Raw genomic sequence first — 57,671 nt, forward strand, 5'->3', positions numbered from 1 at the left:
AGGAATTCGAGTCTATGGTTTAGAAAGGCTCGTTGGTAAGAAGAAGTTAGGATTATTGCGGAATGTAGGGAAGGGATTTGTAGAAATTCCTTTCTTACATTTCGCACATCGCCAAATCCCCACTCCAACCCGTTTCTTCGAAACGTCCTTGGCGCGGAGATTTCCGCGGCTCCTGTAAGAAAGGAATTTCTACAATATATCCCAACTTCTTCCCATTCTTCTTCTAAACCAAAATCACTGACCGCCAAAGATCGCTTTAGTCAAAAATTCCCTCATTTAAACACCGACTATTATACTCAGATTACTAAGAACCTATTATCTACTCTTTATCCTAAGAATTGTCCTGATTGTAAAATTTCTCTTAGCAAAGAAGTTTCCACGAGGGAGAACGTGATTCGTTGTCCTCAATGTAATTATTTAGAGTCAAGGACTTCTTCTACTCCTTTAGAACACTTAAAGTTACCGTTATGGGTATTCTCATATTTACTGATTGAATCAATTGAACTTTTTCCATTAGGTCTTTCTGCTTCTGCGATTTGTAGAAAGTTATCAGTTTCAAAGAACACTGGAACCTTACTGAAAAGAAGACTTCAGATCTTCTGTAGTGATCTGATTCCTTTGATTAAGGAAGAAATGGTCAAGGATCTAAAGAAGGCTTGGAAAGGTAAGAATCTGCCAGAATCAGGCGATTTGAAAGATTCTATTGAAGGTTTGCCTGTAATCCATACAGATACATTAGCTTTATTCTCTGCTTCACAAAGAGCGAATGGATATCGAAAGAGATTTAAACACAAAGGTCAAACTGCATCTATCTATTTAACGGATTCCGTTGCTGAAGAGAAAGGAAAGTATCAAATCGGAACTTTGGTTCATACTCTTGCGATTAAGGGTGGTCCTGTGATTCTTTCTTCTGTTCCTGATCAAAAGCAGAAAACACTTCAACCACTGTTTGATTTCTTACCAGAGGATGTTCCTTTATTTGCGGATGAAGGGATTCCTTGGATGGAACGATACAACAAGAACTTTAGAAGCATCAATCATTCGAAAAGAGCTAAGGATACGAAGAGAAACGTCTGGGGGCGGAATCGCTGGTCGGAGAATGGAATTCATACTCAAGTAGCTGAAGGGACTCAAAGATCGATTAAATATTCTTTCTTAGCTTCTTACAGTTATATACGACCTGAGAATAGTATTCTTTATCTGAATGAATATTCTGCTTTGAAAGGGATTCGAGTCTATGGTTTAGAAAGGCTCGTTGGAAAGAAGAAGTTAGGATTATTGCGGAATGTAGGGAAGGGATATGTAGAAAAGGATTCTCTCGCTCACCCACGGTTCTAATTGCATTTAAGCCGAATGGTTCCGCGCTAAAGCGAACTATAATCACCGCTAAGATAGTTCTAATTCAAAGTCCCCTCATTTAAATCTAGACGATTAGACGGACATTGCTAAAAATCGAATCACTAGTAGCATACAAAGTCCTATTCTAAATATAAAATTTTTTTCTCTGCTTAATCTCTTTCCAGAAGTCCACCGAAAATGATACAATGGCTCCTTGATGTGAGTTTAGAGATTCTTTTCATTTTGTTGTGGATGCTCATGTGACGTTTCCTTTGGAAGATCGGTTTTCGAACGTAATTGTATATTAGATTTTTTAATAAAAAATCACATTATACATTCATTTAGTTTCACCAGACTTCCTTTCTCTACTTGGTTTGCTTGCCGCGCAAAACTGACTGTATTCTAATTTTATTAAGTTACGATCGTTTGTTCAAAAACGTATCGCCTCAGAGGAAAAATTCATTGATACATTGAATCGATTAATCCTTGGTATTTTTCCGTGATTATATGTCGTTTGATGGACATTTTCGCAGAAAGTTCGTCTCCTACTTCGAAGGCCTTTGGAAGCAAACGAATATCTACAACCTTTTCAAAACTCTTAAATCCACTTTCTGAATTCATCGCTTCTTTAACTTCGCGCATAATTTTTTCCCGCACAATAGGATTAGCCGCGAGTTCTTGATATGTCTCTCCAAAGTCTTGAAACTGATCTAGAACGGGGAGAACTAAGGCTCCTAAAAATCTTTGATCCTGTCCAACGACCATGATCTGATCGATAAAAGGTGATTGTACAAGTTTGTTTTCAATGGGAACAGGTTCGATATTCTCTCCATTGAGTAAAACTACGGTCTCTTTTGTCCTACCCACTATTTGAAGCGTATTGTTATACGTAATCATCCCAAGATCACCGGTATTCAGCCATCCATCGTTACTGAGAACCTTAGCTGTAACTTCAGGACGTTTATAATAACCTTTCATGATTTGTGGGCCGCGTACATGAATTTCCCCTTTCACACCTTTTTTAGGTGGAAATAAAATATTTCCAGTCTCGACATCTTTTAGAAATATTTCCACTTCGGGAAAAAGCGGTCCCACGCTTCCTATTACCAAATGATCAGGTGTACGGAATGCGATCCCTGGAGAGGTTTCGGTTAAACCATATCCTTCGAACAGAGGGATTCCAATGGCATTAAAGAATTCATCAATATGAAGAGGAAGTGCTCCTCCGCCTGAAACTGTACCACGCAGTTTGCCGCCGGTTGCCTGTCGAATTTTCTTAAGAACGATCAGGTCAAGAAATATATAAGGAATAGTGAATGTTATGATTGTTAAAAGAGATTGTCCACCCATCGATAATGATTGTAGAATATTTCTTCCTTTTAAATCCAGACGATCCCCGTGAAAAAAATGCAAAGCACGTTGAACCTTTAGAGCGCAAAAATAGGCGAATCTAAATAGGAGTCTTTTTGTCGCCGATCCGGATTGGATTTTAGACTGAATCCCGTGAAAAATATTTTCCCACAATCGTGGTGCAGATGCCATAAAAGTAGGTTTAACAATTAATAAATCTTCCTTAATATTTCGTACATTCGTGTAATACTGTCCGGCCCCCATCGCAATCGTCCCCATCTGAAATACTCTTTCAAAGCTGTGCCACACGGGTAGAATCGAAAGGAATCGATCGTTAGGACCGATATCTATCGGAATGTTACGCAATTGCGAAATCATATTGGCATGAGTTAGCATGACACCTTTCGGTTCTCCCGTTGTGCCGGAGGTGTAGATGATGGTAAATAGATCATCGGGATTAATCGCCGCGACTCGTTCTTCCACTTTGCGGTCACCGGAGGCTCGCAGTTTTTTTCCTTTCGCAATTAGGTCTTCCATTCGAATGATCTTTTGATCAGTTGAGTTTGCATCTCCATCCATTAGGACGATTTGTGTAACGTTCGGCAGATGATTTAGATTCTTCTGCACCTTTCTCAATACAGATTCATTTTCAACGAATACAATTTTTGCGTCAGAATGAGGGAGAATATAACGAATATCTCCATCTGTTACATCCGTTCCCCGTGGAACATCGGCGGCACCGCTTAACAATATTCCATAGTTTGCAATGATCCATTCCTTTCTATTCTCCGATAAGACGGCCACATGTTCGCGAGCTTTCAATCCCAATTCAGCCATCAACCCCGTTGCGAGCGCTACGCCTGACTCATATACTTCGCGAAACGTTATGGTAACAAATTCTTTGTTTTTATTTCTTGTGCCAAATGCCGCCTTGTCTCCGTATTTCTGCGCCGAATCATAGTACAATTCCGCTAAGTTTTTTGCCGTGACTTTTGAACTCATTTTTCTTTCTCTCCGATATCGAGAGGATATCAAATTTTAGAAAAAGGGTCTTGAACGAAGCGGCTATTTTGAAAAGAAGATCGCGCTGAAAGGCTCGTTCTTTTTCGTAAAGTCGGAGGGACTAATTCCGAAAGATCGCCGGAAAATTCGTGTAAAGTGAGATTGGTCCGCAAAGCCTCCTTCATACGCCGCATCCAGCAAGTGGGGGTGATTCGCCAAATTATCGACAGCCTTCTTTGTTTTTAACCAAAGGCGATAGGCAGAAAAAGGGACACCGGTTTCCTGTCTAAAAAGATGGCGAAAACGTTCGACCGATAGTCGAGCTTCAAAAGCTAAACTGGTAAGAGAGAAATCGTCCAGCTCAGCATTGGAAATGCTTTTTTGAATACGTTCATCCAACTCGCCCTTTCCTCTCTTCGGAAAATCTTTATTTAGAATATCAAGAAGTTGTGTTCTTACTTTCGTATCGGACGAACTTAGAATGGACGCTATCTGTTCCTTTCTTTTGTCGGTGAATATATCACCAACTTCAAATGCAGAGTGATTAGCCGCCAAACTTCTTTCGTAAAAAAGATGATTCCCCGTTGTCAATGGATCTAGAAAAAATAATGTTAATTTACCTTCCACTCGTCGCATTTCGTGGCTTACACCGGATGGAATAAAAACCGAGTTATATGTTTTCCAGTCGCCGTCGCGAGTGCGTAATTGAACACGGCCTTCATCGGGTAAACTAATCTGAATATAAAAATGACTGTGACGTCCCGTTAAAAATCCGTCCCCTCGATATGTAGCAAAATCATTCCATATTAAAAATTGCTTCATAATCCTTGAATATCAAAACCTGGAATATTCGGCGAGCTTAAATGAAGCTCCGAGCGCATCTTTGTTAACGCCGAGAACTTCGTTTCCTAATTGAGATATTAGAGCGATTTCCGAATACAAAGTGGAATCACTTAAAGTTAGAGTTGGATATTCTACTTGTGAATGAGAAGCAAGTCAGCCTTCTTCCTTGGATCCTACTTGTTAGTTTCCGCATATTTCTCAATTGATCCACTCTCCAAATTTGCCCGATCTGTAATCAGCAAAAGCTTGGATGATTTGTTCTTCCGTATTCATCACAAAAGGGCCATGTGCAAAGACCGGTTCTCGAAGCGGTTTACCGGCGATCAAGAGCACTTTCAAATCCTGAATGGCATGCACTTGGATTTCGCTGTCGTATTCAACGGAAGGTTTCATCCAAAGGACTTCTTGTTTTCCGGCGCGAACTTCATCGGCTCCGAAGATCCCATTCCCTTCCAATACATATAAAAATCCATTGTAGTCTGGCTTTAGATCCTGTTTAGCAGTATGGCCGGCCTTTATCGTAATTTCTACCATGGTAACGTTCGCATAATTTTGAGTGTTCGATTTTATATCGCCGGAAGATCCTGAAATGACTCGGTATTGAACTCCATCTTCATTCCGTATGGGCGTATCATGATACAAAATATCCTGATATCGCGGCTCGCTCATTTTTTTATCAGCCGGTAAATTTACCCATAATTGCAGAAGATGAGCGAAGTGACCTTCCGGGGCTTCTTCCAAATGCAACAAACCCTTTCCTGCGCTCATCCATTGTGTATCACCTTTCTGTAATGTTCCTTTGTTTCCTGCGTTGTCCCTATGATCCATTACACCATCAATCATATAAGATACGGTTTCAATACCACGATGGGGATGAAAATCAAAGGCTCCTTTTCGCATGTTATCCTCTGCCATTAAAAGGAACGGATCAAAACGTTCCCATTCTCCGGGCGGTAAAATGATGCCGGCTTTATGTATCGGCGAATCAACGCGAGGTATGAGGTTCCATTTTTCTTCTATTTCTCTTTGTATAACGTTATACGTTTTCATAACCTCAGGTTATCGTTAAAAATGAAATCCGTAAATCTAATTTTAGAGAGAGCAATACCATTGTATAATAATACAAGTGATTCATTTTGGAAATTTTAAAAGAAGAAAACCATTATAAAAGAATCATAAGGCTTCCTTGAATTAATCTCGAAAATTCAAATTGAGGGATCGAATTGAAAATTCCAAAATAACGCTTTTCTTTCTTTGAAAATCGAGTCCTTCCTTGTTTACTTTTGGTGAATTTATTAACCGCATTTTTACCATTTTTTATCTTGTAAGCTGGATACGATTACGATTCTCCCTTTTCTATTGAGCTAAGGAATTGCCTGATGTGTATGAATTCACTTCTCCAAGAAATTGATTTGAAAAATTGGTCTAAAGATTAAAAATATTTGGGGTTTGTTTACAAATATCTTTCCGCGCCCACTTAAACCTTAAATTTCGACTGAAAAAAAATTGCAATACCGGTGGAAAATTTGTTTTTTACCGATTTTGTAAGAATCACAAAGTTTGCGATTGTTCTCTGTAGATAAGGTATAATCGCAAACTTTGCAAATGAAAAGAAATTATGGATTTTAGCTCTAACTTTCCTGACTCGACAATTGCTCATTCTTCGAATTTTGTCTTACTGCCGAATGGAGTGCTAAATATTTACGATAATCTGACCGAGAGGGACTGCAGATCCATTTTAAAGTCAGGTGAACTTAGTAGTATTCAATTTGGGCTACGATTTGAAGTGAGCGATAAAACGTTCGGACTGATCAATCGTAAATTACTGACAATCGCAAATGCTCCTGATTTACGTCTGATATTAAATGGATTCGGTGCAGTCGACAATTTGGATTGTTTAGCCCAATTGCCGAATTTAAAATTTCTACTGGTTGATATGTTCAAAAACGATCAACTCGATAAGATAAATCGATATTTGAAACTGAAATCTCTGAGAATTGCCGGGAACGGCATTTCCATACGTCCGATTGTGGAGCAAACAGAATTGGAAGAGATCTCCCTTGCCGAAAAACTAAAAGATATCGAAGTGATCCGCTCTATGAAAAATTTGAAAAGAGTTTCCTTTACAAAGGTTTCATTAAAGAATCTAGATTTTTTACTACCTCTTAAGAACTTAGAGGAACTTCATTTTATGTTAGGCTCCGCACCGGATTGTAGTCGACTACCTGAAATTGGAAAAATAAAAAAATTGTCTTTTACGTTGGTTCCGAAATTAACTATCGAAAATCTTTTACCGATCAATCGGATGAAATTCTTAAAAGAACTTGAGTTCAGAATGCAACCTCATTTATTTCATTTGGATTGGCTTACAAATAAGAAAATTAAAACGAAAGTTGTAAAATGTAAGAATTTTAAACAATAGTAATGCAGTTTATCGTAAGTGTAGAAATTTTGAGACGCAGTTAAAAAAATAGAATGACAATCGGTTTATTCTAAAATGTTAGATTGCGGAATGATTTGAATTTTCGCAAATTTGATTCTATTGTATTTAAAAGAAGTTTTATTTATGTTTCAGATTGATCCGGAATTATTCATTGGAAAAACGCAAGACAGCAAAGAGGTTGCTAACTTTTTAATTGCTCTCAACGAAAATCCTAATATTGAATCTTTTGCTGAATTTCAAATTTGGGATTTCCCTCGAAACGGAATCTCCTTCTACTTGAATGAAGATCAACAGGTGGTCGTAATATTTTTATTCGGATCGGATGATGAAGAACATTTAGAATTCAAAGGAGTTCTACCTCGAAATATCTCTTTTGAATGTGGAAGCAGAGATGTTGCGGAGAAACTTGGTTTGCCGAGCTTGTGCGGAGCGGGGAGTGCCGATCGTGGAGAATGGGAGCGGTTTGATTTTACCGACGTTTCCATTCATTTCGAATATTTGCTTTCCACAAAAGGTATTAAGGTGATCACATTGATGTCGCCTTCGGTTCTCAGCGGAATCGGGTAAGTTCGGGAACGGACCGATCAACGTTATATAAATGCCGATAGAATATCATTAAACTTTAAGGAAATGGAATGCCGAATTGCGACTGGTATGGAACCGTAGAAGATCATAGAATCATACTCGATTTTTTATTCCAGGAAAAGAATTGTCTGATCTATGAGCTTTATTCAGACTATGAGAAGCCTCTCAAGTTATTTTCTAATACGAATGAAATCATTGAAGAGTTTGAAAGAACCTATCCAAAGAATAAAAAATGGGATACGGTCTATTTGAATATTTATGTCCAAGGAAGTGGTCCGAAGTTTAAACCGACAAAAATACGATTGGATCCCAAAAAATGCCAGGGAGCTACATTTCGATACAGCGCGGATGGTTTAGGGTTGATCCAGTTATATTTAAGTGTAAGTAGAGATGGGAAATTAAAAAATTCTCATACAAACCATAATTCAGCTAAGAGGATTGAGAAATGGAGAAAATTTAATTTTACGAGTATTTTCTCAAAAAAATGGAATTCCGAAATTATCAATACATTTTCAAATAAACTAGTTAGAAAAATTAGATCCATGGCCTACGCAAAAATTGGTTCTCGAATCATAACAGAGAACGCATTCCTCCTATGGGAAAATGGATATTCATTCGATCAGTATAAAAAAGAAACGGATTTGATAGAGATAGTTTCAAAGAAGCCAAAACTCGGTAAATAAATTTTCCTTCTCGATCATTTTGTGAATTGTATTATTTTTGAAAGCCGAGGTTCCTTTCAATTGATTAGCTTTCGATTCTGGTGAGAGTGGTTTGACTCTAGAGTGATTGCTCAGGATCAATTATAGAAACGTAACGCCTATAGAAACAAAGCCGATTTTGAAGACTGTGTATGATACAGACGATAGATCTTTCGTTCTGTGATTCTTCCCGAATTGTAAACCGCTCCGACCTTGAAACACATTTCAAGATTCTAAAAAGAAATCGAACGGAATTATTCTTATTGACACTGTCTATTGAGAATGTTAAGAATTTTTCCCATGGCAGGTGCATATTCATTTCTTAGATTTCGAACGTCACTACATCCCAACTCCGTCCCGTTTTTCCGGAACGTCCAGGTAGCGGCATTTTTTACTGCTTCGGTAAGAAATAAATTTCTAAAGTGTATTCCAGCTTCTTCGCATTCTTCGCATTCTTCGCATTCTTCGCCTAAACCTAAATTATCGAACGGCAAGGATCGTTTTACTCAAAAAAATCATCGCTTAAACGTCGATAAATATACGCAGATCAGTAAGAATCTATTTTCTATTCTCTATCCCAAAAATTCTTCTGATTGGTACTTTTCTTTTAACAAAGAAGTATTCACGAGAGAGTTTGTGACTCTTTGTTCTGAACGGAATTGCTCAGACTCAAAGCCTTCTTCTACTTATTTAGAACATTTGAAATTACCGATATGGGTGTTCTCTTATCTTTTCATTGAATCGATTGAACTCATTTCATTTATTAAGGAAGTTGAATCTTTCGTTTAGGAAGACTCATTGGCAAGAAGAAGTTTGGACTATTGCGGGATTGGAGAGATGGGAAGTGTGGTATAAACTTTGCGGGGTGCTTGCAACTCCCTGCAGAATGTGGACCTGCTCTTGCTACTTGGAGCGAGTCACGAAATTGTTTTAGTCTCTTCCGTGGAACCTCGGTTTGTTTGACAATTTTCAATTCTGAAATCAGGAGAATCTTATGCCACCTTTTGAGAAAGAACCCTTTCCAGGATTGTTTACGATCGACTGCGATTATATTTCCTTTGGTGTCGCTTGTGCGTATCTTGTTGTGGAGGGAAACGAAGCCGCGTTTGTAGAAAACAATACCAATTACGCGGTTCCGATTCTTCTGAAAGAATTGGAGAATGTCGGTCGAAAGCCAGAGGACGTAAAGTATATCATCGTTACTCACGTTCATCTTGATCACGCCGGTGGAACGGGTCTTCTTGCGAAACATTGTCCGAACGCGACTATTCTCGCGCATCCGAAAGCCGCGAAACATCTGATTTCGCCCGAGAGACTCATTCAGAGCTCGATCCAAGTTTACGGAGAAGAAAATTTCAAAAAACTCTACGGTGAAATCGTTCCTGTGCCGGCGGAACGAGTGAAAAGCCCCGAAGACGGAGAAGAGATTCGATGGGGAAAAAGAAGATTCAAATTTTATTATACAAGAGGTCACGCAAATCATCACTTTTGCATCTATGATTCTCTGAGTAACGGAATTTTTACCGGAGATTCTTTCGGCCTCGGTTATAGGGAATTTGCGGTCGGTAAAAATCCGATCCTCTATCCTTCCACGACTCCGACGGATTTCGATTCCGAAGAGGCGATGAATACGGTGGACACGATTCTTGCGACGGGTGCGGATAAAGCCTATCTCACCCATTTCGGAGTTTGGAAGGATCTTCCTTCCGGTGCGAGGCAGATGAAACAAGGTCTTCACGCGATGCAGAACATTCTTTCCTCCGGGGAAAGATCCGGTCTCGAAGGAGAGCCGCTTCTGGAATTCTGCACGGGAAGAATTCGCTCTTATTTAGAAAGGGAAATTTCCACTCAGGGAATTGCCTTGGGGGAAAGGGAAGAAATGCTCCTAGGGTTTGATTCTAAGATCAATGCCCAGGGTTTGGTCTTTCAAATTGAGAGGAAAAAGCGAAAGCAGGTTTGAAAAAGAATTGTTTTTTAGAATGATTCTAAATAGAATCTACTTTTAGAATCATTCTAAAATAAATGGAGAGAGGAACTGGTATGAAAAAATCTACGTTAGGGGCTTTATTTTTAGTGCTCCTCGGGGCCGTTTTGGTATCCTGTGGGCCGTCTGAAAAGACGAAGAAGTTGATCGATGATTCCAAGAAGATCTTTGGAACGATTCCGGAAAAAATCCCGGGCGGAGAAGGGGATTCTCCCGAACTCGTCCAACTCGGGGAAAAGTTATACTTTGAAAAAAGACTCTCCGCGAACGATACGCAGGCTTGTAATTCCTGTCACAACGTCGCCGGTAAGGGCGCAGGTGTGGACAATCTTCCCACTTCTCCAGGAGCGTTTGGGAAGAATGGGGACAGAAATTCTCCAACCGTGTTGAATGCCGGTTTTCATATCGCTCAATTTTGGGACGGGAGAGCGAAGGATTTGAAAGAGCAGGCGAAAGGTCCGATCTTGAACCCAGTGGAAATGGCGATGCCTTCCGCCGCTGAGGTCGAAAAGAAAATCGGTGCGATCGCGGAATACCAAGATCTTTTTGCGAAAGCCTATCCTAAGGAAGAGAAAAAAATCACCTATGAAAATCTTGCAGGCGCGATTGCCGCTTTCGAGAGAACCCTAATTACGAAAGACCGCTTTGACGATTTCCAGAGAGGAGATCACAAAGCACTTTCCTCCGAAGAGCAAGAAGGTCTGGAAACGTTTTTGGCGACGGGTTGTACCGCCTGTCACGTAGGTCCTCTTTTGGGAGGGAATTCTTTCCGGAAACTGGGACAGGTAAATCCGTATGAAAATACTTCGGACAAAGGACGTGCTACTCTGACGAAGAACCCGGCCGATGCTTTTGTTTTTAAAGTTCCTTCCCTGAGAAATATCGCCATCACCGGCCCCTATTTCCACGACGGGAAAGTCGCAACCTTGGAAGAAGCGGTGAAAAAAATGGCTCATCTTCAACTCGGAAAAGACCTTTCGGATTCCGATACAAAGTCGATTGTAACTTTCTTGAAGGCGTTGACCGATAAGAACCGGTCTAATTAACTGGACTTACAGAATTGAAACCTATTCAGCCGGCGGTTGCTAACGCGATTGGCCGGTCTTTTTTTGCCCTCAGGATTTTGCCGTTTTTCGGGCAGATTTGCGGGAACTCCTGCGTTTTTAGTATTACGGAATCGCTTTCTTCGAAGGCGGACAATTCCTGGAAAAGTGTGAGTTCCTACTTTTTTGTAGGTTTCACCGAAGAATTTTGTTTTCCCAAAGAATGCGGGAACTCCCGCGTTTTTGGTATCACGAAGTCGCTTTCTTCGAAGGCGGACTTTTCCAGGGAAAGTGTGAGTTCCTACTTTTTTGTAGGTTTCACCGAAGAATTTTGTTTTCCCAAAGAATGCGGGAACTCCCGCGTTTTTAGTATTACGAAATCGCTTTCTTCGAAGGCGGACATTTCCTGGAAAAGTGTGAGTTCCTACTTTTTGTAGGTTTCACTGAAGAATTTTGTTTTCCCAAAGAATGCGGGAACTCCCGCGTTTTCAACAGGCCCCGCAAATCTTCCAGAAGAGGCAGGTCGCGAGGAATCAGAACATTCACGCCACCTGAATTTCCGACAGAGACCCGATCGAAAAGAGACCTAAATCCTCCGACCGCAAAACGTAAGAGTTGTCCGAAGAATTCTTTTCTTTTTCCGGTTCGAACCTCAAAAAGTGGCATTCGAAAGTTCATCTTGTTGCTCAGGCAGATTCTTTCCGTTTCCGACTGACGGGAGAATAATCGTATGAAAGAAGTATATTACAAAATTGGAATCATCTCTGCGAAGACCGTTTTCCAAAAACCGGGATATTGACTTTGTTCTCGGATCTTCTCCCATTCTTTTTCCGTATAAACGAATAAGTTCCATTCGACCGGAATTCGCAGAAGCTCCGGAAAGAGTTCTTGTCTTTTTAAAAAGGGAAGATCCGTTTTCGTAATCACGATCAAATCGACATCGCTATAAGCGTGCGCGGAATTTCTTGCGACGCTTCCGAATAGAAACGTCTTGATTACTTTTTCACGAAGGGCAGATTGAATATTTTGGATCAATTCTTCTCGACTCATTCCGCCGAGAGGGTTTCTCTTTGGAAAAACGATCACGCTCATTTGAGTTTTTCTTTTACGATGCGAATCAATGTTTCCGCAAATACGACGGCTTCTTTCGCCTGCGATTCTTCAAAGTATTCGAACGGCGCTCCGTCCGTAAACGCATCGGGGTAACGAGTGGGAATATAATACAAATCTAATTTTTGTCCGATGGATTCAATTTCACCGTTTTCGTTCAGCTCTTTTGCGATCGTCTTTACGGAATGTGATTTTACGAGATCGGCTCCGCGAAAATAAGCAAGAGCCTTGAGAGCTTTTTCTCCCACTTGCTGGCAGACAAAACACGTCTGCGCAAAGAAACCCGATTGCAAAGAAGCTTCCGCCCATTCCAAATCTCTTTCGGCTTGGGCGAGCCAGTCTTTCCACCTCGGGTTTTGCATCGTCGTTTATCTTTCAGAAAGAGGAACGTATTTTCTTCCCATCTCTCCTGTATAGATTTGTTTCGGACGAGCTTTGCTGTAGTTTCCGGAAACACGCTGTTCTCTCCAGTGGGCTAACCATCCTGGGAGTTTTCCGATTACCTGCATCGCAGTGAAGAGTTCTTTCGGAATTCCTATCGAGTTGAAAATTACGGCGCTGTAAAATTCAAGATTCGGATACAGGTTTTGATTGATATAATATTCATCATTTTGCATGTATTCGTCGATCTTGAGAGCTACTTCTGCGATCGGATTGAGCGGATATTTTTTATAGAATTCGTGAAAGAGTTTTCCGGCGATGATCGCTCTTCTGCTCTTTGCGGCGTAAGCTTTGTGTCCGAAGCCGTTTGAAAAAAGTCGTTCCGAATCTCCTTTGAACTTCTCGAAGTATTCCGCGACCGTCTTTCTGGATTTGATGATGTCTTCGATCAAGCCGACCGCCGCGACTTGACGTCCGCCTTCTCTGGAACCCCAGAGCGCGTTGATCGCGGAAGAGATCGAAGCGAAAAGATTCGCCTGAGTCGAACCGATCACTTGAACGGTCGTATTGGAAACGTTCTGTTCGTGATCCGCATAAAGAATCCAAAGTTGATTGAGAATCCGATCCACGTCTTCGCTTGGAACGTGATCCTTGGAAGGAATCGAAAACAACATATAAAGAAAGTTCGTACAATAAGGATGTTTGTCCAAAGGATAAACGAAAGGTTGCCCCACGATCTTTTTGTAACTGAAAGCCGCGATCGTTCTTATCTTTGCGAGAAGTCTTGCGGAATGATCGATCCCTTTGTCCAGGGATTCTTCGTATTCTTCCGGATAATAACTGGAAAGAGAAGTAACCATCACGGAAAGAACCGCGAGAGGATGCCCTTTACCGGGAAAACCGTCGAAAAGATTGATCATGTCTTCGTGAATCAAAGAGTGTTTCGAAAGTTTTAAGGAGAAGTCCTTGAGTTGTTGCTCGGTGGGAAGTTTTCCATAAATCAAAAGATAACTGGTTTCCACAAACGTGGAATGTTGAACGAGGTCGGCGACGTCGTAGCCTCTGTAATGAAGATCGCCCGAGTCCGGATCTCTTCTGGAAATGCGGCTCACCGCATAGGCGGTATTAAAAAAACCGGGATCGTAAGAAATGAGTCCGGTTTTTTGATGGAGTTCACGAATATCGATTCCTTTTTTTCCATCCGTTCCGGCGATCAATGGCAACTGGTAGGATTTCTCCCCAACTTTGATTTCAATGAATTCACTCATACCGATAGGGAACCTCAGAGAATGGTACGCGTCAATTCTTCTAATTTCGCGTACGTTGATTTTTCCCGTTTCTTCTGGACAAAACTTCGGGGTCGGCTTTCCTTCTCGCATTTCCTATGCACCCGAATTTCACTCCGGATATATTCTGGCTTGGTCTCCAATTCTTGATCCAACTCGGTCCGGGCTATTGTATTCTCCTTTTTTTCACCGAACTCGCCAAACACAAACGCGGAGAAGAATTCAGCGGAATGTTCTTTTTGGCGTTTCTCATGGCCTCCGTCGAATCTCGGATCGGCTTGGTTTCGATTCCGGGAACGGGCGCGTATCCGTTACTCTGGATCTTCTTTTTTTCCTCCCTTCTCGCGATGGGCCCCGTACTTCTTCTCGTCTTGGGAAGAATGCTCGAATTCGCTCTGGAAAAAAAGATCCCTTTAAAGAGACATTTTTTTCCGGCTTATCTCGCCGTTCTTTGTGAGTTGATCTTTTTTCTTTATCCGATGGATTCGAAACCGGAACTCATCCAGGACGCATTGATTCATCGAGGCAAAAGCCCGATTTCTCTACTGATCGGAATCGGATATCTTCACCTAACGGTCTATTGTTTCTATTCGGTATATCTTTTTTGGAAATCCTTTCGAGAGATCGACTTTCATCTTTCCCGCCTCGCGTCTTGGATTCTTCTCATCACGATCGTTTCGGTACAACTTTCAGGAATCGGATTCTATTTGGATTTTCCAAATCTTTTCATCTTCGCTTCGATCTTGATGACTTTTGGAAACGGACTTGTCTTCGTGTTTACCGCGCGTTATCCGAACTTCTTTAATTCTCTTAAATTGGAATTACAACAAAAAAGATACGAGAAAACGCAATTAGGCGGACTCAACTTGGAAGCGATTCGCGCCCGTTTGACCGAACTCATGGAAGTGGAAAAAATTTATCGTGAGGAAGAATTGCGGATGCAGGATCTCGCCGAAAAACTTCTGATCACTCCGCATCAACTTTCCCGGATTCTCAACGAAACGTATGAGAAAAATTTTAATGAGTTCGTCAACGGATTCCGAGTACAAGAGGCGAAGAAAATTCTTCTGGAAGAACCGGAAAAGACGATTCTCTCGATCGGATTCGAAGTCGGTTTTAATACGAAGTCCACGTTCAACGCTCAATTCTTAAAAATCTCGGGAATGACGCCGGCGGAGTGGAGAAAAAAAATCTAAAAATCGGTCGGAAATCATAAGATCGGACGATTACTCTCGTAACATACGCTACAATCTCCAAATCAAACTCGTTACCGAACATTTGAAAGGAGAAGAAGAATGTCGCGTGAGTATTATACGTCCGCCGATCTAAACGATTTTAAGAATGTGCAAAAACTTGCATATGACGCGGTGGAATGGGTCCGCGAACGCCTCGTAGTCGGAATGACGGAAAAAACCGCGGCTTCCTTGATCGATTCTTATATCTACGAAAGAGGTGGAAAGAATTTCTTTCATTACGGATTCGCCTGGTTCGGAGATCGGACCTGTTTTCACGGATTCAAAAGGCCCCTAACCTGGAAACGAATCGGAGTAGACGGACTTCTTCCTCACTTTGGATTTCAGTTTCAACCTTCCGATCGAAAACTCAAGGAAGGAATGGCTGTGATTTTAGACGTTGCGCCTAACGTGAAAGGTGTGACCGCGGATGTCGGATATTCTTTTTCTTTCGGAAATAATTCCGAAGTGGAGCAAGGACGCAAAGATCTCAAAGAATTTAGAACTCTCATCTTAGAATTGGTTCGCGCGGAAAAAAACATGGGTAAGATCTATCAAGCCTGTGACGATCTCATCCAGGATCTCGGTTATTCCAATTGTCATACGATTTATCCTAACGGAGTTTTGGGTCATAAGGTCGGAAAGGTTCCTGCATCGAGTGTTCCGGCGGGAAGGCTTCTCGGTTTTCCGCCACAAACGTTTCTTTATCTTGTTCCTCAAATTCTCAAAGGAATTTTTGCGCCTTCCTCCAACGCTTCTCCTCTTTGGGGAGAATTTACGAAATCGAAAGTGGACGCGGGTCTCTGGGCGGTCGAGCCGCATATCGGAAAGATTTATTCCGGGTCTCGTGCCGAAGAAAGTTTCGGAGTGAAATGGGAAGAAATTTTAGTCGTAAGCGATACGGACGCCTTCTGGCTGGACGAAGATCTTCCACACGTTCGTTTTTGGGAAGAACAGGAACGGATTGCAAAATTAAAAAAGGCTTCCTCTCTTTCGAAAACGAAGAGGGATTCCAAAATCAAGGTTGGAGCCGCATAAAAACTCGGCTCGTTCACACCCAGCGGATAAGACCCGATTTATAATTATTTTTATATCTCGAGGATTGAATAAAATTAGAATATTCTAAAATACGAATGCGAATGGAAGAATTATGAGCAATGTCGAAAAGCCGGATTACCCGGTTCGAAAACCCCGATTTCAATTTTCAAAGGACGTTCCAAAACACTGGTGCGGAGGAAACGCCTCTCTTACCCACGTTTTGAACGCTTGGACGATTCTTTTCCCGGAAGGGGAGAAATACTTTATTCGAACGATTCAGAATGCCATTCCCAAACTCAAAGAGGGAAAGGTGAAAAGAAACGCGATCGCTTTCGTTGGTCAAGAGGCGCAACACGCGGGAGAACACAAAAAATTCTGGGAGAATCTCAAAGACCAAGGATATCGTTTCGAAGGTTTTATGAATTTTGTGGTTTGGTTTGCTTTCGGTCTTTTGGAAAAACTTTTCTCCGAAAAAATGAATCTGGCCGCAGTTGCAGGATTGGAACATTATACGTCCTTGGTCGCGGATCTCGGTTTAAGAAGCGGACTTCTCAAACCCGCACATCCGGAAATGAGAAGACTTTTCGAGTGGCACGCGGCGGAGGAATTGGAACACAAGTCCGCGGTCTTCGACGTTCTGAAGGAAGCGACTCAAAGTTATTGGATTCGAATCGTGGGAATGTGTATCGCTTCCGGAATTTTTTTCGCGTTCACCTTGATCGCGGTCATACTCTTTCTTTGGCAGGATGGAATTCTTTTTCGACTTCAAACTCAAAAAGAACTCTTTCAACTCCTCTTTACAAGGGAGAGGGTTTTACCTTTGACGATACGTGCCGCCTTACGATATTTTAGGGTTTCTTTTCATCCCGACCAAGAAGACAATCTATACTTAGCTAAAGAAATTTTTTCATTACAAGAACACAAATACAGAGAAGCAATATGAGCAAATTGAAAGAGAAGACGATTTTAATCACCGGAGCCAACGGAGGTTTCGGAAGAGAATTGACAAAACAACTTTTGGAAAAAGGAGCAAACTTGATTCTTACCGATCTCAAGGCTCCCAGTACGGACGCAGATTTTTATCTCCACAGAAAGTGGCTCGAAAGTTATAAAAACGGTTCTCAACCGAAAAACATAGGAAAGATTCTCGGTAGTTTTTCCGGAGATTTGCAAACGCAGGAAGGTTGTAAGGACGTATATCAGAATACTCTAAAACTTTCTCCGAAAGGGGTTGATGTGTTGATCAACAACGCGGGCCTCGCTTTCAAAGGAGGACTTTTGGACGTTCCCGATAAGAATTGGAATCTTATCTTGGATGTAAATCTCTACGCCCCGATTCATCTGAGTCGTTTGTTTGTTCCCGCGATGCTGGAAAGAAAACAAGGTCAGATCGTAAATCTATCTTCCGTTGCGGGTCACGTCGCCGCTGGAGAACTGATCTACTATTCCATTTCTAAGTTTGGAATCCGAGCGATGGGAGAAGCGATGGACGCGGATCTTCGTAAAAAAGGAGTCGCGGTGACGAACGTATATCCGTTTTTTGCGGACACAGGAATTCTCAAGTCGCAACAATTCGGAAAACAACAGGACATCCCGATGGGAATCGTTGACAGTCCCATTTCCGTCGTAAAGGCGATCGTCAAAGGAATGGAAAAAAGAAAACTGCACGTCTTTCCCGGAATAAAATCCAAGACGATCAGTTTTTTCAGCCGTATGACTCCGAACATCGTCCATAAGGTCACGAGTCTCAGCGACCGACTATAAAAAATTAGATTAAGAATCCATTGTATAACCTTTGGCCCTAATTTGATAAGCGATATCGCGCCCATACGATTCTCATTGTATAATTTACGCGGGAGAATTCGGCAACGACCGAACGCAGTTTTATAGGGTCAGGATCGAATTCTTAAAAACGGAAAAATGAAATGATGACCTTATCATCCGAAAAACAAAAGATATTCCGGAAAACGAAAGTGATTTCTTCGTTTCAAACTACCATCGTTCGTAACGGAAATTTGAATCTTTTTCTAAAATACAATACGACCGGGGCGCAACGTCCTGATCGAGAAACAATTCTTTTTGTCCATGGATTTCCGGACGAACATTCTACCTGGAACGCACAGTTGGAATTCTTATCAAAAGAATTCAATGTGGGCGCTTTCGATTTAAGAGGGGCGGGAAATTCGAGTAAACCCGAAAAACAAAAAGATTACAATGCGCAAGTCATCTTTCAGGATTTTGAAGCCGTGATTCGTTTTATGGGAAACGGAAAACCCGTTCATCTTGTCGCACATGACTGGGGCGCTCTTTTGTCCTGGGGTTTTGTAGGTGATTTAGAATATTCTAAAATGATTGATTCTTACACTGCGATGGGAGGTCCGCATCCGATCCTTGCGAGAAATCTGATGTTTCGTTACTTCTTCAGTACGAATCCGAGAAAAATTTGGATCGCCCTGAAACAATTGGTGAAGTCTTGGTATATCGTATTTTTTCAGATTCCCTGGCTTCCGGGTTTTTTGATCTCAACGTTTACGATGTTCGTCTGGAAATTTCTTATGTACGAGGCGGAGATCCCGAAAGGAGATCCGATGCGCAGTTTTACGAAAGAGGAAATTCTTAAGAGCGCGATCCATCCGATCAACTTATACAGGGAACTCCTCCAAGGAAAAAAATATCCGACTCCGGAAAGGATCCACGTTCCGGTTCGACTTCTGATTCCGATTCGAGATATGGCAATCAGTCCCGAATGTTATGACTCTCATGCCGTCATCTGTGATTCATTGGAGACAACTCGAGTGGATTCCAATCATTGGATTCAAAAGGAGAATCCGGATTTTGTCAGTGAAACCATTCGCAACTTTGTGCTTCGCAATTCTTCGCTTAAACGAGGCGGTAGAAGGGACGCCTGAAACGTTCACGTATGGCTTGAGAGATGGATTCTCTTTACAAAATCGAAACTGCTTAGAATGAAAAAAACATAGCCAGAGGGCTTACTCGGGTAATTTTAGTATTTTGATATACTAAATTTGAATTTTTGATTCAACCCATGAAACAAACACAACTTAGAAATCAGACGAATTCCATTCGATCGATTTGTATCGTTTTTCTTTTTTTCTTTTTTGTTCTTCCTCATTTTGCGCAAACAAAATCGAAGGAGAAGGATTTTCAAGATATCGTACCTTTCGCTCAAGCGAATGTGGAAGTAAAGACGGAACCTGTTCCGGCTCCGGTGGACCCGAAGAAAGTCGAGGCCGAAAGAAGAGTGGATCAACGCAAAGGAACCTGGAGTTTTCAGTGGGGATACAATCGAGATTATTATACTCAGAGCGATATCACTTTCAAAGGCCCGGGTTATAATTTCACACTCAAGGACGTCGTCGCGAAAGATAAACCCGAAAAACTAGATCCTTCCGTTTATCTCAATCCGAGTCTTTGGGAAATTCCGCAATACAACTTTCGCCTAACGTATTATTTCGCTGATAAATTCTTCGTTGCCTTCGGTCAGGATCACATGAAATACGTGATGAGCCGTGGTCAGGCGGCGAACATCAACGGTTACATCGATCCTCTCGCGATTCAGAGGGCACATCTCGGAACTGCTTCGGATATGGCGGTCTATCTTTATTTATTTCCGGATGCATACAAACGTTTGGAAGGATATCACAACGGAGAAACCATCAACGTAACTCCGGACTTTTTAAAATTCGAGCATACCGACGGTTTAAATTTTCTTTACTTGGATGTTGGTATGGTACAACCTTTATGGGTTTCGTCTAACGGAGAAAACGCCTTTAGTTTTGTTTCTTCCGTAGGCGGCGGTCCTATCATCGCGCGAAGCGATGTACGCTTGTTTGGTGAAGGGAAGAACAATCACTTTCACGCATCCGGTTACGGCGTTTCCGGTTATGTCGCGGGAAGGACCGATTTATATAAATCCTTCTTTTTCGAATTCGGCGCAAAGGGCGGTTATATCGATCTTCCGAATATCTTTACGACCGGACGTTCCAAGGATCGTGCGAGTCAGAATTTCGGATTTTTAGAGATCATGGTTTTCGGCGGAGTGAACTTCTAAAACGTCTAATTAAGGAATGTTTCCATCCAAATTCTTCCTCTTTTTTTCTCTGTGTGTAGTCACGATTTGTTTTGCGATCTTACACGGAGAGAAGAAGAATCCGGACGAATCCGAACTTCGGAAATTTTTTCTTCTTCAGCATAAAATTTCCATCGGCCCGAAAGATTCCGTTCTTCTTTATAAGGAAGTTTATCGTTGGCTCGGAACTCCGTACAGAGATTATGGAACCGACGAATCAGGAATCGATTGTTCGAGTTTGACTAGTAAAATTTTATCAAAGGTATACGGGTCGAATCTGAGCGGTCCGAGTTACACGCTGGTTTCTCGAACGATTCCCGTCTCAAAAGAAGAGTTGAAGGAAGGCGATCTCATCTTTTTTACAATCTCCGGAAATAAGGTGAGTCATGTTGGGATTTATCTCAAAGACCAAAAATTCGTTCACGCCTCAACAAAAAAGGGAGTTACGATCAATTCCTTAGAAGAAGAATATTATAAGAAGTATTATACTTCTTCCGGAAGGCTCTGAAACGATCTGATCGGATAGAAGCCCCTATCAAACGAAATTTTTGTTAAGCGAAGTGGACTCATCTTGCCGAGCTTAGACCCGTAACGAACCTCGGAAACCTCTCACAGCGTAATAGGACTGAGCGCCGTTGTGATAAATAAAAACACTACCGTATCGAAAGTCCGCGAAGAGAGCGCCGCCTAATTTACGGATACTCGGAGGAGTTTTGATCCAGCTCGAAGTTTTTGCGTCGAATTCTCCGAGCTTCTGAAGTTCTCGATATTCTTCTTCGCTTAGCAATTCGATTCCCATAAAAACTGCCATGTCAATCGCGCTATCTTCCGGTCTATGTTCCTTCCTGGATTCGAGTCCTTCTCGATCGTAACAAACGCTTCTGCGTCCTTTCGGACTTTCCGGGGCGCAATCAAAGAAAACATATTCACCCGTTTTTTTATCGTAACCCACAACGTCCGGTTCTCCGCCGGATTCTTCCATTTGATCAAGGGACCACAGTTTATCCGCGTTGCCTTTTAACTTTGCCTCTACCTTGTCCCACTCGATACCTTTGTGGCGATTCTGATTCTTCTCGAATCGGTTCTTTAATGTTTTGAGCAGAATATCCTTTTGTTCCGGCGTAAGTTCTTTTTGACTACGATTCTTACCTTTTGTGTTTTTGGCCATGTTCGTCTTTTCCGTTGAAAGTTGTATGAAACTCGAATTGACAGCGCGAGAAAAATCGCTAAAGTTCATATCCGGTTGTAAGGACGCTTGTCAGAAAATGCAAGCCAAACCCGGTTTCAATAACGGCGTTTTATGAACAGCAGAGGTTCGGCTGTGCGCAACGTTTTGATTTTTATCAGACGCTTTCGTAATATGGATCAAGCACAATTGGCACAAGAGTTTGTATCGAACGAACGTGGAAATCAACTGGTTCGGTAGAGTTTCGATATATCTTGATGGAGGCGCTGTTCGCTCTTAGAGCCGAAAATCAGAATGAAATTACATTACATTGGGTCGAATCGGGATGCAATCTTGTCGACGCGTATTAGGATTGGGCTTTGGAAAGTGAAAAAGTTTCCGCGACTATTTTGAAAAGAAAGGATCTAAATTCCGATTTGCGTTATCCGCCCTTTATAAATTAGGGCGGATAAACTGGAAGGACGGAAATCCTTCGGATTGGGCTTTATTTTACGGTTATAGCACAATCACCTGAAACTTGATTATTGGTGTCGATTTTAATATCGCAGGCAACGTCGTAAGTGAATTTATCATTGTTATAAGTTCTACTTACGTTTACGTTTCCTCCGCCGACAATTCCGGAAACGGATACGGTTCCAGTCAATACGTCAACGTAACTTGCCTTGAATTTGAAGTTATTGTTGGAAAACGTAGGATTTTCCGTAATCGTCGATTTGCTAATCACTTCCAAATTCACGTTTTGTGTTACATTCACGCTTTGTGCAGCGCCTCCGTTAATTTGCATATTTGCGGAGTTCGTTGTATTTTTCTCAACGTATTTAATGGTTGCGGTTTGCGTTGCTACGTCCATACTTACGAATTCTATTTTAGAATCTCCGCTAACAGTCAAATCTCCAGTGGTGATCGAGGTCGATAGACTTGGAAAATTGAACCAATCATTTGATTGTGAAGCGCATTTTTCCATTTTGGCTTTACCGTCCATGTTCATGGAGAACGATATTCCTCCTGCGGCCACGCTGGAAGTGTAAACGACTTTCATTTTATCCAAAGTAACTTGGCCGGAAGGACTTCCGCCGATTGTGCAATTCACAGTTCCGCTTAAGGTGGCAGAGCATGAATTCGCCGCGCAAGTTCCCGAATCTCTAGAAAGGGCGGTCGGGAAGGACTGGACTTTTCGACGGAGTGCAACAACACCCGATCTTTCCTGTATGTAAGCAACCAACTTGTTCTTCTCCATTTTCGGAACAGAAAAATTAATATTGGAAGCAACTCCGCCTTGGATACCGGAGCTAATCGAATTCGTTAGACCGGCAACTGCCGATCTAACTTGAACACTCGTTTTTTCGGCATTTTGATTCGCGACCGCAGCGATTCCTAGAAGAATGAGAGCGTTCTTATCGTCAGAACTTTCTTTCTTACATGTATAAAGTGGAAGTGCCAATAGTGAAAGGCAAACTATCTTTGCGATTAATTTTTTCATAAACAACTATATCCTCTTTGCAGAAGAAATGAAGAATTAGATTTGGCATTTTGTCAAATAAATATTTACTGAATAATTTTCCCTTAGGGAAGGTCTTGTAGAAATACTTTGATAAAGCCGTGCGGAATTACTAAACCGATTTGGCTCCCTTCCGTAATTCCAATGGAAGAACGAACGATGCCAATTGCTTTACCGGTTTCCAAAAACACACAAGAACCACTGGCGCCTGGAAAAGCAATTTGATTGACTTGAATAAACGGAATTTTCGGAAGGGAAGAATCGAAATGTGTTCTTTCTATGTGAGAAATATAGCCGAAATAAATTCCCGGAGTTCCTCCATAGGCACCCGTCCACGCAAAAACGGGAAGACCTTCCGCTAATTCTGAACGATCTACGAATTCTAAATTCTCATACGGGAAATTTTTCGATGGTGTTTTGAGTTGGAGCAACGCGGAATCAAACTTTTTCTCCGTCTTTAAGATGGAAACGGGGAAAAAATTCTTTGCGTCATAAGAGACAAAAACTTCTTCATACAGATCACGCAGAATATGTTCCGTTGTAAGAATTGTATTTTTTCCTAAAACACATCCTGTACCCAACGGCGCTAAATTTTTATCTCTATAAATGAGCACCGATCTATTTTTGAAGTCTTTCCATTTTTCGGGAGAATTTTTCTGAACATTACAATCGGGAATACTAAGGAGATATATCAAGAATGAAACGTAGAGCGTATTTCTTTTTATTTTTAGCATAGTCTTTTTCCAAATGAACAATAACATCCAAAAAGGACTCCGAGTTTTAGCAATAAAAAATCCCTTCTTTTCTAATCGACGCCGGCTGTTTATGATGTAAGAAGATCTTAGAGAATGATAACGAATCTTAAATCGGAGGATCGATACCAAACGAGAGACGGCTTTTAGAGGTTGGACGCAATTCTTCGGCATTCTTGGATCCATTCTGCGCGCTCGTTTTCACTCAAGTGTTTCAGATTATGACGGAAGTATCGTTTAACGTGTCGAAACCCGCAGTAACGAAATAAGCCGTATTTAATCGCGAGCCAGCCGGGATCGATCATTGCAATCGGATACGGAGCGTCGAGGCTGTAAAAGCAGGAAATTTTTTTATTTCTCATTAATCCTTCAGGAAGAATCGAACCTTTTGAGCGATTCTTGAAGGAATAGACGAAATCTGACGTTATAACTCGATCGATAAATCCCTTGAGCATCGCCGGGAAGCCGTGCCACCATACTGGATAGATGAATACGATATGATTTGCTTCCGAGATCATATCTCGATACTTTTTCGTCGAAGGATCACTACACAAATCGCGACGACGGTGTGCGTCATCCACCATTAAGACGGGATCGAATTTTTCACCGTAGAGATCGACCACTTGAACGGAGGCTTTTAGCGATACGAGCGTATCCAGAATTGCGTCAAAAACGACTTTTGTAAAACTCTTTGGATTAGAATGGCAATAGATTAAAAGGAATTTCATACCAGTTTATTTGGCTCGAGTCCATGGACATACTTGCGGAAACGAGCATTCAGAATCAGACTAAAAATTTCCAACAAAGTCACTTTGAATTTTAAAAAAGAACAGAACTTTATTCTGCATTAACCGAAACAAAATAAAAATTTTCTCCGTTCCGATCTGAACCGATTCATTTATCTAAGCAGAATGCAACGAAACGAATTTCCGAATGAGGTCGGTCACGACCTGAGGTTGTTCTCTGTGCACCCAGTGATTCGAATTCAATTTATGAATTTCTAATGTTTCAACGTAATCCTTCGAATTTTCATAAACCTCTGGGAGGACGATAAAGTCCTTTTCCGGAACGATCAATTGTACTGGAACCCTTATATTGGAAGGAGCGGAAATGACTGTTTTGCCGAAGAGTAATTCTCTAAAAAGCTGGATCGGAGCCATCGTAGCGCTGTAGATATCATTTCGACTCATCTGCCTTAGGTGATCCTTTTTTGGAACTCCTCCGAAGTCCATGACGAGTTTGTAAAGGGGTTCTCCGAAATTCTGCCAGAAAAATTCGGGGAGCATGGGAATTTGAAAAAACCAAATATACCAAGAACGTAAACCCTGATCGAAAACCTTCTTCCAATTCTCCAGTTTTAAACTAAAGATATCATCGATCATCCTTTTACCGGCAAGCCAAGGGTGCGGACCGGAAATTGCGGTAAAAGACCTGATATAACTTGAATATTCAGGATCGCTAATGAGTAACCAACCGAGAGCGGCTCCCCAATCGTGTCCCACAAGATGTACTTTTTTATCTTTAGATAGAAACCGAATCGCCTCCAGAAGATCAGGAAGGATCATCGCGTAGTTGTATTCGGACTGTTCCAAAGGTTTTGAGGATCTTCCAAAACCTCTCAGGTCTATGGCGCCCAGTCTATAAGATGTTTCCAGTGCTTCGATCTGTAGATCCCAGGTTCGGTGAGAATCCGGATAACCGTGAACAAAAAGAATCACGTCCTTCGACTCCGTTTCGGAGTAGGTGAGAAATAATTTTACTTTTTGATTTTCGAGATATGTGTATTTCAAAAGTTCTTCTCCAAGGTTCCGAACCGAAACGTTCCGAAAGGCCAGGCTATCTTCATTCTTCAGTCCATTTTTTCCAGTCTTTTTAAAGAATTTTAATTTTTGTTCTGGTTGGATTTTCGAGAGGAGATTCTATTTTGGTTTCATGTCAGAGAATGGATCCGAGGAAGCAAAGTCGCTTAACGATTCCGGAAATCCGAAGGTGATGTTTCGAAATCGCCTTTCTAGAATGTCCAAACACTGGAGGAAATGGGCTCGAAAACGAGGACTTCAATGTTTTCGAATCTATGATAGAGACATCCCTCAAGTCCCCGTTAGCGTCGATCTCTACGGACCTTACTGTCAAATCTCCGCTTATAAAAATAGCTATGAAATATCGGAAGAAGAAAGGGAACGAGAAAATCGCGAGATCGGTTCAATCGTATCCGAGGTTCTAAACATCGATCCGAAACAAATTTTTTGGAAGAAACGAGAACCGAAAAAAGGAACACAACAATACGAGAAACAATCCGAACAATCCGAGTTGTTGGAAGTAGAAGAGAACGGACTACGTTTTTATGTGAATCTCTCCGATTATCTGGATACCGGTTTGTTTTTGGATCATAGAATTACGAGAGAACTTGTAAGAAAAGAATCCAAAGATAAGAAATTTCTAAACTTGTTTTCTTACACCGGATCCTTTACGGTATATGCCGCTTCCGGGGGAGCGTCCAAAAGTCTTAGCATCGATCTTTCGAACACCTATCTCGCTTGGGCGGAGGAGAATCTGAGGGCGAACGGATTTTCGACGACGAAACATAGAATGCTCCGTGCCGACGTGATGGAATGGTTGAGGACCGAGAGAAAGGAAAAGGATCGCGAAAAATACGACTTGATCGTCGTCGATCCGCCGACTTTTTCCAATAGTAAAAAGATGATCGATATTTTCGACGTGCAAAGAGATCACGTCGAGATTTTGAATATTCTTTATCGCGATTTCGCACTTCCAGGCGCGATTCTATACTTCTCCACCAACTTTCGAAAGTTTCAGCTGGCCGAAAAGTCGATTCTCTGGGATCAAATCGAAGACATCTCGAAGAAGACGCTTCCCGAAGATTTTCGAAACGAAAGGATTCATTTCTGTTGGAGAATGCAAAAGCCGAGTGGATCATTGTAAATTCGAAACAAGCAGATCCATCCTTGTGAGTCCTATAAAAAAATTAAAATATACAAAAGTTTGAATGTGATTTTCAGGCTTTGTTCGAGTTTTTAATCCAATGACGGTTGTTCCGACTTTCGATCGAATTTTCTTGTTTAGACCGTTCTCCATTCTTACCGATTCTAACTCGAATCCAATCCGATGTATTTTCGAGGCGGCGCATTGCCACGATTTGTTCCTTTGCATTTCGTCGAGAGAATCGCGCAAGATTCGTTTTGAGAAGCGATTCCGATTTGGGCTCGAGAAAACGTGGATTCTAAGCAAAATTTCGTTAGGAATCAAAATTGAGTGTTTTTTTCCAATTTACTCTTTCGAGTAGGAGATAAATTCTTTCATAGATTCTTCTATGAAACAGTTTCGATTGATTTTCAAAATTCTTCCTCCTTACGAAATCGGATTTTTTTTGGTTTTGTTGTTTGCTACGATGTCGCTTTATTCTGAAGAATTCTCATCCTTGGATTCTTCTTCTAAAATCGGAAATCAAAATGAGCGAAGATTACAAAAGCGTTATTACTTGGGAGGTTTCGGAATCAACGAGCTTTCTTGGTTTCAAGCCGGCTACAATCTTGGGGAACGATTCTCCATTTCCTTTCTTGCACATCAAAGACATAAGGCCGATCATTTTGATTTGGATCGAACCGGATATCATTCGGGAGCGGTCGCATTCTCATTACAAAATAAGGATTTTACACAAAATCAGTACACGATTGCTTTGGAATGGTTTCCCTTTACGATTCCGTATTACTTTAGCGTTGGAGTCGGTCAGGAGTTTTATTTTCAAAGAGATCGTAAGAGTGAATTTACGGTTTATTCCGACGGAAGCGCGGACGGAAAAACCTGGCAGTATTCGATCTCGAATAAACGGGCCTATGTAGCTCCCGGTGCGGGTCTACGTTATGTGTTCTCTTCCGGCATTTTTTTGAACGGAGGATTTAGCGTTCTTCTTTTTGCGAACAGTTCCGCGCATATTCAAAGGGAAGAAATCAGTTTTTATAATATTAAACCGGATCCTGCTATTTTGGATAAAATCTGGAGAGACGGTAAAGAGAAAGAATTGGATCGCGCGAAAGGAATTGGAGTGCAACTTTTTCTATCTGCGGGTATTTCGTTTTAATTTTTTCGGAATTAATCAGAAGTTGACAACGAGTCTGTATCCGACTCCCGGTTCCGTCAAAAGCAACTCGGGATTGGACGGATCCGTTTCGATTTTTTTTCTGAGACTCGCCACATGAACTCGTAACGGGCCCGATTCGTTTTTTGCGAGAGGTCCCCAGACATGACGAATGATTTGTTCCTGCGTCAATACTTTACCGGCGTGTTGGATCAGAAGAGAAAGGAAGGAGAATTCTATCGGAGTAAGATGCACCGTTTTTCCGGAAACTTGCACCGTTCTGCCGGCCAAATCGACGTATAAATTTCCGGAGATAAAAATGGGAGAACCCGGATCCTGGGTCTTATTACGAAGTGCAACACGTATCCTCGCGAGAAGTTCTCCCATACTAAACGGTTTTGTAATATAGTCGTCCGCACCGGTATCTAAAAGTGTGATTTTTTCAGGATCGGAAGATAACACGGATAAGACGATAACCGGTGTTTCGCTCCACGTTCTGATTTCTCTCAAAGCCTCTATTCCGTTTCCGTCCGGAAATTGAAGATCCAAAAGAATCACATCCGGGGACTCGCCGGCGGCCTTCTGAATCGTTTCTTGAACGGTGCTCGATTCGATTACGTCGTAATGCGAGGCAGTCAAACTGATCCGGATCATTTTTCGAATTCGATCGTCGTCATCCGCTACGAGTATTTTTGAATTCATGTTCTCAGCTCGGTTTTATCGGAATGTCGATACAGAATCTCGCGCCGCCTTCCTTTTTATTTTCGGCGATCAACGTTCCTTGATGCGTTTCAACGATCGACTTACTGATGGAAAGGCCGAGTCCGCTACCGACGTGATTGCGATTCTTACTTCTATAAAACTTTTCGAATATTTTTTCAAGATCTTCTTGTGCGATTCCGGGTCCACTGTCTTCCACGACGTACTGGATTCGTTCCTTCCCGCATACCAATTCGATCGAAATGGGAGAATCTTCCGGTGAAATCTGAACCGCGTTGAATACGATATTAAAAAGAGCCTGTTCCATAAGAGTAAAATCCATCCAAACCGGAATCGGATTTTCCGGAATATGAATCACACAACGGCTATTTTTTACGGTCTGGCGTAGTCTCCTTACGACTACATGAATTAAATCGGAAGGATCGTGCCAGTCTTGTCTGAGTTTTAGAAAACCTGATTCGAACCGACTCATATCCAAAAGATTTCCTAATAACAAATTAAGAATCATACTACTTTCGTTGATTTCGTTTAACAATTCTTTGCGAGCATCCGGAGAATTGTCGATTTCCGGCTCAAGAAGCGCGGTGACCGCTCCTCGAATCGTGGAAAGCGGAGTTTTTAATTCGTGAGAGAGAGAATTAAATATAATCGTATAAAGTCTTTCCGATTGATTCGCGAGATACCTGGTTCTCGTCTCTTCGGATAACAATTCTCTTTCAAGAGCAAGTGCGATCTGATTTCCCATCGTAAGTAAAAGATTTTCCTGATCGAGATTGAGCCTTTCCTTTAAGATGATTCCCAAAACCCCGATGACCTTTCCCGGCGCGACCATAGGAAAATACGTTCCAAGAGACATGGCAAGTGTGTCCGAATACTTTCCCGCAGGGGTTTTGTTTTTATAAACCCAATTTGCTACCGCGGTTTCTTTCGAATCCGGAAAAAAATTTCCGGCTCTTGAAGAGCTCAAATCGATTGTTCCCTGATTTTCCAAAAGGATCGTTACGTCGGTTTGAAATACTTTTTTTAGGTATTCCGCGCCGATTTCCGAAATCTGACGAATTTCTCTAGCGTGTCCCAATTCTTTTGAAAGCTCGTATAACGTTGCCAATCGTAATTCACGATTGACGAGCGCTTTCTCTTTTTGTCGCAATCTCGAAGTCACGTTGCCGATGATGATGGAAATAAATAGGAACGATCCGAACATCAGAACGTCTTCCAGCTTTTCGATAAAGAACGTGTACTTCGGAGGGATGAATAAGAAGTCCCAGAATATTCCCGAAAGAAGTCCAGCGAGTATCGTTGGTCCTTTTGAAAAAAAGGAACCGATCCCGGAAACGAAAAAAAGATATAAAAAGGAAATACTCCAATAGCCGGTCAACGGTTCTAAAAAAAGACTCAGACTCGTCGCTAAAAGAATGAACGCGACGGAAGCGACGTATTGTTTTCCGCCGGAAGAAGTCCTTAAAAATCGATTGAGAAGTGATTCCTCACCCGAAAACAAAGTATGATCGTAAGGAACCAAACACAACTCGAAGTTGGCGGTGATTCTTGCGAGTTTGGATGCGGGTGAATTCCATTTTTTCCACCAGGACATCGGAGGTTTGCCAAGAACAACTCTCGTAATATTTTTTTGCTCTGCGATCCTAAGAATCGCTTCTACCGGATCTTCGTCCGCGGAGTATAAAATTTCGGAGCCGAGTTCCCTTGCAAAACTCAGATTTTTTTCCAGCTGACTCAGATTTTCCTTGGAAAGATTCTCCCGCGTTTGATTGTAGATGGAATACAATTCTCCGTTTCTTTCATAGGCAAGACGTTTCGCATAACGTAACAAAGAGTAAGAATTCGGACTTGCACTTATCGCAACGAGTATTCTCTCCCTGAATCTTGTGGAATCGGGTGAGGAGTTTACGTGTCTTGCCGTGTAGTTGAGCGCTGTCTCTCTTAAGAAGGATAGATTCTCTTTTTTAAAGAAATGATCTCCGGCAAAATTCGCTTTTTCTGGAACGTAAACTTTTCCTTCCTGCAAACGTTTGCGGAGATCGTCCGGAGACAAATCGATCAAAAGAATTTCGTCTGCGATATCCAGAACGGAATCCGGGATCGTTTCCCGGATTTTTACCGAAGTCGTTTTTTCCACGGCTTCCACCTGACTCTCCAAATGTTGAACATTGAGAGTTGTAAAAACATTGATGCTGTGTTTTAGGATTTCGATCACATCTTGATATCTTTTGATATGTCTGCTTCCGGGAATGTTCGTATGAGCGAACTCGTCGACTAAAACAACTTCGGGTTTTCTTTTGAGAATGGCGTCTATGTCCATCTCTTCGAATTGAATGCCTCTATGGACGATGGTTTTACGAGGAAGAATTTCAAGTCCCTCGAGAAGTTCCTCCGTTTCTTTTCTTCCGTGCGTCTCTATATAACCTACGACCACGTCGACTCCTTCCTTTTTAAGAGAACGAGCGGCGTTTAACATCGCGTAGGTTTTTCCAACGCCGGCGACCATTCCGAAAAAGATTTTCAACTTTCCGGAAACCGACTTCTGTTCCTCGGCCTGCACCTTTCGAAGGAGTTCGTCCGGGTCCATTCGAGAATCATCTTTCCAATCGGTCATGGATCTTATTTTCCGAATTTGGAATTCAGATTCAAGTTCAATCTGAGAACGTTGATACGTTTCTCTCCGATAAAACCGAAAGAGGGTTTTTCAGTCGATTGTTCCAAAAGTTTTTTCAATTCCACGATTTGTTCAGAATTCAATCTTCTTGCCGATGCGACTCTCTGCACTTGAAAATACGCGGAGGCGGGGCTGATATGAGGATCCAGGCCGGAACCCGATGCAAAAAGAAGATCCGGAGGGACACTCGTTTGATCGGGATGTTTTTTGAGTAGGTAATTTTTTCTTTCCTCCACTTTCGCCTTCAAAGACGCGTTAGTCGCGCTATGATTGGAAGCTCCGGAAGCGACAGTCGCAAAATCCGCGGCAGAAGGCCTCGGCCAAAAATATTCATCTTTTGTAAACTTCTGTGCCAATAATTCCGATCCCAGCAGGTTTTTTTCGTTCGATCGGATCAGACTTCCTCCGGATTGAAAGGGGAACAGTCTTTCTGAAAATCCAGTTACAACGATCGGGTAAAAGACTCCCGTTATGAATATTAGAAAGAATAAGGTTCTGATTGCGATCGTTATCGAGTTTAACATAAAATTCACCTCAGTTGAGTCCTAAAAAAACGAGAATCCAGTCTATCAACTTGATTCCGATAAACGGAGTTATAATTCCTCCGAGGCCGTAGATCAAAAGATTCCGCTTGAGAATCGTATTTGCACCTAATGGTCGATAGGCGACCCCTTTCAGAGCGAGAGGAATCAACGCCGGAATCACGAGCGCGTTAAATATCACGGCGCTTAAAACGGCGCTTTTTTGAGAACTCAGTTGCATTAAATTTAGAACGGACAAAGGACCGCCTAACGCGTCCGAAGTCGCGTAAAAAGTACCGAACAAAGCGGGAAGGATGGCGAAATACTTCGCTACGTCGTTGGCGATGCTGAACGTCGTGAGGGCGCCTCTGGTCATCAGAAGTTGTTTTCCGATTTCCACGATTTCAATCAGTTTACTCGGGTTGCTGTCGAGATCGATCATGTTTCCCGCTTCTCTTGCGGTTTGGGTTCCAGTGTTCATCGCAACACCGACGTCCGATTGTGCGAGTGCGGGTGCGTCGTTAGTTCCGTCTCCGATCATTGCGACGAGATAACCCTTTGCTTGTTGTTCTCTGATTCTTTTCAGTTTGGTTTCCGGCGTGGCTTCCGCGAGAAAGTCGTCGACGCCCGCTTCGGCCGCGATTGCGGCGGCGGTAAGTTGGTTGTCGCCGGTGATCATAACCGTGCGGATTCCCATCTTACGAAGACTCGCGAATCTTTCCTTTAAACCGCCCTTGACGATATCTTTTAGTTCGATCACTCCTAAGAGTCGATTGTCTTCCGCGACTAAAATCGGAGTACTTCCTTTTTGGGAAATTTTTTGAATCGTGTCTTCCATATCGGAAGGAATTTTCTGACTGAAGTTATATAAGTAGTTTTTGATCGCGTCTCCGGCGCCTTTGCGGATTCTTCTGACGACTTTTCCTTCTTTTTTAAGATCTACACCACTCATCTTTGTAGATGCGCTAAATGGAATAAACTCTCCTTCCATTTCAGCGAGATGTCTTTCCCTGATGCCGAATTTCTCTTTTGCTAATACGACAATGGATCTTCCTTCGGGAGTTTCATCGGCCAGAGAAGAAAGTTGAGCGACGTCCGCGAGATATTTTTCCTGAACTCCGGTAGCGGGGAAGAATGCGCGCGCCTCTCTGTTGCCTAACGTGATTGTCCCTGTCTTATCTAAAAGTAGAATGTCGATATCTCCCGCCGCTTCGATGGCTTTCCCACTTTTTGAGATTACGTTAAAACGAATGAGCCGCTCCATTCCTGAGATCCCGATCGCAGAAAGAAGACCTGCAATTGTGGTAGGAATCAAACAGACAAGGAGCGAAATCAAAACGGGAATCGAAAGATCCGCTTTGTGTCCTCCTTCCCTTGCGACGAACTCGGCGAGAAAAGGAAGGCTGATGACCGCGATCAGGAATACAAAAGATAAACCCGAAAGAAGCATCGTAAGCGCGATTTCGTTCGGTGTCTTTTGTCTTTTCGCTCCTTCCACAAGTGCGATCATCTTATCCAGAAACGTGTTTCCTTGTTCCGCGGTGATTGTGATCGTTATCTTGTCGCTTAACACTCGAGTGCCGCCGGTCACGGCGCTTCTATCTCCGCCGCTTTCCCTGACGACCGGTGCGGATTCTCCCGTGATCGCGGACTCGTCGACGCTCGCGATTCCTTCTACGATCTCTCCGTCTCCGGGAATCAAGTCTCCCGGTTCGCATAACACGCGATCGCCGACTTTCAAAGAGGTTCCTGGAACCGGCTGAACTTTTCCTTCCACGATTTTTTTTGCGATGATGTTCGTTCTCGTTTTCTTGAGACTATCCGTTCTTGCTTTGCCTCGTCCTTCAGCGATCGCTTCGGCGAAATTAGCGAATAGAACGGTGAACCATAGCCAAAGACCGATCTGAAGATTGAAAGCGGAATAAGAACCGCCGGTCATGTCTTTGATAAAGATCCAAGTCGTGAATAATGCACCCAAAAAAACGATGAACATCACCGGGTTCTTTGCTTGGGCTCGAAAGCTCAATTTCTTAAAAGTATTGATCGAAGCTTCTTTTAGAACTCCGGATTCGAAAAAAACTTTGGATTTACGACTCATCCGATTCTCCTTAAAAAGTTCTGCCTTGTAACATTAGGAAATGCTCAAGTATTGGGCCGATTGTCAACGCCGGAAAAAAAGTCAGCGCTCCCACGATGATGATGACGGACAAAAGAAGAATATAGAAGGTTCCGCCTTCCGTCGAAAAAGAGCCTTCTGAAATCACTTCAGATCTTTTTTTAGAAGCGGCGCTTCCTGCGATCGCCAGCGCTGGAAGAATGACTCCGAATCTTCCGATCAACATTGCGATTCCCAACATAGAATTGTAGAAGGGGGTATCGGCGGCTAACCCTGCGAAGGCGGAGCCGTTATTGCCGGCACCGGAAGAGAATGCGTAAAGAATTTCAGAAAGACCGTGTGGTCCTTTGTTTGATAAGGAGGCGATTCCCTGCGGCAGGCTTACCGCAATCGCAGTAAAGAGAAGGATAACCGTGGAAGGTAAAAGAATTCCTAATATAGACATTTGGATCTCTTTTTTCTCTATTTTTTTCCCCATGTATTCAGGACTTCGACCGACCATGATGCCGCTCAAAAACACGGTAAGTAGAATGAACAATACCATTCCATACATACCGGCGCCGACACCTCCGAAGATCACTTCTCCGATCTGAATATTCAACATTCCAACTAAACCACCGATGGGAGAAAAACTGTCGTGCATCGAGTTGACGGATCCGTTAGACGCCACCGTAGTCGCCACTTCCCAGAGGGCGCTGTTTAGGATTCCGAATCGTGTTTCCTTCCCTTCCCAAAAACCATTCGTTCCCGAAAGAGGTTGGAACGACGACTCCGAGAACCAGACGGTCAACACACCGATACAGAAAATCGTGAACATGACGGAAAAGATCACCCAAGCGTGTTTAACGTTTCCGATAATTCTACCGTATAAGAAAACACAAGCACCCGGAAGAAGCAGAATCGATAGCATCTGAAGAAAGTTGGAGATCGGTGTTGGGTTTTCGAACGGATGAGCGCTATTGACTCCGAAAAATCCACCACCGTTTGTGCCAAGCTGTTTGATCGCGATCTGGGAAGCGGCCGGACCCAAAGGAATGGTTTGTGTGTTTCCCTCCAAAGTGGTCGCGGTCAAATACTCGGAGAACGTCTGGACCACACCCGTGCTTACCAAGGCCAGAGCCAAAAGGAAGGACAATGGAAGGAGAATATAAATCGTTCCTCGGATTAAATCTCTCCAGAAGTTTCCAAGGTCCGCCTTTGCGTTTGAAGAAAGTCCTCGTGCAAGCGCCAAAAGAACACAGAGACCGGTCGCCGCGCTGAGAAAGTTTTGCGCGGTAAGTCCGATGGACTGAGAGAAATAACTCAAAGCGGCTTCTCCGGAATATGCCTGCCAGTTTGTATTCGTAACAAAACTGACGGCAGTATTAAAAGCCAGAAAAGGATTGAGGCCGTTTAGATTTTCCGGATTCATCGGAAGAATATTCTGAAATAATAATATTCCAAAAAGAGTCAAAAAGCCAAGAAGATTGAATATAAGAAGGGAAGCGGCGTATTCCTTCCAGTCCATATTTTTTTTCGGGTCGATTCCGCAAATTTTGTAGAAACCTGCCTCGATCTTCGGAGTTCCCGGCGCGTGAAATACTTGAAAAAGCCAGGCTCCCAGTAAAGGAGACAGGATTACGATCGAAAAAAGAAAAATCGAGAGTTGGATCCATTCCGTTGCCATAGATTCTCCTTAAAATTTTTCCGGTTTAAAAATGGAATAAACCAGATATACAAGACAGATCCCTCCTAGGGATAAGGCGATAGTTGTTTCTAAGTTCATAATATTATATATCCTGAATTATCTGAATATCCAAAGTTGTAAGAGGGGAGTTTGCGAACTGGATTCTTATTTCGAAAGGAATCGGAAAAGTGAAAGATAGATTCATACTCCAAGTAGATCATGAAGCTATGAAGGAGTCAATCTCTGCGAGCTTAAGGAACGGAAATCGTAGTTAAGAAATTGTTAAGTTTTAAAGAACTTCAACGGATAAAAACGTGATATCATCTTGCGTCTTTTGTCCGGAAAGAAACGCTTCCAAATCGCCAAATATCGATTTGACGAGATCAGGAATGGATTTTGAGGATTCCTTGAGTATCGAATCGAGAAGGCGTTCTTCTCCGAATTCCTCTTCGAAGGCGTTGAATTCTTCCACGATTCCATCGGAGAAGAAAAACATTTTGTCACCTTTCGTTATCTCCAAGAATTGTGATTGGTATTTAACTTTATCCGAAATTCCGATGATGGGGCCGCTTTTGGAAAGTCTTGTGACCGTGCTTCCTGTAAGACAAAATTGGTCGGGGTGCCCCGCCGCCGAATAGGAAAGGGTTCCTTCGGAGGTATCGACGTCCGCTATGAGGCAACTAAAAAAGGATTTGATCGCGCTGTATTTTGCGATGATTTCTTTGTTGAGCTCCGAAATGACCTCACCCGGAGGCAGATCCAAATACTTTAGACTTTCATACTCCGATTTGATCAACATGGTGACTAACGCGGCTTGAACTCCATGACCCGTCGCATCCGCGAGGAAAATTCTTATTCTTCCCGGCGATATTTCGGCGTAATCATAGATGTCCCCTCCGACCTCGTTCATAGGAATGTATTTCGTAAGGATATAAATTCCGCCTAACGTTGCTTCCGGTTTGGGGAGAATTCGGTCTTGAATTTTTTGAGCATAGAGAAGATCTTTTTGAATTAAATTGATCGTATTGTTGAGTTCGGAAGTTCTTTCTACGACTTTCTCCTCCAGTTCTGCGTATAAATTCGCGTTTTCGATCGAGATCGCCGCTTGGCCTGCGATGAGTTCCAAGGTTTGAATTCGATTTTCCGTAAAAATCCCTTTGACGAGCTGGTTCTCAAGATAAAGAACTCCTTTGAGTCCGCCGGCGTGGACAAGCGGGATACATATGACGGACTGCGGTCTTTTCTCTTTGATGTATTGATCCGTAAAATCTTTAATGGAAGAAGAATCGAATCCGTTCGTTGAGATCATCTTACCGGTTCGAAAAACGTAGTTAAGATAGGAAACGGGATATTGAGTTTCCTCAAGTTCGGGCAGATTTTCAACTACGATTCCGTCTTCTCCGCTTTGTCCTGCCAAATATACCATTAGATTTTTATTATGTAGATGGAAGTAAATCGCTCTCGTTGCGCCGGCCGTTTCCATTGCAATTTGTATCAATTTTTTTAGAAGATTGTCTAAGACGATTTCTCCGGAAAGTAGATTGTATGTTTTTAGAATGATTTCCTGGTCTAAATCGGGTGTTTGATTTTGTATCTTCCGTCCGATCGCTTCCGGAGAAAGAGAAAGATCCAAACGGCTTGAAAAGCGGCTTTCTAAATCCTCCACTTTCGTGGACGCTCCCCATCTGGAATAGAGATCGATCGAATGTTGAATATAATGATTTCCTAATGAAAAATTCCCGTTCTTATAGTGGAACTTCGCGGCGATTTCGCAGGAAAGGGCTTGAAAAGATATGAATCCGGATTCCTGAAAAAGTTTAATCGCTCTTTCGTAACCCGAAATCGTCTCGCCGATTTTTCCATTGTTTCTATCGACCTCCGCTTTGAGAAGTTCCAGATGGCCCATGAAGTTTTCAGGACAATCCTTACTCCATTTTGTGAAAAGGGAAAGGATCAACTTCAGCTTTTTGGAAAATTTTGTCCGATTCGAAAAAGAAAAGTCTTTGTAGTTTTCCAAAATCGTAAGGCCGTAATAAAACCAAAATTCCGCATAAGGAATCAAGCCGAAGGCGTTTTGAATTAACTTTTCCCCTTGTTGTCCTGCTTCCAATCCTTTCTGAAAATTACCGGAAAAGTAATATAACTTTGTGAGATCGTGATAGTAATAGGAAAGAGCCGTAAAATTTTTATCTTCCAGAATCCCGTTTTCGAATTCTTTGCTGTGAAAGTTCTCATCGTCGAGCGAATCGGGTGATTCCGTTTTCCCCGCAAGGGCTTTGATGAGCTGATGCGAGCTTTTGGCAATCGTGAAGGCAAAGTTGTCTCTGGATGCAGTAAAATATTGGTCCGCACCCGCAATGTCGTTTAACAATTCTTCGATCGGGAAGGAAGCAAAAATCTTTTTCTGCGTTTTTGCTTGTATGCTAAAGCCGGCGTAAAAGATATCCCCGTTTTGTAGCGCGCCGTTGTGGACGTCGTCAAGAAGACTGATATCCAAAGTGATATGTCTTTTCCAATGACAAAGATACGCGGAATAAACGTATTGAACTTTCCATTTCACCAAATCGAAAGGGATTTTGTCGTTCAGATCCATCGCAAGTTTCGAATATCGAACGGCTTGGTCCAAATCTTTGAGAGCCTGGTTTACGATCATTCCGTATCCGCTGTAAGCGATCGGACTACTTCTGGAAACTCCCTTTGTCAAGGACGTATTAAACATTTTTAATACAATTAGGGCGAACAAGTTCTGGTTATAGGTAAAGGCTGAGGGTCCGAGATCGGCAAAAAGATCGATCAAAGCCTGATATTCTTGTTCTCCATTTTCCCTAACGTTTACGAGTTCGATGTCGGTTTTTCCTTTGGAAAGGATCATGGAAAGAAAAAGTTCTTTAAATAGAACCAAAGTGACTCGGAGAGGAGACGAAGGTATGTTGATCTTAAAACGTCTCATCGCTCTAAGACCGGCAAGGACTGCGTTTTCAACCTTATTCATTTTAGAATAGAGTCTTACCTGAATCGCGTCCGCGCGGATGTATTGGAGATCCGGAAGATTCAGATTTTCTAATGATTCTAAAAGTTGCATTGTTCTTTCGTAGTTATTCAGGAGGTATTCCGTTTCTGCGGTTTCCAAAATCACGTTGGAATACAACTCGAGGTCGTTAATCATAGCCTCTTGGTCCAAAGAGTTCAAGGCTGAGTTTAAGTATTGAAGTGAGCTTTCGTAAGAACCGGAGCTCTTTGCTTGAAGACCGGCCTTATAGTTTAGAAGCGTTAGTTTTTTTCTAAGAGAGTCCTCTTCTAAAATCTCTTTCGACTGATTGAGGTGGTTCGTTATTTGAAAAAGAACTCGGTTTTTCGGATTCGGTCCGTGTAAGTTGAGGAGCGCGATTCCTACCTTCTTATGAAATTCCTTTCTTTTCAATTCTTCCAAAAGGCTATAAGCGGCCTGTTGTACTCGGTCGTGTGAAAATCCGAACGCCTGCTCGGCGGAAACATTCTCTTCGAATAGGGAATGGTCTTGATTGTGTGAAGGAGCCAAAAGTCCTTCTCTTACCGCTTCCCAAAGGATCTGGTTGAGTTTTCCCGCATCAAAAAAATGTAATTTAGAAATAAATCCGGAAGTGAATCTTTCTCCGAGACAAGAACAAACACCGAGAAGTTCCTGAACGCCCGGTGAGAGATCTCTGATCCTTTGACAAAGAAGGTCGATCACGTTATCCGCAACCGGAAGCTGGAGCGCTTTTTCATTATCCCATTTCCAGAGCTTTGTCTCGAATTGATACGAAATTGAATTGGTTTTTTCCGAAGTTCGAAGCAATTGAACGATCGCGAAAGGATTCCCGAGCGTTTTTTTATGAAGGATGGAGGATACGGCTCGAATTTCCTCTTCCGGTCCCGGAGCTAAATCCTGTAAAAGGCGATAGATACTTTCTTCGTCCAGAGGATCGACAGTGATCAGACTTTTTTGAACCTTGTTGCCTTCCAAGGATTCTAAAATTTTCGAGAACGCGTTACTCTTTTCGGTCGCCTCGGGTCTATAAGAAAGAATACATAAGAAATTCTTAATTTTTGAATAGATCAAAAAAGTCTCTATCAGCTTAAGACTCGCCGGATCCGACCATTGAAGGTCGTCCATGTAGAGGACCAGAGGACGGCTCATTTCCGAGATTGCTCTGATAAAGTTTCGAAGCGTGAAGTAGAATCTGTTTCTGTTCTCGTCCGGAGGTAATTCCGCCAATTCAGGTTGAGGTCCGATGATGAATTCCAATTCAGGAATCTGATTCAAAAGGATTTTTCCGTTGGCACCTGTATATTGTAGAATGAGTTTTTTGAATTCTTTGATGTCCTTTTCTGGTTTCGATAAATAGATAGAAACCAGATCTCTAAGAGAATGGATTAAACCTCCGAAAGGAACCGAAGTTTCATACTGATCGAATTTTCCTTGAACAACGATTCCGCCTCTTTCAGAGATACTCTTTAAAAACGATTTCGCCAAGGCCGATTTTCCGGAACCTGAATCACCTGTAATCAAGACCAAACCGGTTTCGCCTCGGAAAACTTTATCCAAAGAGGATTCCAAGACAGTCTTTTCTCGGTCTCTTCCGTATAACGCGGAAGGATCAAAGCTCAATTCAGGGACGTCTCTCGTTCCCGGAACAAAAACCGAGCCGTTGTTTTCGTTATTCTGTTCTTTACGGGAAAGTTCGAGATCGTAGATTAGACCGTTAATAGACGCATAACGTTGTTCCGGATCTTTTTCCAGAAGTTTTGCAATGATAAGCGAAATGGAAACCGGAAGATCGTCGCGAAGAGTGTGGACTAAGGCTGGTCTTCGTGCTAGGTGCGCGTGCAGAATTTCGTTTCTATCTTTGGAGACAAAAGGCAACATCCCGGTGATCATCTGATAAAAGATGATTCCCAAGGAATAAAAATCGGTTCGTAGGTCGAGGACTCGGGAAAGTCTTCCGGTCAACTCAGGCGGAAGATAGGACAGAATTTCGACGGATAAATCGGGTGTAATGGAAGGTGACGTGTCTTTCCCGGAGAAAGTAGCGGATGAAAAATCGGTGATTCTCGCGATCCCGGTCTCTGGTTGAACCCAGATATTACCCGGACGAAGGGCTTGGTGTAGAATTCTTTTTTCATGAATTTCTTTGAGCGCTAAAGATATACTCATGGCAATCTCAAAAAATTTCTCAACAGAATTAACACCATTTGGATACATTCTCGAAAGAGGAACCGATCCGTTATCTTCGATGACGAGGACAGGCTGGTCTTCATGTCGGATTAATTCGAGGGAATTCTGGATCCTAGGCCCTTTAGCAAAACTAGAAATTCTAAAATCGTGATGAATCTTCTGAATATCTTTGCGCGAAGGATTCTTCTGACGTAGGATTTTGAGGAGAACGTGCTTCCCCGATCTTTGATCCAGAGATCTGTATATCAGAAACTGATGATCAATGGAAAAGGATTCGAAGGTTTCAAAGCCGGGGAGTTCCATCCTGGAAGAACTGTGATATTCTCCCTAGGATTAAAATCAAAAAGAAAAAAATTGATTTCGGAAAATCAGAGAAAACATTTCGCCGCTTCGATACCGCTTACAACGGTGCTTTCCACACAGCCTGCGTTTAAGATCGGATTTTCGATCCAATCTCCCGTAATGACAAGATTGGAATAACCGTTCATTCCCGCTGGAAGTCTATATTTTGTGGATCCTTTAGCGGATAAGACATATCTCTCGGTGGGCTGAATATTTAAACGGACATACTGGCCTTCGATTCTTGTGACCCCGCTTTTCTCTTGTTTATCCAAAAGAAGATTCCAATTGAATTCCGCTCTGGCTCCCGGAATACTTGCGGACGGCCAAAGAGTGCTAACGTCTTGGTTTAGAAAAGTTGCAACTCTTTCTCTTAATTTTTTCATCTCTGCCTCAATGTCAGGGTTGGCAAGCGGATTGCTTGGAGCCGTTCCGGGAGGAGAAGGTCCGCAAAAATAGGCAATATGATTCGGAGTCATAGAATCCGGCCAGGATTCCCGATTGATGAGATGACTCATGTCGCACCAAGTATCGAAGGGTTCCACAAAGGAACCAAGAATCGGAGGTTCGTTCTTCCAATACTTCCATCCTAAACCGGCGCTGTCCGGAAACATCCAGAGCTGGAAAGCGTCGGTCAAACAAGTTTCGATCGCTTCCGTCATCTGTTTCCATTGCTGATTTGTATTTAGAATTTGAGGACATAAGAATGGGATGGCGCCGATCGAGATACCGAAGACGATTCGATCATAATCTTTCCCGTGTTCTAATACGATTTCTTCCCGATCCTTCCAATCGGACCAATAGTTTTCCAAATCTACATGCTCTTTTTTTAATGTTTCTCCTTCTACGATTTGATCGTATAAAGGTTCCGAAGGCCAGCAAGGAAGACCTTTAACATCGATTAGCGGAGCGTATTCTTCTCCTTTTAAAGTGACCTGTCTTCCGATACGAATACTCTGTATGTTGTTTTTTCCGTCCGCAGATCCGGGGATCAATTCCCGAACCCTGTGAAAGAATTTGATCTTAACTCCTCTTTGTTTTAGAATTTCGTAAAGCGGGGTCATGATCGTATCACCCATTCCAGCCTGCATTCTATAAGCGACCGCTCCTTTATATGTGAAGACCATTCGGAGTGCGCCCTTGAGAGCGGTTCCCGCCGCGAACGTGTATTGATTCACTCCACCGAAAACGAGACCATAAATGGCTTGGACGATTGCCGAGTTGATCGTGAGTTCGCTCGCACCGTGATGTCTTAGCCATTCTCTGTAATCGTAGTCGTCGATACTTTCAAAACCTTTTTCAAAAAGACGATCTTCGATCATTCCTTTGATATTCGTGAGTGAAAAATCGATCATGATCCAGAAACGCCGTGCTTCCGTATTCGATTCGATCTGTTTTTCCACTTTCTTCCAGAGCGTTTTTACGAAAAGATCGACGATTTTTAAGAATCGATCTTTTGGAAAATCGGAGCTGAGTTTGTTCAGAAGATTTTTCAGGACGAAGAGAGTGTTTCCTATGAGGTCAAGGCCGATCGTTTCGACCGTACCTTCGATCCATTCCAAAATTTGATTCCAGATTCCGCTCTGATTCTCGTCTTCCTTCTCGGGAAAAATCGTATCGGCGTTTTCGTTATAATAGCCGTGCAGGTAATTTAGAATGAGTTCCGGATAGTTTCTCGGATCCGGTAGTTCCAGACTTTCTCCGGGGATCTGGTCGTTCATCGGGAATTCGATCGGCCAAGGTACGTATCCGTCATTGACTTTTTCTTCCAAGACGAAATAATTTGCCGGTTTAAAAGCCTCCTCCCAAGTCGCTAAGGGTTGTGTGAGAGATCGACCAACTTCCTGATAACATTTTTGAATGAGTTGAAACGCATGATCGTAAAAGCCGAACCAGATATGAAGACCGTGTTCCTCGATTCGATTGTAGATTTGCTGATTTCTTCCGCTCGCTCCTTTGCCGCCGAGTCTCCAACCCATGTGATACAAAGTAAGATCGTATTTTTTATCCCAACCCGGTTGAGAAGTGATTTCGTATGCAGTAACCAACGAACTCAGACCTCCTCCCAAAACGACTACTTTTTCTTTTTTATCGGCCATGCTATTTTACCTGAATCTATTAAATTGATTTTATATAATTTTAGAATATTCTAAAATATTTATGTGTTTTGATGAATGATTTTTCCGGGAGAAAAATCGAAATCGAAATCGCACCAGATTCCGAACTGAACTGGAACTGAGTTTCCTTTGAGACCGAAATCACTGACAAAAGGAAAATACGGATTATCAAGGAGGTCTAAAACGTAATTTCCTTCCAAGAGTCCGCCTTTTCGAAAATGGGTCACGTTGCTACTCGCTTCCACGATGGCTTGATAACAGGCCAGGGTCGGATTTGCGGCGTCTCTAAATTGTTTTAGAAAGACCATACCGAGTTCTGGAGAGAATAAGAAGTCCAAAAGATTGATAACGAGTCCCATTCCAGGGATTGCGATCTTAGAAGGATCTCCGAAAAGAATTTCCGCAAACTTGCTCCCTATCTTCGAAAAATCATCGTAAGATTCCTTTGTCTTTGATCCGCCAGGCGGACAAGTGAGTGTGAACATTCTTTGTGAAATAGCCTGTCTGTCTTTTCCACGAGGAGTGATCGCATCGACGGAAAAATATTCCGGAGGAACTTGTAAGGACGGCATTTGGAAATCACCGTGAATTTTGTGAAACCCGTAGATCTCTCTCCCGGTTGCCATGGCGGTTGGAATATCCACAAAAAGATAAGGTTGATAAAAACGGATTCGAAGCGGATCTTTCGCAAAGAGTGGAATCCAAAATCCGACGTCGGTTTCCTCCACCCAGCCGCAATCGTTACCGGGAACCAGATATTGCTGTTTTGCGAATACGAGAAATAATTTATCGGTAAATGCGGAATAGTGCGCAGAACCGTTTGCTGGCCCGTTTAGGTCACGATCTACGATCGACTGAATCGCATTCTGATTTCCTTCTATGCAAAAAGAATAAAATTCCACTTGTTTCATTTGATAGGGCGGAGGTAATTCCTGTTCTCCGCCGCGAACAACATAATTTGCCATGAGTTCTCCTGTTTGGATCGGGGTTCATGATTTCTTACAAATTGAAAATATTGTAAATAAGAAAATTACGAAAAAACGATGTTTCTTTTGCATCTTGTTCCGCGCTCATACGGAAAGGAGTTTTCTCCGGTTTGTTCCGAGAGGGGCGTGAACCTCGGAAGAGAAGGACGGCTTCCTTTCTATGAATACTTCTTCTTGCGAATTCGAATTGTCTGCGGAATCGTTTGGAAGAATCGAATCCGAGCAAAGTGTAACGCCATAAATCCGAGTCACAATACGAGCAAACCATTCCGGTCACGGATCTGGAGGGGTTCTTTTTTCGAATCACAATCGTCAGATAGACGACACGATACTTGAAATTCAAAAGAATCTTTTCGCGGACTTCAGCTCGTTTCGTATGAGAGGATCGATTCTAAATCTTTTCTAAGAGTTCTCGATCCAGATTGGGAATGAGAATTATATATTTTTTAACTTGGTTGTTGAAGCGTGTTCTGGTTCCGGCTTATATCCTTCACCTAACAATTCTTTATCATCGTCTAATATAAGAATATTTACAGAAGTTCTATCACTATTTCGATTCATTTGAATCCTAGAATGAATCTTCTTTTACGATCCCATTCTAACCTTAAAAAAGCTGATTCTGAACGCGCTTCCAATCTTTCTCACTGGGTCTGAAAATTCAATGTTTCTAAATTCAATTTGAGAATCACCGGCGGGATTGATTTTTTTACAAGATCGAATGCTGATTATAGACACGGATTCTTTCTCTGTTTGGCGGCGGATGTTATTTCTACCTTCTGATTAACTAAAATAGGAACGGATGAATGGACCGGAGTGCGGTCTGATTTTTGCGACCGATATTCAGTTGGGCTACGGATTGTTTCTTTTTTGGACGAATGAGTCATTCGCAATGGACTGAAATTTAATGGATTCTGAATGTTCTAAGAAATTTCTTTACATCTTAGAATTGAATACGTATCTACCGCACTCCGATCCGTCAGCTTGATTCGTTATCGTAATAAACGGGAAAAAGTTACGTGGATTCGAAGAAGAATAGATTCTTAGAAGGAAACGGACGTTGACTTGATTTCTTGAAAAACCTTTTTGGAAAGACTCGAATGGACAACCAAGAATCAAGATTTTGTGTTTTTATAGCTGAAGTCGAGCTCGCTTGACTCTAAAGTGTAGGGTTTCGATTTTCGTGTCGGAGCCTCTATTTATATTTCAGAAGGATTGACGATCGATGAAGATGATGTGAACAATTATACTCGTTTGCATCGAGCGTCCCTTTTTGCGCTGATCTCATTTTACATATTTGAATCCTTTTATTTTCCGTCTTCTCAGGACTTCGTCTTAGTTGAAAAAGAAATTTTTGAGAGGGTATTGTTGATAAACGAATTATCCGATGGAGTAATGATTTCCTTTTCAGAGTTTGGCGTACATTCGATCCTCTTTGCAGGTAAGAAGGCAACACAAAAAGGGAACGAATTGAACTTGTGAAAGGGAAGAACTTTATAACCTCAGAGAATCTGCTTTCTCCCAGTGAGTTTGTGCCAAAGTTCGACTTCTTCTTTTTTCTTTTCCCTGAATCGAACAAATCGTTCTTTTGATTTCGAATCCCATATTAGAATTTCATGTTTTTGGCAGGGAAGGCGATGTTTGGGTTCGCCGAATTCTTCGCTTAATTTATTCTCGTCTAATCCTGGTAAGACGGCGAAGTTATATTCTTCTTCGGGTGTTTTTGTAAACCAGGTCCATGAATTCTGCCAATATTCTGGATGTAGGTCTTTGAGGTAATTATCGGCTCGTAGATTTTTTCGAGAGAAGATTCGGATTCTTCTTGAATCCCAGAAATCGGAAATTCCTCTTTTTAGCGATAAGATTTCCCGGTTCTGATCCAGGCAATCCGCTAGAGAATCCCGATAGAGCCTCGGTCTTAAATCTCCCCAATACAAAACGGAAACGACGATGATGAAATAGAAAAGATTGAATCCCAGAAAGACTTGTTTCTTATAGGACAGCGACAGGCGAAAAAAAGCAAAGATGATAAAAGGAATCCAAATGAAAAGCAAAGGTAAGAGATAACGAATCGCGATTCCATCCTTTTGAAAAAGCCCTGTGATCGTTCCGGAAATTAAAATTCCTAAGCACGAAACGAGAAGAACACGAATTAAGAACGATATTTGATTTGAAAATCGGTTTTGATTTTTCCGTCCGCCTTTCGAGATCAAAAGTAGGAGGGAAGATAAAAGATAGAATCCGATTAGAGCCGTGAACGAATACGGCGTATTCCTTATCTGGTTTTGAATCGAGATCCATAGGATTTGTAAGAAATTCCAGGAAGAATCTCTTTGATAATAATTCGTGGGAATGAAGATGAAATCCGCTTTGGCCAGATTTTTATAGGCGATCAATCCGATTCCGGTAAAAAGAAACAAGAGCAAAATCGAATTTCGCTCTTGTTTGTTTCTGATCCATTCTTCTGCGGAGTAAAGCAGACAAGGGAGGGAAAAGTAAAAGAAATACAAAGGGTCGGATACGATTAGGAAGATTTGTATCGCTCCAAAGAAACACCAAAAAACGATCGTCCTTTTCCAATCCTTTTTGGAAAACCAAAGAGCCCCGGAAATAAATGTAAAAACCAGCGCTCCTCCGTGCGCCGCGAATCCAAAGCTCGGAAAAAAATATGACTGCAACGAAAAAGAAATCAAAAATATAGAATATACGAAAAATGTAATTTGAGAAATTGTATTTTTATTTTCCTCCGAGTCCGCCCCTGAGCGAACAAAAAGTAAAAGTGCTCCCAAAAGTGCGATCGCTTGGAAAAAAAAGGTTAGGTAAAGGCTCTCCACTCCTCCTGTGACAAACAATTTGATTAAGAAGAAGATCGAAATATCCGGAAAAAAATATGGAGACGGAGTAAGGCTCCATTCGTAAATCGGATTCTTATCCGTAATTAGGTCTTGATAGAGAATCGCAGGATAAAGAATGTCCGCGTTAAATACGAGATCCGAGATTTGGGGTTGATTGTTAAGCGAAGTCAGAAAAACAAAAAAGGAAATCGCAACGAGTACGATTTCCTTTTTGAATTTCCAACCCATTCGGTTTTACTGAGGAGCGGATGTGTTGGATGTAGTTTGTGTTTTAGGCGCCGTTGTCGGTGGGGCGGCAACTACTGGCTCCTTGTCGACGACTGTAATTCCGTTTTTTTTATCCACGGTTCCGCCTTCCACCATCACTTGGAGAGAACGAAGCCCCGGTTTGTTGCTCGCGAGCCATTTCTGAAAGTTGGAAATTTTTTGCACGCAGTAGTGAAATCCGCGGTCCGTGGAAATTTCAGAGCCGGGTGACCAAGGAAACAAATCTCTCCGAACGGAAATCGTTCTTACTACGAGAGATTTCTCATCCACCGGAAGATTGATAAGCGAATTCTTAAATTCCTGCGGATAGGCGAAGTATTCTTCCGCGTTGCTGAAATAAATGATCCCGACCTTGTGGCCGACTTTTTTCAAAGTGTTTCCGATGCCGAGAAGAGTCGTATTGCCGAGTAGATTTCCCTTTAAAGGAAAAATTCTGTCTTCGACGGCCAACTTTCGAATATAGGAATATTGTTCGTCGTCGGTCTGAAACATTCTATAGTTGTATTTTTTAGAAAGCATCAGGTTTGTTCTGTGACGTTTCCGGATAAATGGAGAGGCTTGTTTGTAAACCTTCTTATAAACTTCGGGATTTGGAAGGGACGTCTGGATCAACTCGAGCGCGTCTTTTTCTCCTTCCTTTCCCCAATAACGGATAAAATCCTCTTTCTTTTCTCCTTTTTTAAGAAAGAGAACCGTGATCTCGTTTGCGTGTACCACGATTTGTGTGAAGTCCATCAGATAGATGAAATCCGATTTCGCCCAAGCCGCGATCGTAAGATTCTGTTCGGAACCTACTCCGATATAGGCGTTTCCTACGTTTTGTACGTGAGGAATGAGAAGATCCAATCTGTCTTCGTTGGAAACCGTCGTATCGCCCACGTCCCATTTTGTGGGAACGAGGATTTCTTGCGGAGTTTCTCTTAGGATTCCGATCTTGGAGACGAGGCTTTCTTCGCTGAGAGAGCGTGTTTCTTTCACTTTTTCCGAGCCGGAACAAAAGGAAAATCCGAAAGAAAAAAGGATAAGAATAAAATAAATTCCTAATTTAGAATTGTTGAACATGTTATTTGTTTGCGTCCTTGGCACAACGGAATCCAAAGTGATGGTATTCCGGAAAATTTTCTGGGATATGGGCTCTTCTTTTGGAGCCTCTCGCGTAATTGGCGGGCCACCACCACGATCCGCTTTTCAAAACCTTCTTCGTAAAACCGGGACAAGATTCTTTTCCCGCACAAGGACCTTTCGGATCCTTTCCTCTGCACGCATCTCCGCAGGATTTAAACGAGGGAGAATACCAATCCTGAGTCCATTCCCAAGAGTTCCCGGCCATGTCGTAAAGTCCGTAGACTCCCGGCGGTCTCGTTCCCACGTCTGCAGTGGGCATCAGATGAGGTTTGTCCGTTTTTTTAGCCACACATCCCTTGATATCTCCCACTTCAATGATCGCTCTTTCGCAGGTCGCAGGCTCGTTTCCCCAAGGATATAAATTACCATTGGGTCCTCGCGCGGCTTTTTCCCATTCCGCTTCGGTGGGAAGGCGTTTGCCCGCCCATTCGCAGAATTCCTTGGCCGTGTACCAGCTGATTCCGGCGGCCGGTTGTTTGCGTCCTAAATACGGTTTACCATAACGTGGTCCGATATAGTTACACTTTCCCGTCTTAAGACATTCTTGGCATCTGCCCGCGCTTTTGCATTTGTCGAATTCTTCGTTTGTGACTTCGTAGATATCCATGTAGAAGTCGCTCACGTACACTTTCTCTTCGGGTTTTTCATCCGCGTCGAAAGAATTGCTTCCGCGTATGAATTCTCCGGCAGGGATACATTTCATTCCGGGAATTTCCTGTCCGCCACAAGCGGAAGAATCCGCGAGAAGTTTACAGTTAAATCCTAAACAAACGGCCGAAATGATAAGGACCGAAAGAAGAAGGTTCTGAATTTTCGATTTCATGGAAGGGTTCCTGTCCAAAAGTATTCTCACTTTCAAAGAATCTTTTAGGCTGGGGATAGACTGAAAAAGGAAACGGACAAATCAAGAGAAAATTCCCTTCGATTGTCTCGCGACACCTTACTTGGGAAAGCTTTCGATTCTTATCCTCAAGCTTTTCTGAATCGGAAGAGGAAGAATTGACGGAACTCCGACGCTCTTCCGTGAAACGGCGCGCCCCGCCCCATTTTTGGGTGGAGGGGCGGGTGGCGGAAAACTCCGGGAGATTTTCCTCTATCACAAGATGATGATTTTGCGAGTAAAAATTTCTTCGTGGGAACTCCGACAAAATTCTTTCCTGCAAGACGATTCCATCGCAGTTTGTCTCGACTTTTGGCTAATACTGTTTTGATCGGATGGTTTCAATCCGCTGAACGCGATTATCCATGATCGGTCGGAGCTTTTGTATCGCAGGCAAAAAATATCTGGATTCTGAAACGAAGGAAAGCAAAGTAGTTCCATTCTTAGAAACGAATGAAATCGCAATTTGTTCTTCTCATACGAGCCTTCTTTCTTTCAAGCCTTGGCTTGATTCTTCTCGTTTCCTGCGCCGGTTTCTTTCGAAAGAGAATTCCGAATTCTCCTTTAAACGACACAAGAAAGATGCTCCTTGTGAAAATCGAACCGGGGCGATTGGGGGAATTTAAGGAAAGAACAAAAAGAAAATATCGGATCAGTTATCAGGAATCCGACGCTTATTATTCCGTGATGAGCAAGGAAGACATTGAAAAAACGGGATTCCCTTCTCCCGGCATTACCGTAATCAAACAAAACTTTCCTTTTAAATATTACTCCGGAAATTATCAAGAATTGATAAGCGAAACCTTCAGCGGTTTAGAGGATCTCAAAAAAGGGTATAAGGATAATATATTAAATATTCATTATTTACTCGGGATCGCGAATCACCATTCCAAACTCGCTCGAGTGGAAGTAATCGGAAAAAGCGCGAGAGGAAGAGAAATTCCCGCCTTACTTCTCACCGATACGAGCGTTCCCGATAGGGACAAGATCTCCGTTCTTTTTAACTGTGCTCATCACGCGAACGAAGCGATCTCGATCGAACACTGCTACGATATCGTTTATACGATTCTCTCCAAACCGAAGGAATATGAGCAAATTCTAAACAAGATGAAGATCTGGGTCGTTCCGATCGTAAACCCCGATGGAGCCAGACATTTTTGGCACGTTTCCAATCTGATGGGAAGAAAGAACGGTTATCCTGGTTTCGGTCCGGTAAACGATAAGATCAATCCCGGAGTGGATATCAATCGGAATTATCCTTTTTTCTGGGGCAAAACCGGAGGCGGTTATTCTTCGTCCAATCCTTCGAATTATTTTTTTCGAGGACCTTCCGCGGGATCCGAACCCGAAACAAAAGCGATGATGGAACTCGCACAGAGGGAAAGGTTCGTTGCCTCCATTAGCTATCATGCATATGCGAATTGTCTTTTGATTCCATATTCGATCGATTCTTTGAACAATCCGGAACCGGATATGGCCGGCGAGTTGGGAAGAAAAATAGCTTCCTCCGTCGCGAGTCTAAATCCGGAAAAAGAATTCGAAGCCAGAAAAAATATCTATCCGATCGACGGCGTGGATCAGGATTATCTCTACTTCGCCTATGGAACTTTGGCTTATCTTCTGGAAACGACTCATCTCAATCCGGTCTACAGGGAAGTGGAAAAGATCAATCTCAGTCTAAAGGAATCTTGGAATATTTTGTTAAACGAAGTTGTGGAAGGAAGAAAGATCTTCCTAAAAATCACGGACGAACAAGGCGTTCCCCTCGAAGCCAAGATCGAAGTGGAAAGAATGAAATACTTTCAGGAAGAAACCAGATTCTCCAATCGCCAAAACGGATTTTTCTTTCAGTTGTTTCCGGATCGTAAGGAAACAAAGGTGAAAATCTCCAAAGAAGGTTACGAAACATACGAGTTTCCGATTCGTCCCAACCGAAACTGGGAGCCGTACAGAATATTACTTAAAAAAAATCGAATATAGTGAAACTCTCCGGGAAATTCATCAACGAAACGGCATTGGTCTTTTGTACTCTGATCTGGGGCGGGACCTTTACGATGACGATTTTCGGATTGAGAGACACGTCTCCTTCCGTTTTTTTAGCGTTACGTTTTGCGATCGCGAGCCTGATTTTTTTACCGTTCGCTTGGAAGGAATTTAGAAAGGGAAAATTTTGGTATCCGGGAGCTTTTTTTCTGGGAATGTTTTTGTTTCTCGGTTTTGCGTGTGAAACCGTCGGACTCAAGACAACCACTGCGACAAAATCCTCCTTTTTAATCGGAACGTTAGTCGTCATTACTCCGTTTTTGGAAGCCGTTCTCAAAAGAAGAATTCCTTCAAAGGGGAATTTGGCGGGTGCCACGGTCGTATTTGCGGGAATTTGTCTGATTTTTATGGGAGAATCCGGAAAAGAAGGTTCTCTGCAGATCCAAAAAGGGGATTGGATCACGTTAGGCGGCGCTCTTTTCTTTTCACTTTACATCATTCAGATGGATCGAGTGAGTTCGCAAACTCCGATCGCAATCTCCGTTTTTTATCAGTCCTTTGTCGCCGGACTTTTCGCCTTTGTATCCGTGATCTTCTTCCATATTACCGGATTGGAAGAACTGAAATTCGATCTGAACTCGAGACTGATTCCGGGTGTTCTTTACAATGCGCTTCTGGCTTCGGTTCTGACCACATTCTTACAAACCAAGTTTCAGAGATTCGTTTCTCCCACTCGTGTAGGAATTATCTTTTCCTTGGAGCCGGTATTCTCGACGATCATCGCCTATTTTTTATTAGGTGAGACTTCCGGACCGATCCGAATTTTAGGATGTTCTTTTGTATTCGGGGGTTTGGTTTTAGCGGAACTAATCGGTAAGGACCGCGGTGAGGAACGGGAAGGGATTTAGACGATAAATTTTTCCATCAATGATTTCACTTTCATAGATTGGGCGTCTAAAAGTTTCGCGCCGGACGCGATCTCCTGCGAACCGGAGGAAATCAATTTGGCTCCCTTGGAAAGATCTTGCACCGAATTCTGAATCGAACTATAAGCGGATTTATTTTCCAAAGAAGAATTTTCCAAATCCGTAATATTGCCCGCGATCGTATGCATCCTCGTAGAACATGAATTCAGACTCGCTTCCTGGTTTCGCATATCCTCCAAAAGTTTAAAACTGAATTGCGCCATAAAAGAAGTGTCCGATTGAATGGTTTTGAAAAAATCGGAGAATTGATTCATTTCTCCGTCGCCTAATTCCACGTTGATTCGGGTCGATTCGATCAAATCTTTGATTTCTTTCGTGCTTCTCATTGTGAGATCCGCGAGTTGGGAAACTTCTTCCGCGACGACTGAAAAACCTTTTCCGTGTTCACCGGCTCTTGCCGCCTCGATCGAAGCGTTTAACGCGAGCATGTTGGTCCGATTGGAAATTTCACCGATCTTTTCCAAGGTTTCTTTGATTCTTCTTACGCTGTTCTTCGCTTCTCCCAGGGATTTCTGGACCACGTCCACTTTTTCCCTTCCTTTGATCGCAGTTTCCGAAGATTCTTTCGCTTTCATCGTAAACGAATTCAGGGATTCCGTTACCGCTCCCAAAGATATTAGATTTCCCCGAATTTCTTTTTCTAAGTTTCTGAGATGCTCCGCGGAATGTAGAATTACGGATGTATTCTTTTCCACAAGATCGCTGAGGCGATCGATCAGATCCGCCACGTTTTGAGAATTGCTCGCCTGGGTTTCCGATGTCGCAATAAATTCTTTGGAAACCTTGGAAAATTCCTGGCTTGTCTTTTCGGAACTGGAAATGGAAATTCTCGCTTCCACGATGATCTCTCGAAGGGAGGCTTCCATTCGTTTTAAGAATTTTAATAATTCTCCCATTTCGTCCGAACTTTCGTTTTGAATTTTCGTATTTAGATTTCCGTTTTCGATCGCAGACGCGAGGTCGATGGCCTTTTTCAACGGAGAAGTAATCGATCGAATGATGGACCGAGAAAAAAAGATTCCCGCCGCGGAGGAAAGCAAGGTAAGAATCGCGATCAAATACAGGGAAAAGGTAAGCTGAGAATCCGCGTTATCTCCGCTTTGCCTCGAAGTTTCGTTTTCCTTTTCCATCCATTGTTTGATCGAATCGCGCATCGATTCGCTCAAGGGATTGATTCCTCTTACGTAGAGAATTTGGGCTTCCTGTCTCTGATTTTGTTTCCAAAGTCGATGAACCGTTTCGTTGTATTGGGCAAATTTTTGGAGTTGTGATTTGAGAAGATTTACGTTCTCTATTTCGAAATTCTTCAAAGGAAACGAATGAAATTGTTCGAGATTATTTTTAATCTCTTCAAACAACTTCTGGGTTTGATTGTATTCTTCCTCCGAAAGAAGGGAATCGACGGTGGACACTTTGGAGGAGATTTTGAGTTCGATCAGAATGATCTTTTCCAAAGTCAGATTGAGTAGCTGAAACTTCGGCTGGGAATTATCCATCATCGAACGAATCGCAGTTCTATACGAAAGTGTGCTCGTAGCGATGACGATCGAAGAGGCGATGAACACCACGATGATCGTTCCAAAGCTAAGTCTGAGTCTTGATTTGATGCTGATATTGCTGAGCGGATTCACGTTGTTTAGAAAATTCCTAAGACTTATTTCGATTTTGAAATGTAGTTGATATACGAAATCACGTCTTTGATCTGTTCGTTGGAAAGTTCGTCCTTCCAGGGAGGCATAAATGGAGAACGACCGACTCCCATTCCTCCCTTTCGAATGATTTCCTCTTTTTGCGCGTCGTTCAGAAACGTTTTGGTGAGATTGGCGGGTGGAGGAATTTTTCCTTCGGCAAGACGACCCTTTCCGTCCGCGTTTTCCCCGTGACAAAGTACGCAGTAGGTTCGAAAAACGATACTTCCTCGGATTACGGATTTATCGTTGGCTTCCAGAGCAAACACTCTCGAACTCGCGGCGAATAAAAAAATCAGAGTAAGAATTGTGATTCTTCTCATGGTTGCACTTCGATCGTCATTTTCATGCCTGGATGGATCGCACATTCCACGAGGATTTTTCCGGCCTTATCGAATTTCACTTTTTTCGTTTGTCCCTGCGGATAAGAACCGAGATCGAAAATTTTCTCCGGGGACAAAGAATAGATATTGTGAAAGAAAGAATCGTAATTCGGAAAACTCACGACGTCCCCGATTTTAACCTTTAAGGATTCTACCGTAAATTTTTTTTCTTTCTGGCCTACCTCGTGTTCTGCGGCGTTTAGGGTTCCCGTCATAAGGATTGCGAGTAAGGACGTTAGTAAAACTTGTCTCAACATAAATGGCTCCTGGTTTTTTTCTTTTTTAAAAAATCGATTTCGCTTTTGAGAAAAATAAAATATTCTAAAATTATAATGAACTGAATCTCGAATCGGATCGTTATCTCGGAAATGTGGGGATTGAAATCGGTTCTCTTTTCCCAGTAAGCGATCGCATAAACGAGATTAGGTCTTTTTTCTCTTCCTCGGTGAGTTTCAGAGGTTTCATATTCGGATCTAGATTGGAAAGATCGTCTCCTCCACGATCATAGTGATCGACGACTTCTTCCAAAGTTTGGTAACTCCCGTCGTGCATATAGGGAGCGGTAAGAGCGACGTCGCGCAACGTAGGAGTTTTGAAGGCGCCTTTCATCGATTTGACCGGAACGAGTTTGAAACGACCCGGATCCTTTTCTTTGGACTTGATTCCGATATTATGGAATCCGTCGTCCGTGAAGTTGTTTCCGAGATGACAAGCGATGCAGTTTGCTTTTCCCTTGAAGAGCGCTTGGCCTCTTTGAGCGGATTCGTTTATCGCTTTGTTATCTCCTTGGATCCAAGCGTCATACGGAGATTGAAAAGAAAGAATACTTCTTTCAAAGCTCGCGATCGCTTTCGCAATCGTTTCCTTGGTGATCCCTTCGTTCGGATAAGCACGTTCAAAACGATCTCGATAACCTTTGATTTTTTTGAGTTCTAAAACGAGCTCGTCCGGATTTTGATTCATTTCATCTGGAGAGGAGATCGGACCTAATGCCTGCTCTTCTAAAGAATTGGCTCTTCCGTCCCAGAACATCTTTTCTCCAAAGGCGGAGTTTATAATCGTTGGAGTATTCTTACCCAAAACTTTCATGTTATGACCGATTGCGGTTTTTAAACCGTCCGTCCAAGCGAGACCCGGATTGTGACAAGTGGCACAACTGATCCAATTGGAACCCGATACGATCGGATCAAAAAAAAGAATTTTACCCAATTCGATGCGGGTTGGGTTCGGTTCGTTTTCTTTTGGAAACGGATAAGAAATTTTCGGGATCGGTTTGATTTCCTTCGGAGGTTCGATCGGTTTTTCTTTACAAACGGAAAACAGGAAGATCGCGAAAAGGAAACTGGAGAACAAGGAATAACGTGCCATTCTACACTCGAAAAAAATATTTTTAAATCTTGCCGGTTCTATTTTGCAAGCATTGAAATCAAAACTTATAAAATAAGAATTTGATTCTCTGAGAACGATTCTATCCGGTATTCTTGAATATTCTTCTGACATTATAATATGGCAGAAGACTACTTATAATGTAATGCTGTGGCGTTGGGTTTGATGAAAATCCATCTCGGTAGAACAGGATTCTTCTTAAATTCTTTGCAAGAATCGCGAGAATAAGGAGATTTGATTTTTGAAACTGAAAGTTGAGTTGAATTTGCCCTGAATTCTTTCGTTTCGGTGGCTGAATGAGGAAAGAATCTTTCTCTTTCGATTTCAAATCTTTTGCACCGCGACGAACTCTCTTTTAATATTAGTTTCTAAATTTTGAATGTCTTTTTAAAAATCGACAGTATTTGTGTTTTTTTCGAAAAGTTTCTTCTTATGGTTCTTCTTTGCAAAAAGTAAAATCTAATTTGTTGTTTTTGTGCTCCGTCGCTTTGCCAATAGGAAAGCGAAAACTTTGAGTATGGGAACTCGATCCAATGACACGTAATTTTATTTATCAAAAGGGAAAATCGGAAAAATTTTGGTCCATCGACTTGAATACAAAGACACTGACGTTTCGGCAAGGGCCACGTTATGGAGAATCGAAATCCGGTACGGAAACATTCGCTTCGGAGGATCTCTGCCAAAAAAAGGCGGATGGTCTGATCGCGACAAAATTAAAAGAAGGTTATGAAGAAGTCGAGATCCCAATCGGGAACGTCAACGTCTTCGCCCTGAAGTCGATCGCGGACGTTCAAAAACAAAAGAGCGAACAACTGAGTCTCAACGTGGAAGGTTCCGAAGAACTGATGGAGGAAGTTTGTAAACTCGATTGGTTGAAACGTTTGGACTTGCAGAACGTTTCCGTTTTACCGAATTCGATTGGAAATTTTAAGAATCTGGATCATCTGGAAATCAAAGAGAGCAAATCCCTAAAATCGATACCGGATTCCATTGGAGAATTGAAAACTCTCACTTGGTTGAGCATCGAAAGAACCTCGATCGAATTCTTACCCGAGTCTCTTGGAAAACTCTCCAATCTGAACCGACTGAATATCCAGCACAACGAAGAACTCAAAGAATTACCACAAAGCATCGGTTCGCTTCATTCGTTGGAAACTCTTTGGGTAAGTTATAACCGGAAAAACGATCATTCCAATAAAAAGGAAAAAAGAATCCCCGTCGGAATTCCCGATTCGATCGGCGATCTTCTACAACTCACCGAGTTGTCTTTGAATTCTAATTTACTTTCGGATCTTCCTTCTTCGATCGGCAAATTGAAAAACCTGACCGAGTTGGATTTGAATTTCAATCGGTTTACGGAAATTCCGAAATGTATTTTCGAACTGAAGAATTTGGAAACTCTGGAAATGCTTTATTCTCCTTTGAATAAGATTCCATTCGAATTTTCTAATTTAATCAATCTTACAAGGTTCGATATCGAAGGAAACAAGGTTGAAAATATCCCGAAGGAGATCGTCTACGAAGGTATCGAGGCGATTCGGAATTTTCTAGATCCGAAACCGGAGGAAAAAAAGAAAATCGTTTCGAGCGAAGACCCGCAAGAATTCAAACGAAGTTTCGAACAACACAAAGAGGCGCTCGAAAAATTCTACAGAGCGGTGAAAGATAAGGCGTATAAGGAAGATACAAAAAAGAAACTCGCAGTGCTTCAGAGTTTTTTCGCCGGAGAAACGAACGAGATTCCGAAAGCGATCAACGAGGACCAATATTATTTCAGAGATATTCCTGAGGTTTTGGGCCCTTTTCGAACGTGGTCCGCGGTCGATT

The 57,671-nt window shown here is 42.3% G+C and carries 46 protein-coding genes (1 of these 46 running past the window's edge); 18 read left to right on the top strand and 28 right to left on the bottom strand.

Going from position 1 to position 57,671, the window contains the following annotated elements; all coding sequences use genetic code 11:
• Window positions 1–633: 633 nt before the first annotated feature.
• Complete coding sequence (locus tag DLM75_RS22695; RefSeq protein ID WP_241548025.1) at window positions 634–1,338, top strand: hypothetical protein; 705 nt, start codon at window positions 634–636, stop codon at window positions 1,336–1,338.
• A gap of 459 nt (window positions 1,339–1,797) precedes the next feature.
• Here DLM75_RS22695 and DLM75_RS22700 read toward each other — a convergent pair whose 3' ends face one another.
• The 3 genes from DLM75_RS22700 to DLM75_RS22710 form a co-directional block, all read right to left on the bottom strand.
• Window positions 1,798–3,690 (bottom strand): AMP-dependent synthetase/ligase, encoded by a 1,893-nt coding sequence (locus tag DLM75_RS22700; RefSeq protein WP_118970798.1) that lies wholly within the window; start codon window positions 3,688–3,690, stop codon window positions 1,798–1,800.
• A 63-nt stretch (window positions 3,691–3,753) separates the two neighbouring features.
• The gene (locus tag DLM75_RS22705) at window positions 3,754–4,512 is read right to left on the bottom strand and encodes a helix-turn-helix transcriptional regulator (protein WP_118970799.1); all 759 of its coding nucleotides are present in this window, start codon (window positions 4,510–4,512) and stop codon (window positions 3,754–3,756) included.
• Window positions 4,513–4,731: 219 nt separating this feature from the next.
• Window positions 4,732–5,583 carry a pirin family protein gene (locus DLM75_RS22710; protein WP_118970800.1) on the bottom strand — a complete coding sequence of 284 codons (852 nt, stop codon included), beginning with the start codon at window positions 5,581–5,583 and terminating at the stop codon, window positions 4,732–4,734.
• A 736-nt stretch (window positions 5,584–6,319) separates the two neighbouring features.
• Here DLM75_RS22710 and DLM75_RS22715 point away from each other — a divergent pair.
• The 5 genes from DLM75_RS22715 to DLM75_RS22740 all read left to right on the top strand — a co-directional run bounded on the left by DLM75_RS22715 (window position 6,320) and on the right by DLM75_RS22740 (window position 11,292).
• Window positions 6,320–6,955 (top strand): leucine-rich repeat domain-containing protein, encoded by a 636-nt coding sequence (locus DLM75_RS22715; RefSeq protein ID WP_147456695.1) that lies wholly within the window; start codon window positions 6,320–6,322, stop codon window positions 6,953–6,955.
• A 144-nt stretch (window positions 6,956–7,099) separates the two neighbouring features.
• On the top strand, window positions 7,100–7,543 hold the full coding sequence (locus tag DLM75_RS22720; RefSeq protein WP_118970802.1) for a DUF6392 family protein: 444 nt from the start codon (window positions 7,100–7,102) through the stop codon (window positions 7,541–7,543).
• 68 nt (window positions 7,544–7,611) lie between these two features.
• A complete protein-coding gene (locus tag DLM75_RS22725) occupies window positions 7,612–8,244 on the top strand; it encodes a hypothetical protein (RefSeq protein ID WP_241548027.1) in 633 nt (210 codons plus the stop codon).
• A gap of 1,012 nt (window positions 8,245–9,256) precedes the next feature.
• Window positions 9,257–10,222, top strand: coding sequence for an MBL fold metallo-hydrolase (locus tag DLM75_RS22735; protein ID WP_118970804.1), 966 nt, complete (start codon window positions 9,257–9,259; stop codon window positions 10,220–10,222).
• Between the two features lie 80 nt (window positions 10,223–10,302).
• A complete protein-coding gene (locus DLM75_RS22740) occupies window positions 10,303–11,292 on the top strand; it encodes a cytochrome-c peroxidase (protein ID WP_118970805.1) in 990 nt (329 codons plus the stop codon).
• Window positions 11,293–11,661: 369 nt separating this feature from the next.
• Here DLM75_RS22740 and DLM75_RS25085 read toward each other — a convergent pair whose 3' ends face one another.
• The 4 genes from DLM75_RS25085 to DLM75_RS22765 all read right to left on the bottom strand — a co-directional run bounded on the left by DLM75_RS25085 (window position 11,662) and on the right by DLM75_RS22765 (window position 14,048).
• Entirely contained in the window at window positions 11,662–11,967 is a 306-nt protein-coding gene (locus DLM75_RS25085; RefSeq protein WP_118970807.1) for a DUF3703 domain-containing protein, read from the bottom strand.
• Between the two features lie 66 nt (window positions 11,968–12,033).
• Window positions 12,034–12,381, bottom strand: a complete 348-nt coding sequence (locus DLM75_RS22755) for a nucleotidyltransferase domain-containing protein (protein ID WP_118970808.1) — start codon at window positions 12,379–12,381, stop codon at window positions 12,034–12,036.
• Window positions 12,378–12,761, bottom strand: coding sequence for a HEPN domain-containing protein (locus DLM75_RS22760; RefSeq protein ID WP_118970809.1), 384 nt, complete (start codon window positions 12,759–12,761; stop codon window positions 12,378–12,380). Before DLM75_RS22760 ends, DLM75_RS22755 begins: the two co-directional genes overlap by 4 nt.
• 6 nt (window positions 12,762–12,767) lie before the next feature.
• Complete coding sequence (locus DLM75_RS22765; protein ID WP_118970846.1) at window positions 12,768–14,048, bottom strand: citrate/2-methylcitrate synthase; 1,281 nt, start codon at window positions 14,046–14,048, stop codon at window positions 12,768–12,770.
• A gap of 116 nt (window positions 14,049–14,164) precedes the next feature.
• Here DLM75_RS22765 and DLM75_RS22770 point away from each other — a divergent pair, with 116 nt between their 5' ends.
• The 7 genes from DLM75_RS22770 to DLM75_RS22800 all read left to right on the top strand — a co-directional run bounded on the left by DLM75_RS22770 (window position 14,165) and on the right by DLM75_RS22800 (window position 20,934).
• A complete protein-coding gene (locus DLM75_RS22770; RefSeq protein WP_118970810.1) occupies window positions 14,165–15,262 on the top strand; it encodes a helix-turn-helix domain-containing protein in 1,098 nt (365 codons plus the stop codon).
• A 99-nt stretch (window positions 15,263–15,361) separates the two neighbouring features.
• Window positions 15,362–16,336: a M24 family metallopeptidase gene (locus DLM75_RS22775; protein ID WP_118970811.1), complete on the top strand. Its 975-nt coding sequence runs from the start codon at window positions 15,362–15,364 to the stop codon at window positions 16,334–16,336.
• A 112-nt stretch (window positions 16,337–16,448) separates the two neighbouring features.
• Window positions 16,449–17,279 carry a metal-dependent hydrolase gene (locus tag DLM75_RS22780; RefSeq protein ID WP_118970812.1) on the top strand — a complete coding sequence of 277 codons (831 nt, stop codon included), beginning with the start codon at window positions 16,449–16,451 and terminating at the stop codon, window positions 17,277–17,279.
• Window positions 17,276–18,100: an SDR family NAD(P)-dependent oxidoreductase gene (locus DLM75_RS22785; protein ID WP_118970813.1), complete on the top strand. Its 825-nt coding sequence runs from the start codon at window positions 17,276–17,278 to the stop codon at window positions 18,098–18,100. The genes DLM75_RS22780 and DLM75_RS22785 overlap by 4 nt, the downstream gene beginning before the upstream one ends.
• 161 nt (window positions 18,101–18,261) lie before the next feature.
• A complete protein-coding gene (locus DLM75_RS22790) occupies window positions 18,262–19,245 on the top strand; it encodes an alpha/beta fold hydrolase (protein WP_118970814.1) in 984 nt (327 codons plus the stop codon).
• Window positions 19,246–19,382: 137 nt separating this feature from the next.
• Window positions 19,383–20,408, top strand: coding sequence for a hypothetical protein (locus tag DLM75_RS22795; RefSeq protein ID WP_167731807.1), 1,026 nt, complete (start codon window positions 19,383–19,385; stop codon window positions 20,406–20,408).
• Window positions 20,409–20,424: 16 nt separating this feature from the next.
• Window positions 20,425–20,934, top strand: a complete 510-nt coding sequence (locus DLM75_RS22800; RefSeq protein ID WP_118970815.1) for a C40 family peptidase — start codon at window positions 20,425–20,427, stop codon at window positions 20,932–20,934.
• Window positions 20,935–21,006: 72 nt separating this feature from the next.
• Here the strand turns inward: DLM75_RS22800 and DLM75_RS22805 are convergent, their stop codons facing one another.
• The 5 genes from DLM75_RS22805 to DLM75_RS22825 all read right to left on the bottom strand — a co-directional run bounded on the left by DLM75_RS22805 (window position 21,007) and on the right by DLM75_RS22825 (window position 25,652).
• The gene (locus DLM75_RS22805) at window positions 21,007–21,594 is read right to left on the bottom strand and encodes a DUF4256 domain-containing protein (RefSeq protein WP_118970816.1); all 588 of its coding nucleotides are present in this window, start codon (window positions 21,592–21,594) and stop codon (window positions 21,007–21,009) included.
• Between the two features lie 502 nt (window positions 21,595–22,096).
• Window positions 22,097–23,092, bottom strand: coding sequence for a hypothetical protein (locus tag DLM75_RS22810; RefSeq protein ID WP_118970817.1), 996 nt, complete (start codon window positions 23,090–23,092; stop codon window positions 22,097–22,099).
• Window positions 23,093–23,175: 83 nt separating this feature from the next.
• Entirely contained in the window at window positions 23,176–23,844 is a 669-nt protein-coding gene (locus DLM75_RS22815; protein ID WP_158586512.1) for a S1 family peptidase, read from the bottom strand.
• 164 nt (window positions 23,845–24,008) lie between these two features.
• The gene (locus tag DLM75_RS22820) at window positions 24,009–24,590 is read right to left on the bottom strand and encodes an NAD(P)H-dependent oxidoreductase (RefSeq protein ID WP_118970819.1); all 582 of its coding nucleotides are present in this window, start codon (window positions 24,588–24,590) and stop codon (window positions 24,009–24,011) included.
• A gap of 174 nt (window positions 24,591–24,764) precedes the next feature.
• Window positions 24,765–25,652 (bottom strand): alpha/beta fold hydrolase, encoded by an 888-nt coding sequence (locus DLM75_RS22825; RefSeq protein ID WP_118970820.1) that lies wholly within the window; start codon window positions 25,650–25,652, stop codon window positions 24,765–24,767.
• 142 nt (window positions 25,653–25,794) lie between these two features.
• On the opposite strand from DLM75_RS22825, the gene DLM75_RS22830 reads away from it, so the two are divergent.
• Together DLM75_RS22830 and DLM75_RS22840 are read left to right on the top strand one after the other, a co-directional pair.
• On the top strand, window positions 25,795–26,805 hold the full coding sequence (locus DLM75_RS22830) for a class I SAM-dependent methyltransferase (protein ID WP_118970821.1): 1,011 nt from the start codon (window positions 25,795–25,797) through the stop codon (window positions 26,803–26,805).
• A 388-nt stretch (window positions 26,806–27,193) separates the two neighbouring features.
• On the top strand, window positions 27,194–27,961 hold the full coding sequence (locus DLM75_RS22840; protein ID WP_118970823.1) for a hypothetical protein: 768 nt from the start codon (window positions 27,194–27,196) through the stop codon (window positions 27,959–27,961).
• A gap of 15 nt (window positions 27,962–27,976) precedes the next feature.
• Here DLM75_RS22840 and DLM75_RS22845 read toward each other — a convergent pair whose 3' ends face one another.
• The 12 genes from DLM75_RS22845 to DLM75_RS22910 form a co-directional block, all read right to left on the bottom strand.
• Window positions 27,977–28,660 carry a response regulator gene (locus DLM75_RS22845; RefSeq protein ID WP_118970824.1) on the bottom strand — a complete coding sequence of 228 codons (684 nt, stop codon included), beginning with the start codon at window positions 28,658–28,660 and terminating at the stop codon, window positions 27,977–27,979.
• 4 nt (window positions 28,661–28,664) lie between these two features.
• The gene (locus DLM75_RS22850) at window positions 28,665–31,292 is read right to left on the bottom strand and encodes a sensor histidine kinase (RefSeq protein ID WP_118970825.1); all 2,628 of its coding nucleotides are present in this window, start codon (window positions 31,290–31,292) and stop codon (window positions 28,665–28,667) included.
• A 5-nt stretch (window positions 31,293–31,297) separates the two neighbouring features.
• On the bottom strand, window positions 31,298–31,876 hold the full coding sequence (gene kdpC / locus DLM75_RS22855) for a potassium-transporting ATPase subunit KdpC (protein ID WP_118970826.1): 579 nt from the start codon (window positions 31,874–31,876) through the stop codon (window positions 31,298–31,300).
• Window positions 31,877–31,886: 10 nt separating this feature from the next.
• Window positions 31,887–33,971 carry a potassium-transporting ATPase subunit KdpB gene (gene kdpB, locus DLM75_RS22860; RefSeq protein ID WP_118970827.1) on the bottom strand — a complete coding sequence of 695 codons (2,085 nt, stop codon included), beginning with the start codon at window positions 33,969–33,971 and terminating at the stop codon, window positions 31,887–31,889.
• 10 nt (window positions 33,972–33,981) lie between these two features.
• Window positions 33,982–35,655, bottom strand: coding sequence for a potassium-transporting ATPase subunit KdpA (gene kdpA, locus DLM75_RS22865; protein WP_118970828.1), 1,674 nt, complete (start codon window positions 35,653–35,655; stop codon window positions 33,982–33,984).
• Between the two features lie 9 nt (window positions 35,656–35,664).
• Window positions 35,665–35,754: a potassium-transporting ATPase subunit F gene (locus DLM75_RS22870; protein WP_118970829.1), complete on the bottom strand. Its 90-nt coding sequence runs from the start codon at window positions 35,752–35,754 to the stop codon at window positions 35,665–35,667.
• A gap of 190 nt (window positions 35,755–35,944) precedes the next feature.
• Window positions 35,945–41,155 (bottom strand): trifunctional serine/threonine-protein kinase/ATP-binding protein/SpoIIE family protein phosphatase, encoded by a 5,211-nt coding sequence (locus DLM75_RS22875; protein WP_118970830.1) that lies wholly within the window; start codon window positions 41,153–41,155, stop codon window positions 35,945–35,947.
• A gap of 65 nt (window positions 41,156–41,220) precedes the next feature.
• Window positions 41,221–43,290 (bottom strand): NAD(P)-binding protein, encoded by a 2,070-nt coding sequence (locus DLM75_RS22880; RefSeq protein WP_118970831.1) that lies wholly within the window; start codon window positions 43,288–43,290, stop codon window positions 41,221–41,223.
• Window positions 43,291–43,349: 59 nt separating this feature from the next.
• A complete protein-coding gene (locus DLM75_RS22885; protein ID WP_118970832.1) occupies window positions 43,350–44,273 on the bottom strand; it encodes a hypothetical protein in 924 nt (307 codons plus the stop codon).
• Between the two features lie 1,520 nt (window positions 44,274–45,793).
• Entirely contained in the window at window positions 45,794–47,374 is a 1,581-nt protein-coding gene (locus DLM75_RS22900; protein ID WP_118970835.1) for a hypothetical protein, read from the bottom strand.
• Between the two features lie 6 nt (window positions 47,375–47,380).
• Window positions 47,381–48,475 carry an LIC_10091 family lipoprotein gene (locus DLM75_RS22905; RefSeq protein ID WP_118970836.1) on the bottom strand — a complete coding sequence of 365 codons (1,095 nt, stop codon included), beginning with the start codon at window positions 48,473–48,475 and terminating at the stop codon, window positions 47,381–47,383.
• A gap of 1 nt (window position 48,476) precedes the next feature.
• Window positions 48,477–49,361, bottom strand: coding sequence for a formylglycine-generating enzyme family protein (locus tag DLM75_RS22910; RefSeq protein ID WP_118970837.1), 885 nt, complete (start codon window positions 49,359–49,361; stop codon window positions 48,477–48,479).
• Window positions 49,362–49,871: 510 nt separating this feature from the next.
• Here DLM75_RS22910 and DLM75_RS22915 point away from each other — a divergent pair.
• On the top strand, window positions 49,872–51,398 hold the full coding sequence (locus tag DLM75_RS22915) for a M14 family zinc carboxypeptidase (RefSeq protein ID WP_118970838.1): 1,527 nt from the start codon (window positions 49,872–49,874) through the stop codon (window positions 51,396–51,398).
• The gene (locus DLM75_RS22920) at window positions 51,398–52,309 is read left to right on the top strand and encodes a DMT family transporter (protein WP_118970839.1); all 912 of its coding nucleotides are present in this window, start codon (window positions 51,398–51,400) and stop codon (window positions 52,307–52,309) included. Before DLM75_RS22915 ends, DLM75_RS22920 begins: the two co-directional genes overlap by 1 nt.
• Here DLM75_RS22920 and DLM75_RS22925 read toward each other — a convergent pair.
• From DLM75_RS22925 to DLM75_RS22940, 4 genes are all read right to left on the bottom strand, one after another.
• Window positions 52,306–54,018 carry a methyl-accepting chemotaxis protein gene (locus tag DLM75_RS22925; RefSeq protein WP_118970840.1) on the bottom strand — a complete coding sequence of 571 codons (1,713 nt, stop codon included), beginning with the start codon at window positions 54,016–54,018 and terminating at the stop codon, window positions 52,306–52,308. The two genes, DLM75_RS22920 and DLM75_RS22925, sit on opposite strands and share 4 nt — an antisense overlap.
• 23 nt (window positions 54,019–54,041) lie before the next feature.
• Window positions 54,042–54,398 (bottom strand): c-type cytochrome, encoded by a 357-nt coding sequence (locus tag DLM75_RS22930; protein WP_118970841.1) that lies wholly within the window; start codon window positions 54,396–54,398, stop codon window positions 54,042–54,044.
• Window positions 54,395–54,715 (bottom strand): methylamine utilization protein, encoded by a 321-nt coding sequence (locus tag DLM75_RS22935; RefSeq protein WP_118970842.1) that lies wholly within the window; start codon window positions 54,713–54,715, stop codon window positions 54,395–54,397. Before DLM75_RS22935 ends, DLM75_RS22930 begins: the two co-directional genes overlap by 4 nt.
• A gap of 100 nt (window positions 54,716–54,815) precedes the next feature.
• Entirely contained in the window at window positions 54,816–55,826 is a 1,011-nt protein-coding gene (locus tag DLM75_RS22940; RefSeq protein WP_118970843.1) for a cytochrome-c peroxidase, read from the bottom strand.
• 551 nt (window positions 55,827–56,377) lie between these two features.
• Between DLM75_RS22940 and DLM75_RS24345 the strand changes: the two genes are divergently transcribed.
• Window positions 56,378–57,671 carry the beginning of a DUF4132 domain-containing protein gene (locus tag DLM75_RS24345; RefSeq protein ID WP_158586513.1) on the top strand. Its footprint extends 2,717 nt past the window's final position, so 1,294 of the gene's 4,011 nt are visible here — the first part of the coding sequence; the start codon lies at window positions 56,378–56,380; its stop codon lies off the right edge, out of view.

The organism is Leptospira stimsonii (genome assembly GCF_003545885.1).
GTDB classification, from domain to species: Bacteria; Spirochaetota; Leptospiria; order Leptospirales; family Leptospiraceae; genus Leptospira; species Leptospira stimsonii.

Coding starts and splice junctions, on each gene's coding strand:
- DLM75_RS22695 (WP_241548025.1), top strand. CDS start 634: ATGGTCAAGGATCTAAAGAAGGCTTGGAAAGGTAAGAATCTGCCAGAA.
- DLM75_RS22700 (WP_118970798.1), bottom strand. CDS start 3,690: ATGAGTTCAAAAGTCACGGCAAAAAACTTAGCGGAATTGTACTATGAT.
- DLM75_RS22705 (WP_118970799.1), bottom strand. CDS start 4,512: ATGAAGCAATTTTTAATATGGAATGATTTTGCTACATATCGAGGGGAC.
- DLM75_RS22710 (WP_118970800.1), bottom strand. CDS start 5,583: ATGAAAACGTATAACGTTATACAAAGAGAAATAGAAGAAAAATGGAAC.
- DLM75_RS22720 (WP_118970802.1), top strand. CDS start 7,100: ATGTTTCAGATTGATCCGGAATTATTCATTGGAAAAACGCAAGACAGC.
- DLM75_RS22725 (WP_241548027.1), top strand. CDS start 7,612: ATGCCGAATTGCGACTGGTATGGAACCGTAGAAGATCATAGAATCATA.
- DLM75_RS22735 (WP_118970804.1), top strand. CDS start 9,257: ATGCCACCTTTTGAGAAAGAACCCTTTCCAGGATTGTTTACGATCGAC.
- DLM75_RS22740 (WP_118970805.1), top strand. CDS start 10,303: ATGAAAAAATCTACGTTAGGGGCTTTATTTTTAGTGCTCCTCGGGGCC.
- DLM75_RS25085 (WP_118970807.1), bottom strand. CDS start 11,967: ATGAACTTTCGAATGCCACTTTTTGAGGTTCGAACCGGAAAAAGAAAA.
- DLM75_RS22755 (WP_118970808.1), bottom strand. CDS start 12,381: ATGAGCGTGATCGTTTTTCCAAAGAGAAACCCTCTCGGCGGAATGAGT.
- DLM75_RS22760 (WP_118970809.1), bottom strand. CDS start 12,761: ATGCAAAACCCGAGGTGGAAAGACTGGCTCGCCCAAGCCGAAAGAGAT.
- DLM75_RS22765 (WP_118970846.1), bottom strand. CDS start 14,048: ATGAGTGAATTCATTGAAATCAAAGTTGGGGAGAAATCCTACCAGTTG.
- DLM75_RS22770 (WP_118970810.1), top strand. CDS start 14,165: ATGCACCCGAATTTCACTCCGGATATATTCTGGCTTGGTCTCCAATTC.
- DLM75_RS22775 (WP_118970811.1), top strand. CDS start 15,362: ATGTCGCGTGAGTATTATACGTCCGCCGATCTAAACGATTTTAAGAAT.
- DLM75_RS22780 (WP_118970812.1), top strand. CDS start 16,449: ATGAGCAATGTCGAAAAGCCGGATTACCCGGTTCGAAAACCCCGATTT.
- DLM75_RS22785 (WP_118970813.1), top strand. CDS start 17,276: ATGAGCAAATTGAAAGAGAAGACGATTTTAATCACCGGAGCCAACGGA.
- DLM75_RS22790 (WP_118970814.1), top strand. CDS start 18,262: ATGATGACCTTATCATCCGAAAAACAAAAGATATTCCGGAAAACGAAA.
- DLM75_RS22795 (WP_167731807.1), top strand. CDS start 19,383: ATGAAACAAACACAACTTAGAAATCAGACGAATTCCATTCGATCGATT.
- DLM75_RS22800 (WP_118970815.1), top strand. CDS start 20,425: ATGTTTCCATCCAAATTCTTCCTCTTTTTTTCTCTGTGTGTAGTCACG.
- DLM75_RS22805 (WP_118970816.1), bottom strand. CDS start 21,594: ATGGCCAAAAACACAAAAGGTAAGAATCGTAGTCAAAAAGAACTTACG.
- DLM75_RS22810 (WP_118970817.1), bottom strand. CDS start 23,092: ATGAAAAAATTAATCGCAAAGATAGTTTGCCTTTCACTATTGGCACTT.
- DLM75_RS22815 (WP_158586512.1), bottom strand. CDS start 23,844: ATGCTAAAAATAAAAAGAAATACGCTCTACGTTTCATTCTTGATATAT.
- DLM75_RS22820 (WP_118970819.1), bottom strand. CDS start 24,590: ATGAAATTCCTTTTAATCTATTGCCATTCTAATCCAAAGAGTTTTACA.
- DLM75_RS22830 (WP_118970821.1), top strand. CDS start 25,795: ATGTCAGAGAATGGATCCGAGGAAGCAAAGTCGCTTAACGATTCCGGA.
- DLM75_RS22840 (WP_118970823.1), top strand. CDS start 27,194: ATGAAACAGTTTCGATTGATTTTCAAAATTCTTCCTCCTTACGAAATC.
- DLM75_RS22845 (WP_118970824.1), bottom strand. CDS start 28,660: ATGAATTCAAAAATACTCGTAGCGGATGACGACGATCGAATTCGAAAA.
- DLM75_RS22850 (WP_118970825.1), bottom strand. CDS start 31,292: ATGACCGATTGGAAAGATGATTCTCGAATGGACCCGGACGAACTCCTT.
- kdpC (WP_118970826.1), bottom strand. CDS start 31,876: ATGTTAAACTCGATAACGATCGCAATCAGAACCTTATTCTTTCTAATA.
- kdpB (WP_118970827.1), bottom strand. CDS start 33,971: ATGAGTCGTAAATCCAAAGTTTTTTTCGAATCCGGAGTTCTAAAAGAA.
- kdpA (WP_118970828.1), bottom strand. CDS start 35,655: ATGGCAACGGAATGGATCCAACTCTCGATTTTTCTTTTTTCGATCGTA.
- DLM75_RS22870 (WP_118970829.1), bottom strand. CDS start 35,754: ATGAACTTAGAAACAACTATCGCCTTATCCCTAGGAGGGATCTGTCTT.
- DLM75_RS22875 (WP_118970830.1), bottom strand. CDS start 41,155: ATGGAACTCCCCGGCTTTGAAACCTTCGAATCCTTTTCCATTGATCAT.
- DLM75_RS22880 (WP_118970831.1), bottom strand. CDS start 43,290: ATGGCCGATAAAAAAGAAAAAGTAGTCGTTTTGGGAGGAGGTCTGAGT.
- DLM75_RS22885 (WP_118970832.1), bottom strand. CDS start 44,273: ATGGCAAATTATGTTGTTCGCGGCGGAGAACAGGAATTACCTCCGCCC.
- DLM75_RS22900 (WP_118970835.1), bottom strand. CDS start 47,374: ATGGGTTGGAAATTCAAAAAGGAAATCGTACTCGTTGCGATTTCCTTT.
- DLM75_RS22905 (WP_118970836.1), bottom strand. CDS start 48,475: ATGTTCAACAATTCTAAATTAGGAATTTATTTTATTCTTATCCTTTTT.
- DLM75_RS22910 (WP_118970837.1), bottom strand. CDS start 49,361: ATGAAATCGAAAATTCAGAACCTTCTTCTTTCGGTCCTTATCATTTCG.
- DLM75_RS22915 (WP_118970838.1), top strand. CDS start 49,872: ATGAAATCGCAATTTGTTCTTCTCATACGAGCCTTCTTTCTTTCAAGC.
- DLM75_RS22930 (WP_118970841.1), bottom strand. CDS start 54,398: ATGAGAAGAATCACAATTCTTACTCTGATTTTTTTATTCGCCGCGAGT.
- DLM75_RS22935 (WP_118970842.1), bottom strand. CDS start 54,715: ATGTTGAGACAAGTTTTACTAACGTCCTTACTCGCAATCCTTATGACG.
- DLM75_RS22940 (WP_118970843.1), bottom strand. CDS start 55,826: ATGGCACGTTATTCCTTGTTCTCCAGTTTCCTTTTCGCGATCTTCCTG.